General features: G+C 65.8%; 49 protein-coding genes and 1 tRNA gene. 18 read left to right on the top strand and 32 right to left on the bottom strand.

Features of this window, described 5'->3' with window-relative positions:
* The 23 genes from BW994_RS15820 to BW994_RS15710 all read right to left on the bottom strand — a co-directional run.
* On the bottom strand, positions 1-230 hold a 230-nt coding region (locus tag BW994_RS15820; RefSeq protein ID WP_139334155.1), incomplete at its 3' end, for a helix-turn-helix domain-containing protein.
* 94 nt (positions 231-324) lie between these two features.
* Complete coding sequence (locus BW994_RS15815) at positions 325-1,152, bottom strand: ion channel (RefSeq protein WP_051657508.1); 828 nt, start codon at positions 1,150-1,152, stop codon at positions 325-327.
* Positions 1,153-1,208: 56 nt separating this feature from the next.
* On the bottom strand, positions 1,209-2,768 hold the full coding sequence (ftsZ, locus tag BW994_RS15810; RefSeq protein WP_029312946.1) for a cell division protein FtsZ: 1,560 nt from the start codon (positions 2,766-2,768) through the stop codon (positions 1,209-1,211).
* A gap of 93 nt (positions 2,769-2,861) precedes the next feature.
* A complete protein-coding gene (gene ftsA / locus BW994_RS15805) occupies positions 2,862-4,169 on the bottom strand; it encodes a cell division protein FtsA (RefSeq protein WP_029312947.1) in 1,308 nt (435 codons plus the stop codon).
* A gap of 13 nt (positions 4,170-4,182) precedes the next feature.
* A complete protein-coding gene (locus BW994_RS15800) occupies positions 4,183-5,052 on the bottom strand; it encodes a cell division protein FtsQ/DivIB (protein ID WP_029312948.1) in 870 nt (289 codons plus the stop codon).
* On the bottom strand, positions 5,040-5,966 hold the full coding sequence (locus BW994_RS15795) for a D-alanine--D-alanine ligase (protein WP_029312949.1): 927 nt from the start codon (positions 5,964-5,966) through the stop codon (positions 5,040-5,042). Before BW994_RS15795 ends, BW994_RS15800 begins: the two co-directional genes overlap by 13 nt.
* Complete coding sequence (gene murB, locus BW994_RS15790) at positions 5,963-6,892, bottom strand: UDP-N-acetylmuramate dehydrogenase (RefSeq protein WP_029312950.1); 930 nt, start codon at positions 6,890-6,892, stop codon at positions 5,963-5,965. The genes BW994_RS15795 and murB overlap by 4 nt, the downstream gene beginning before the upstream one ends.
* Entirely contained in the window at positions 6,889-8,328 is a 1,440-nt protein-coding gene (gene murC / locus BW994_RS15785; RefSeq protein WP_029312951.1) for a UDP-N-acetylmuramate--L-alanine ligase, read from the bottom strand. The genes murB and murC overlap by 4 nt, the downstream gene beginning before the upstream one ends.
* Positions 8,325-9,431 (bottom strand): UDP-N-acetylglucosamine--N-acetylmuramyl-(pentapeptide) pyrophosphoryl-undecaprenol N-acetylglucosamine transferase, encoded by a 1,107-nt coding sequence (locus BW994_RS15780; protein WP_029312952.1) that lies wholly within the window; start codon positions 9,429-9,431, stop codon positions 8,325-8,327. Before BW994_RS15780 ends, murC begins: the two co-directional genes overlap by 4 nt.
* Positions 9,428-10,591: an FtsW/RodA/SpoVE family cell cycle protein gene (locus tag BW994_RS15775; RefSeq protein WP_029312953.1), complete on the bottom strand. Its 1,164-nt coding sequence runs from the start codon at positions 10,589-10,591 to the stop codon at positions 9,428-9,430. Before BW994_RS15775 ends, BW994_RS15780 begins: the two co-directional genes overlap by 4 nt.
* The gene (gene murD, locus BW994_RS15770; RefSeq protein WP_029312954.1) at positions 10,591-11,994 is read right to left on the bottom strand and encodes a UDP-N-acetylmuramoyl-L-alanine--D-glutamate ligase; all 1,404 of its coding nucleotides are present in this window, start codon (positions 11,992-11,994) and stop codon (positions 10,591-10,593) included. Before murD ends, BW994_RS15775 begins: the two co-directional genes overlap by 1 nt.
* Entirely contained in the window at positions 11,991-13,079 is a 1,089-nt protein-coding gene (gene mraY, locus BW994_RS15765; RefSeq protein WP_029312955.1) for a phospho-N-acetylmuramoyl-pentapeptide-transferase, read from the bottom strand. Before mraY ends, murD begins: the two co-directional genes overlap by 4 nt.
* The gene (locus BW994_RS15760; RefSeq protein WP_029312956.1) at positions 13,079-14,434 is read right to left on the bottom strand and encodes a UDP-N-acetylmuramoyl-tripeptide--D-alanyl-D-alanine ligase; all 1,356 of its coding nucleotides are present in this window, start codon (positions 14,432-14,434) and stop codon (positions 13,079-13,081) included. The genes mraY and BW994_RS15760 overlap by 1 nt, the downstream gene beginning before the upstream one ends.
* A complete protein-coding gene (locus tag BW994_RS15755; RefSeq protein ID WP_035229809.1) occupies positions 14,431-15,867 on the bottom strand; it encodes a UDP-N-acetylmuramoyl-L-alanyl-D-glutamate--2,6-diaminopimelate ligase in 1,437 nt (478 codons plus the stop codon). The genes BW994_RS15760 and BW994_RS15755 overlap by 4 nt, the downstream gene beginning before the upstream one ends.
* A 4-nt stretch (positions 15,868-15,871) precedes the next feature.
* Positions 15,872-17,962 carry a peptidoglycan D,D-transpeptidase FtsI family protein gene (locus BW994_RS15750; RefSeq protein WP_029312958.1) on the bottom strand — a complete coding sequence of 697 codons (2,091 nt, stop codon included), beginning with the start codon at positions 17,960-17,962 and terminating at the stop codon, positions 15,872-15,874.
* Positions 17,959-18,774: a cell division protein FtsL gene (gene ftsL / locus BW994_RS15745; RefSeq protein ID WP_029312959.1), complete on the bottom strand. Its 816-nt coding sequence runs from the start codon at positions 18,772-18,774 to the stop codon at positions 17,959-17,961. Before ftsL ends, BW994_RS15750 begins: the two co-directional genes overlap by 4 nt.
* A complete protein-coding gene (gene rsmH / locus BW994_RS15740) occupies positions 18,771-19,700 on the bottom strand; it encodes a 16S rRNA (cytosine(1402)-N(4))-methyltransferase RsmH (RefSeq protein WP_281174453.1) in 930 nt (309 codons plus the stop codon). Before rsmH ends, ftsL begins: the two co-directional genes overlap by 4 nt.
* Positions 19,697-20,155 (bottom strand): division/cell wall cluster transcriptional repressor MraZ, encoded by a 459-nt coding sequence (mraZ, locus tag BW994_RS15735; protein WP_029312961.1) that lies wholly within the window; start codon positions 20,153-20,155, stop codon positions 19,697-19,699. Before mraZ ends, rsmH begins: the two co-directional genes overlap by 4 nt.
* 300 nt (positions 20,156-20,455) lie before the next feature.
* A complete protein-coding gene (locus BW994_RS15730) occupies positions 20,456-22,210 on the bottom strand; it encodes a S49 family peptidase (protein ID WP_029312962.1) in 1,755 nt (584 codons plus the stop codon).
* 66 nt (positions 22,211-22,276) lie between these two features.
* The gene (locus BW994_RS15725; RefSeq protein WP_245594177.1) at positions 22,277-22,858 is read right to left on the bottom strand and encodes a lipocalin family protein; all 582 of its coding nucleotides are present in this window, start codon (positions 22,856-22,858) and stop codon (positions 22,277-22,279) included.
* 78 nt (positions 22,859-22,936) lie between these two features.
* A complete protein-coding gene (locus tag BW994_RS15720) occupies positions 22,937-24,010 on the bottom strand; it encodes a tartrate dehydrogenase (RefSeq protein WP_029312964.1) in 1,074 nt (357 codons plus the stop codon).
* A complete protein-coding gene (locus tag BW994_RS15715; RefSeq protein WP_029312965.1) occupies positions 24,007-25,305 on the bottom strand; it encodes an MFS transporter in 1,299 nt (432 codons plus the stop codon). Before BW994_RS15715 ends, BW994_RS15720 begins: the two co-directional genes overlap by 4 nt.
* A 209-nt stretch (positions 25,306-25,514) precedes the next feature.
* On the bottom strand, positions 25,515-26,720 hold the full coding sequence (locus BW994_RS15710; RefSeq protein WP_029312966.1) for an MFS transporter: 1,206 nt from the start codon (positions 26,718-26,720) through the stop codon (positions 25,515-25,517).
* 169 nt (positions 26,721-26,889) lie between these two features.
* Here BW994_RS15710 and BW994_RS15705 point away from each other — a divergent pair, with 169 nt between their 5' ends.
* Positions 26,890-28,236: an MFS transporter gene (locus tag BW994_RS15705; protein WP_081849168.1), complete on the top strand. Its 1,347-nt coding sequence runs from the start codon at positions 26,890-26,892 to the stop codon at positions 28,234-28,236.
* Between the two features lie 35 nt (positions 28,237-28,271).
* Here BW994_RS15705 and BW994_RS15700 read toward each other — a convergent pair.
* Positions 28,272-28,348, bottom strand: a tRNA-Pro gene (locus BW994_RS15700).
* A 182-nt stretch (positions 28,349-28,530) separates the two neighbouring features.
* Here BW994_RS15700 and BW994_RS15695 point away from each other — a divergent pair.
* Positions 28,531-31,173, top strand: a complete 2,643-nt coding sequence (locus BW994_RS15695; RefSeq protein WP_029312968.1) for a penicillin-binding protein 1A — start codon at positions 28,531-28,533, stop codon at positions 31,171-31,173.
* 33 nt (positions 31,174-31,206) lie between these two features.
* A protein-coding gene (gene prfB, locus BW994_RS15690) for a peptide chain release factor 2 (RefSeq protein ID WP_139334154.1) occupies positions 31,207-32,338 on the top strand; the annotation gives its coding sequence in 2 pieces (ribosomal slippage) (positions 31,207-31,275 and positions 31,277-32,338; 1,131 coding nt in all).
* A gap of 86 nt (positions 32,339-32,424) precedes the next feature.
* Here the strand turns inward: prfB and BW994_RS15685 are convergent.
* The 3 genes from BW994_RS15685 to BW994_RS15675 are packed head-to-tail and all read right to left on the bottom strand — an operon-like array spanning position 32,425 to position 36,334.
* A complete protein-coding gene (locus BW994_RS15685) occupies positions 32,425-33,123 on the bottom strand; it encodes a class I SAM-dependent methyltransferase (protein WP_029312970.1) in 699 nt (232 codons plus the stop codon).
* A gap of 1 nt (position 33,124) precedes the next feature.
* On the bottom strand, positions 33,125-34,483 hold the full coding sequence (locus BW994_RS15680) for an ABC1 kinase family protein (RefSeq protein ID WP_029312971.1): 1,359 nt from the start codon (positions 34,481-34,483) through the stop codon (positions 33,125-33,127).
* A 6-nt stretch (positions 34,484-34,489) separates the two neighbouring features.
* On the bottom strand, positions 34,490-36,334 hold the full coding sequence (locus BW994_RS15675; protein WP_029312972.1) for a M3 family oligoendopeptidase: 1,845 nt from the start codon (positions 36,332-36,334) through the stop codon (positions 34,490-34,492).
* A gap of 110 nt (positions 36,335-36,444) precedes the next feature.
* Between BW994_RS15675 and BW994_RS15670 the strand changes: the two genes are divergently transcribed.
* Complete coding sequence (locus BW994_RS15670; protein ID WP_029312973.1) at positions 36,445-37,257, top strand: 23S rRNA (adenine(2030)-N(6))-methyltransferase RlmJ; 813 nt, start codon at positions 36,445-36,447, stop codon at positions 37,255-37,257.
* A complete protein-coding gene (locus BW994_RS15665; RefSeq protein ID WP_029312974.1) occupies positions 37,250-38,215 on the top strand; it encodes an NAD(P)H-dependent glycerol-3-phosphate dehydrogenase in 966 nt (321 codons plus the stop codon). Before BW994_RS15670 ends, BW994_RS15665 begins: the two co-directional genes overlap by 8 nt.
* 5 nt (positions 38,216-38,220) lie before the next feature.
* On the opposite strand, the gene BW994_RS15660 is transcribed toward BW994_RS15665, so the two are convergent.
* Positions 38,221-38,922 carry a haloacid dehalogenase type II gene (locus BW994_RS15660; protein ID WP_029312975.1) on the bottom strand — a complete coding sequence of 234 codons (702 nt, stop codon included), beginning with the start codon at positions 38,920-38,922 and terminating at the stop codon, positions 38,221-38,223.
* Between the two features lie 8 nt (positions 38,923-38,930).
* Positions 38,931-39,119 (bottom strand): twin transmembrane helix small protein, encoded by a 189-nt coding sequence (locus BW994_RS15655; RefSeq protein WP_029312976.1) that lies wholly within the window; start codon positions 39,117-39,119, stop codon positions 38,931-38,933.
* Between the two features lie 80 nt (positions 39,120-39,199).
* Between BW994_RS15655 and BW994_RS15650 the strand changes: the two genes are divergently transcribed.
* Positions 39,200-41,584 (top strand): mechanosensitive ion channel family protein, encoded by a 2,385-nt coding sequence (locus tag BW994_RS15650; RefSeq protein ID WP_051657510.1) that lies wholly within the window; start codon positions 39,200-39,202, stop codon positions 41,582-41,584.
* 53 nt (positions 41,585-41,637) lie between these two features.
* Positions 41,638-42,363, top strand: coding sequence for a 2OG-Fe dioxygenase family protein (locus BW994_RS15645; protein WP_029312978.1), 726 nt, complete (start codon positions 41,638-41,640; stop codon positions 42,361-42,363).
* 307 nt (positions 42,364-42,670) lie between these two features.
* Here BW994_RS15645 and BW994_RS15640 read toward each other — a convergent pair whose 3' ends face one another.
* Complete coding sequence (locus BW994_RS15640) at positions 42,671-43,672, bottom strand: cysteine synthase A (protein WP_029314427.1); 1,002 nt, start codon at positions 43,670-43,672, stop codon at positions 42,671-42,673.
* A gap of 90 nt (positions 43,673-43,762) precedes the next feature.
* Here BW994_RS15640 and BW994_RS15635 point away from each other — a divergent pair, with 90 nt between their 5' ends.
* The 4 genes from BW994_RS15635 to radC all read left to right on the top strand — a co-directional run bounded on the left by BW994_RS15635 (position 43,763) and on the right by radC (position 47,383).
* Positions 43,763-44,173 carry a rhodanese-like domain-containing protein gene (locus tag BW994_RS15635; protein ID WP_029314428.1) on the top strand — a complete coding sequence of 137 codons (411 nt, stop codon included), beginning with the start codon at positions 43,763-43,765 and terminating at the stop codon, positions 44,171-44,173.
* 370 nt (positions 44,174-44,543) lie between these two features.
* Positions 44,544-45,755, top strand: a complete 1,212-nt coding sequence (locus tag BW994_RS15630) for an MFS transporter (protein ID WP_029314014.1) — start codon at positions 44,544-44,546, stop codon at positions 45,753-45,755.
* 37 nt (positions 45,756-45,792) lie between these two features.
* Positions 45,793-46,587 (top strand): type I methionyl aminopeptidase, encoded by a 795-nt coding sequence (gene map, locus BW994_RS15625; RefSeq protein WP_029314016.1) that lies wholly within the window; start codon positions 45,793-45,795, stop codon positions 46,585-46,587.
* Between the two features lie 79 nt (positions 46,588-46,666).
* Complete coding sequence (gene radC / locus BW994_RS15620) at positions 46,667-47,383, top strand: RadC family protein (protein WP_408734965.1); 717 nt, start codon at positions 46,667-46,669, stop codon at positions 47,381-47,383.
* Here radC and BW994_RS15615 read toward each other — a convergent pair.
* A complete protein-coding gene (locus BW994_RS15615; RefSeq protein WP_029314020.1) occupies positions 47,378-48,151 on the bottom strand; it encodes a methyltransferase domain-containing protein in 774 nt (257 codons plus the stop codon). The genes radC and BW994_RS15615 overlap by 6 nt on opposite strands.
* 45 nt (positions 48,152-48,196) lie before the next feature.
* Here BW994_RS15615 and BW994_RS15610 point away from each other — a divergent pair, with 45 nt between their 5' ends.
* From BW994_RS15610 to BW994_RS15590, 5 genes are read left to right on the top strand one after another with little or no spacing between them, the layout of a single operon-like run.
* Positions 48,197-48,922 carry a ComF family protein gene (locus BW994_RS15610; RefSeq protein ID WP_029314021.1) on the top strand — a complete coding sequence of 242 codons (726 nt, stop codon included), beginning with the start codon at positions 48,197-48,199 and terminating at the stop codon, positions 48,920-48,922.
* Between the two features lie 42 nt (positions 48,923-48,964).
* Positions 48,965-49,228 (top strand): glutaredoxin 3, encoded by a 264-nt coding sequence (gene grxC / locus BW994_RS15605; RefSeq protein ID WP_029314023.1) that lies wholly within the window; start codon positions 48,965-48,967, stop codon positions 49,226-49,228.
* A 4-nt stretch (positions 49,229-49,232) separates the two neighbouring features.
* Entirely contained in the window at positions 49,233-49,712 is a 480-nt protein-coding gene (locus tag BW994_RS15600) for a DUF1178 family protein (protein WP_029314025.1), read from the top strand.
* Position 49,713: 1 nt separating this feature from the next.
* On the top strand, positions 49,714-50,247 hold the full coding sequence (locus BW994_RS15595) for a gamma carbonic anhydrase family protein (RefSeq protein WP_029314026.1): 534 nt from the start codon (positions 49,714-49,716) through the stop codon (positions 50,245-50,247).
* A 46-nt stretch (positions 50,248-50,293) separates the two neighbouring features.
* The gene (locus BW994_RS15590; RefSeq protein WP_029314027.1) at positions 50,294-50,869 is read left to right on the top strand and encodes a hypothetical protein; all 576 of its coding nucleotides are present in this window, start codon (positions 50,294-50,296) and stop codon (positions 50,867-50,869) included.
* A 138-nt stretch (positions 50,870-51,007) separates the two neighbouring features.
* Here the strand turns inward: BW994_RS15590 and BW994_RS15585 are convergent, their stop codons facing one another.
* Positions 51,008-52,408, bottom strand: coding sequence for a helix-turn-helix domain-containing protein (locus BW994_RS15585; RefSeq protein WP_029314028.1), 1,401 nt, complete (start codon positions 52,406-52,408; stop codon positions 51,008-51,010).
* A 246-nt stretch (positions 52,409-52,654) separates the two neighbouring features.
* Here BW994_RS15585 and aceA point away from each other — a divergent pair, with 246 nt between their 5' ends.
* A complete protein-coding gene (aceA, locus tag BW994_RS15580; RefSeq protein ID WP_029314029.1) occupies positions 52,655-54,040 on the top strand; it encodes an isocitrate lyase in 1,386 nt (461 codons plus the stop codon).
* A 521-nt stretch (positions 54,041-54,561) separates the two neighbouring features.
* Positions 54,562-55,115 (top strand): hypothetical protein (locus BW994_RS15570; protein ID WP_139334152.1); only part of this gene is annotated, 554 nt, incomplete at its 3' end.

Here is a 55,115-nt window from a genome sequence, read left to right as displayed (position 1 = left end):
CGTGACGTTAAGCCACTCACCCCTTCGGCATTGTAGCGACGCACCCAGTCGCGCAATATCTGACGCTGCATGCCGCTCAACGCAGCTGCCTCCGCACGCGATTTGCCCTCAAGCACCAGCGCCAATGCCGAAAGCCGGCGAACCACATCGCCGTCGCGCTGGCGCGACATCAAACGGCGTAAATCGGCCGCCGTATGATCATGATTGGTGATCGCCAATGCCTGCGACATGATCCCTCCGTCCTCGCGAATCGACAGAAATCATTCAAACACAGCCACAAAAATTTGAGAATCCCCCGCGAGTCAACCGTTTAGGCGGTTGGTATTATTCTTCCAAATCATGAAACCGGGTGTAGTCGATCGCGAAACTGCCATCGGCCGCGCGATCGAAAATATCGACGAAACGGGCGCCGAATTTGATATCGGTGAAGTTATAGATATGGCGGGTCGCGACGGTCGAGAGCAGCGTGTCGTCGAGGCCGGTGAGGACGCAGATAAAGATGCAGTGCTCCCGCGCCAGGGCTTCGGCATCGAGCCCGTAGAGCGGGCTGGATTCGGTGATGCGATGCATGACCGACCAGGACAGCGCGAAGGCGGGTGAGCGGTCGCGCACCAGAGTGAGGTCGAGCAGGCGGCGCAGATTGTTGCCTTCGGGGTCGATTTCGTCGCGGGTCATGGCGACCGTCATTTCCGCGTTGGTCAGGGCGTTGCGGCGGCGGTTGGCGGCGCGGAACATCAGCGTGGGGACGCCATTGACCGGGTGAATGACGGCGATTTTCGAAAACATCACACGCGCCTGCGGCCGCGAGAGGCGGGCGAACAGCAGGCCGGTGGCGAGTGCGGTGGAGAGCAGGCCGGTGATGATTTCGACGCTGGCAACCGAATTGGCCAGGATGGTCTTGGGGTAGAGCACGCCATAGCCGGTGGTCGAGAAGGTCTGCACCGAGAAGAACACGGCATCGCCGTAGTTGCCGGGCTGGGCACCGCCGATGCCGCCGGTCAGCCAGTAGATCGTGCCGAACATGAAATTCATCGCCACGATGCCGAGTGCCAGCAGGCCGACCAGGGTGGCCAGCCGCATGGTCATCAGCGCGTGGAACAGGTCGGAAAAGCCGACGCGGCCGAGGCCGCGCCGTTCGATCCGGCGGAGCATTTCCGCCGAGAACGGCGCCGGCGTTTTGCGCGGGCGCCGTCTGGGTGGACGGAGCGTCAGGACTGCTGGCGGCGGAGGAAGGCGGGGATGTCGATCCCGATTTCCTCGTTATGGGCGAGGCGGACGGCCGGGCGTGGTTCGCTCTGCTGCACCGGTGCCACGGCGACATGCGGTGCCGGTGCCGATTGGTGCTGCTGAGGAGCCGGTGCCTGGTAGTGTTGCGGTGCCGCTTCCTGCGGCGTCACATAGGCGTGCTGCTGCGGCTCCTGGCGGGGGGCTTCGGTCGGCATCGGCTGCGGAGCCGCGGCACCGCGGAAGCCGTTGGTCATGCGGCTGAACAGGCTCGCCTTGCGCGCCGGTTCGGCGGCCCGGGGTGCATCGCGATAGGCGGCGGGTGCTGAGATCGGCGCGCGCATCGGCGGTTCGCCCTGCGTCATCGGTTGAGCGTGCATCGCCTGGGCGTGTGCGGCCTGGGTGGGGGCCATCGGTGCCTGTTGCGGTGCGTACTGCATCGGGCTGGAGGGAACCACGTTCAGAACCGGCTGCTGGTGCTGACCGGTGCTGGTGTTGCCGACCGCATCGGTCATGATACCGCCACCACCGCCCATGGCGACCAGTTTCGGCCGTTCGGACTGCGCCGGTGCGGCGGAATCGATGCCGGTGGCGACAACCGAAATGCGGACGCGGCCGCCGAGGTTTTCATCGAGCGCCATGCCGACCATGATGTTGGCATCTTCGTCGACTTCCTCGCGGATGCGATTGGCCGCCTGGTCAAGCTCGAACAGGGTGAGGTCGGAACCGCCGGTGATGTTGATCAGCAGGCCGCGCGCGCCCTTCATGTTGGTGTCTTCGAGCAGCGGGTTGGAAATCGCGGCCTCGGCGGCGCGGATGGCGCGGTCTTCGCCCTCGGCCTCGCCGGTGCCCATCATGGCCTTGCCCATTTCCGACATCACCGAACGGATGTCGGCGTAATCCAGATTGACCATACCAGGCACGACCATCAGATCGGTCACGCCGCGCACGCCCATGTAGAGCACATGGTCGGCCATTTCGAACGCTTCCTTCCAGCCGGTGCGCTCGTTGGCGACCTTGAACAGGTTCTGGTTCGGAATGACGATCAGGGTATCGACATAGTTCTGCAGTTCGGTGATGCCTTCATCGGCCGATTTCAGGCGGCGCTTGCCTTCGAAGGAAAACGGCTTGGTGACGACGCCGACGGTGAGAATACCGCGTTCGCGCGCCATCCGGGCAATCACCGGCGCCGCACCGGTGCCGGTGCCGCCGCCCATGCCGGCGGTGATGAACACCATATGCGCGCCATCGAGGTGGCGGGCGAGATCCTCGGCGGCTTCCTCGGCGGAGGCCTTACCGACTTCCGGCCGGCCGCCAGCGCCGTTGCCCTGGGTGATGTGCGGGCCAAGCTGGATGCGGCGTTCGGCGCGCGAGAGAATCAATTGCTGCGCATCGGTGTTCGCGACCACGAAATCGACACCGGGCAGATTGAGCGCGATCATGTTGTTGACCGCGTTGGTCCCACCGCCGCCGACACCGATGACGGTGATGCGGGGGGTGAAATCGGTGTGGCTGGTCTTCTGGGGGATGAGGTTGAGGGTCATGATTATGTCTCCTGGCAGGCGGGCGTTACGCGTTTTGCGATCGCGCGAAAGGCGGGTGAACGAGGGGTTGCGGCGTGGGGGCGGTGCGTCATGTCAGAGGCGCCGCTTGAGGAAATTGATGATGCGGCCAACGGCGCTGCTTGGCGTCTCGGCGGTGAAATCGAGATCGTGCATGGTCTGGCCATCGCCGGTGGCAAACGCCAGGAGCCCGATCAGTGTGGCGAAATTGGGCCCGGTCGCGGCATCCGGCAGGCCGATCACGCCGAACGGCCGGCCGAGCCGGACCTGCCGGTTGAGGATATGCGCGGCGAGTTCACGCGCGCCGACCAATTGTGCGGCACCACCGGTCAGCACCACGCGCCCACCGGCAGCGCGGCCGAGGCCGGAGGTTTCGATCCGGTCGCGCGCCAGTTCGAAAATCTCTTCGAGGCGTGGGCGGATAATCGAAACCAGCGCGCTGCGCGGCACTTTGGCGAGCTGATATTCCGCCTCGCCGACCAGCGGCACGTGCAGCAGTTCGCGCACATCGTCCGGGCTTTCCTGGCAACTGCCGAACAGGGTTTTCAACCGCTCGGCATGGGCAACCTGGGTGGACAGCAGGCGGGCGACATCGTTGGTGACGTGAATGCCGCCGATCGGCAGCTGGGCGGTGTGCAGCAGATGACCTTCGGCAAACACCGAAATCGTGGTGGTGCCGCCGCCCATATCGATCACGGTGGCGCCGAGCTCGCGCTCGTCTGCCACCAGAGTGGCGAGGCCGGCGGCGAACGGGGCGGAAACCATCGCCGATATTTCAAGCTCGCACCGCTCGAGGCAGGCGGTCATGGTCTTGATCGCGGTGGAGGCGGCATCGACAACATGAAGCTGCGCCGTCAGCGTGTCGCAATACAGGCCGCGCGGATCGGCGACGCCGCCGGTCTCGTCACTCGCAAAGTTCAGCGGCAGGACATGGATGGTGCCGCGCCCCTCGGTTGAGGCACGGGCGCGCGCTTCGCGGACGACGCGGCGGATATCATCGCCGGTGACGGCACGGCCATCGATCGGCCATTGCACGTTGAACAGCCGCGACTGCGGCTGGCCGCAGGACAAATTGACCACGACCGATTTCAACCGCATGTCGGCCTGGTCTTCCGCCGCACCGACGGCAGCGCGGATGCTGCGCTCGGCCTCGTCAAGATCGACGATGCCGCCCGCCTTGATGCCGCTGCCCTTCTGCCAGCCGAACCCCAGCGCGCGGAGCCGGCCATCGGACTCCGCACGGCCGATCAGGCAGGCGATTTTGGTCGAACCGATGTCGAGCACGCCGAACGGGCCGGATCGCGCGGGCCGCGGCCTTGCGTTGTCAGGCCGCCCCTCGCCTTTTGGCGATGGCAGCGCGGCACGCCTCGACATGTCGTTCATGGCGCGGTCCTTTTCATGATTGATGCCCCGGTGCTGCGGCTTCCGAAAGGAACCCCTTGGGATAGGGGCGCACCACCAGACGATCCGCGAGCCGCAGATCGATGGTCAGCACCGGGCGTTCCAGCAGGTTGATCCGGTCATCCGCCTGCATCAGCCGCGCCATCGCGGTCGCTTCGTGCTGGTCCGGCAGCTTGACCGTGGTGTGGTCGCGCAGCAGCAGATTCCAGCGCAGATTGTCGATCCGTTCCGCGGCGACGACGTGTTTGGCGATCGAGGGATATTGTTTCAGCAGGGCGAGCAGCGCTTTTGCGTGCTGCGGCACGCCGGCGCCGACCAGCAGCGGCAGGTCAGGGTCGTGCGCGCGGGCGGCCGCGGCATCGTGGCCGAGCAGCACGGTGCCGTCCGGCCCGATCAGGGCGAAGCGGTTGTCGGGCTGTTGCCAGATCGCGATGGGACGGCGCTCGACCACGGCAACCCGCACCGTATCGGGCAGCAGGCGTTCGACCGTCGCGCTGCGCACCGCCCCCAGGGCCGCGATCCGCGCCGAGGCCTGGGCGGGCGAAAATCCGAGGATCGGCATGCCCTTGGCCACACCGAGCGCCCGCTCGATCGCCGCGCGGGGCGTGGTCGAGGCACCGGAGATTTCGATATGGCGAACCCGGAAGCCGCCATCCGCCAGCACCGCGGCGGCGGCGTTATGCACCGGGCGGAACAGCGCATCGACCCCGCGCAGCCCGAGCGGCACGATCACCAGGGCAGACACGATGGCGATGCCGAAAATAATCGGCTTGCGCGATTTGCGCAGCCGGCGCAGCAGCAGGGTGCGCGCGCTGGGGCGATCCTGCACGACCGGCTTGCGGGATTTGGGTTTTACACGCGGCATGCGGCGTGCTCCACCATCCAGGCGCACAGCGCCGGGAAATCGATGCCGCAATAAGCCGCCTGCTCGGGCACCAGCGAGGTCGGCGTCAGGCCCGGCTGGGTATTGACCTCGAGCAGCACCAGGCGATCGGTTTCGTCATCGTATCGGAAATCGGCGCGCGAGGCGCCGCGGCAGCCGAGCGCGTGATGCGCCGCGACCGCGACATCCTTGGCCCGCGCGGTGATTTCCTGCGTCACGCGGGCCGGCACATCGTGGCGGGAGCCGCCTTCGGCATATTTGGCCGTGTAGTCGTAGAACCCATCAGAGCGGATTTCGGTCACCGCCAGCGCCCGGCCATCGAGCACGGCGACGGTGAGTTCGCGGCCCGGGATATATTCCTCGGCCATCACGGTGTCGCCGAACGGCCAGTCGCGCGCGATATCGGCGCGGCGATTATCGCCGTGGCGGATGATATGCACACCGACCGAAGAGCCTTCATTGACCGGTTTCAGCACATAGGGCCGCGGCAGCGGATCGGCCTCGGCGAGTTCGTCGCGCGGCACGATGCGATGCTGCGCCAGCGGCAGGCCGGCGGCGGCGAAAGCGGCCTTGGCGACCGATTTATCCATCGCCATCGCGGAGGCGCGCACGCCGGAATGGGTGTAGGGGATGCCCATATAGTCGAGCACGCCCTGGATCGTGCCATCCTCGCCGAAGCGGCCGTGCAGCGCGTTGAACACCGCATCCGGCGCGGGCGTGAGTGCGGCGATCACCGCGCCGAGATCGGCCCCGACCTCGATGGCGAGCACCTCGTAGCCGGCGGTGCGCAGGGCGGCGATCACCTGGCGGCCGGTGGCGAGACTAACCTCGCGCTCCGCCGAGATGCCACCGAACAGCACCGCGACGCGCTTGATGCCGGGCGAGGCGCCGATCATGACCGCGCCCCTGGCGCGACGCCGATGCGCTTGATTTCCCACAGCAGCGCAATGCCGGTTTCGGCGCGCACGCGCGCGCGCACCGCATCGCCCAGAGCTTCGAGGTCGGCGGCGGTGGCGGCACCGCGATTAATCAGGAAATTGCAGTGTTTTTCAGAAACCTGGGCATCGCCGATCACCATGCCGCGGCAGCCCGCCTGATCGATCAACTGCCAGGCCTTGTGACCCTCCGGGTTACGAAACGTCGAGCCGCCGGTGCGCGCGCGGATCGGCTGGCTCGCCTCGCGATTGGTGCGGATATCGGCCATCCTGGCGGCGATCGCTGCCGGTTGATCGCCGCGCGCGATCAGGCGCGCACGCACAACGATGCCGCCCGGCGGCAGGCTGGCATGGCGGTAGGACAGCGCGAGATCGGCCGCGGTGTAGCGGGCGATGGTGCCGTCGCGCCCGATGATCTCGGCCCAGTCGAGCACGTCGCGGATTTCGCTGCCATAGGCGCCGGCGTTCATCGCGACGGCACCGCCGAGCGAGCCGGGAATGCCGGACAGGAATTCGAGACCGGCAAGACCGGCGGCGGCGGCGGTTTCGGCAATCGTCATGTCGAGCGCCGCCGCACCCGCGATCACGCCATCGGGCTCGATCGCGATGTCGCTGAAGCCGCGCGCGAGTTTGACGACGATGCCGGGAATCCCGCCATCGCGAATAATCAGGTTCGAGGCCGCCCCGATGATGGTAACCGGCAGTTCGGGCGGCACCGAAGCCATGAACGCCGCCAGATCATCGGCGTCCTGCGGGCGCAGCAGATACGCGGCCTCACCCCCCACCCGAAACCAGGTGGCCGCCCCCAGCGGCGCATCGAACGCGACCCGGCCGCGCGGGGTCGGCAGGCTGTCGCGCCAGTCGGCCTGGATGCTGGCGGCCATCATCGCAGGCCACCCTGGCCGCGGCGATTCTGATCGGTCAGCGCCTGCAACTGCGCCGGCAGCGCCTGCGCCCATTGGGTGATGGTGCCGGCACCGAGACACACCACGAAATCGCCGGGGCGGGCGATCGCGTTGACCATTTCGGCCAGATGATCGGGGCTGGCCAACGGCACCACGGCACGATGCTGGCGCGAGCGCAGGCCATCGATCAAGGCATCGCGATCGACGCCTTCGATCGGCTCTTCACCGGCGGCGTACACATCAGCGACGATAACAGTGTCGGCATCGTTCATGCAGGTGCAGAAATCATCGAACAGCGAGGCAAGGCGCGAAAACCGGTGCGGCTGCACGACGGCAATCACCTCGCGCGCGCCGGCCTGCCGCGCCGCCTTCAGCACCGCCGCGATCTCGACCGGGTGATGGCCGTAATCATCGATGATGGTGATGCCGCCGACCTCGCCGGTTTTGGTGAAACGGCGCTTGACGCCGGCAAACCCCGCCAGGGCGGCGCGCAGATCGATTTCGGGCACGTCCATCTCCAGCCCGATGGTGATGGCCGCGAGCGCGTTGGACACGTTGTGATTGCCGAGCATCGGCAGGCGGAACGGGCCCATCCGGCGCGCCTTGCCGCCGATGCGGTCGGACAGGCGCACCTCGAAGGTCGCGCCATTGCGGTCGGACATGATGCGCTCGGCACGGACATCGGCCTGCGGCGAGAACCCATAGGTGATCAGCCGATGATCCGACAGATCGGGGATCATCTGCTGCACCGCCGGATGATCGATGCACAGCACCGCGAAACCATAGAACGGGATGTTCGAGACGAACTGCCGATAGCCCGCCTCCATCGCCTCGCGGGTGCCCCAATGGTCGAGATGTTCGGGGTCCATATTGGTGACGACCGCGATGACCGAGGGCAGGCGAAGAAAGCTGCCGTCGCTTTCATCGGCCTCGACCACCATCCAGTCGCCGGTGCCGAGGCGCGCATTGGTGCCGTAGGCGTTGATGATGCCGCCGTTGATCACGGTGGGATCGAACCCGGCACCTTCGAGCACAGCGGCGACGATGCTGGTGGTGGTGGTCTTGCCGTGGGTGCCGCCGATCGCGACCGACCAGCGCAGGCGCATCAGTTCGGCCAGCATTTCAGCGCGCCGCACCACCGGGATCAGCTTGCTGCGCGCGGCCTGAACCTCGGGATTGTCACGCGGCACCGCGGTCGAGATCACGACGACCTGGGCGGCGCCGAGGTTGGCGGCGGCATGGCCGATCGCGACCTGGATGCCGGCGGCGCGCAGCCGGGCGACGTTGGCGTTTTCCGCAATGTCGGAACCCTGCACGGCGTAGCCCAGATTATGCAGCACCTCGGCAATGCCGGACATGCCGATACCGCCGATACCAACGAAATGGATCATCCCGATCCCGAGCGGCATCGCCCTCATGATACGCGCGCCGCGACACAGGATTGCACCAGATCGGCGAGCCGCGTGCTGGCATCGGCGATGCCGCAGGCGGCCGCCGCCTGGGCCATCGCGGCCAGCCGGCCGGGTTCGGCCAGCAGCGTCTCGACCGCGCGAGCCAGCACGGGCGGGGTGAGGCTCGCCTGATCGAGCCGGATGGCGCCGCCCTTGCGCGCGATCGCATCGGCGTTGTGGCGCTGATCGGTATTGATCGCGAGCGGGATGAAAATCGCCGGCCGGCCGATCACCGCGAGTTCGGCAACCGTCGAGCCCCCGGCGCGGGCGATGACCAGATGTGCGGCGGCGATGCGGGGTGCGACATCGGTGAAAAACGGTGCGAGGTCGTTGGTGATCGCGGCGGCATCCAGCAGCGCGCGCGCGGCCGCGATTTCGGGTTGCGGGCATTGCATGGTCAGGCGGATCCGGCGGCGCAGGGGTTCGGGCAGGGCCGCAAGCGCGGCCGGGATCAGGCTCGCAAAAATCCGCGCGCCGAGCGAGCCGCCCAGCACCAGCAGATCGATGGTTTGAGCGGGCGGCACGAAGGGCGCGGCGAGCAGGTTCACCACCGCCGGGCGCACCGGATTACCAGTCAGCGTGGTCTTGATCCGCCGTGGCACTGCCTCGGTCTTTGGAAAACTGGTCGCCAGATGATCCGCGATCCGCGCGAGCATGCGATTGGCACCGCCGAGGATGGCGTTCTGGTCGTGCAGAATAACCGCGGGCCGGCGACGCAGGCCGAGCGTTGCCACGATCGGCGGCACCGAGGGATAGCCACCGAACCCGATCACCGCCGCCGCGTCGAGCGTGGTGAGCAGGGTGCGGGCCGATTTCGTGCCGCGCGCGAGTTGCCGCAGGCCGGCGGCGACCAGCGCGGGGCTGCGCCCGGCAAGGCCGGCCCCTTCGATCACATGCTGCTCGCACCCGGCGAAGACCGCGGATTGACCGGCGCCGGAGCGCGCATCGGTCATCAGCACCACGCGCTCACCCCGCCGCATCAGCACATCGGCCACGGCTTCGGCCGGAAACAAATGACCGCCGGTGCCTCCGGCGGCGATGATGATGGGTTTGAGCATCGTGCCTCTCATGCCACCCGGTCCTGCATGGTCGCGCCGGCACCGCGTTCGGCGGCGCGTTCCGCGTGGTTGCGCTTGCGGGTCAGCGCGAGCAGGAATCCCATGTGCAGCCCGACCGCGAGCACCGCCGAACCACCGTAGGAAATGAACGGCAGCGTCATGCCCTTGGTCGGGATCAGCGACAGCGACGACGCCATGTTGATGAACGCCTGCAGCCCGAAACTGACCAGCAGGCCCGACGCCGCCAGGGCCACGAACAGATCGGTCTCACGCAGGATGCGCGCGAGGCCGCGCAGCACGATGACCGCGAAGATCAGAATAATGCCGAGGCAGACGATCAACCCGAATTCCTCGCCGGCCACCGCGAACACGAAATCGGCGCGCGCATCCGGCAGATAATGTTTCACCTGGCCTTCGCCGGGGCCACGGCCCCACAGGCCGCCGTTGCCGAACGCCGAAAGTGCGGTGATCGCCTGATACGCCTTGTCCTTGGTCGGGTGCAGAAACAGCATCACGCGCATGTGGACATGGGCGATGAACTCGAACGCCGCAAAACCCGCGGCCCCGAACCCGGCCACCGCGATGCCGACCCAATACACATTGAGCCCATCGAGGAACAACTGGACCAGGAAGGTCGAGGCGACCAGCGCGGTCGAGCCGACATCGGGCTGGCGCAGCAGCATCAGCAGCACCAAACCGTTGAGGCCGAGTGCTGCCATCATGCCGGGAAAGCCAGGGGTGCGGCGGCGCTCGGCGAGCAGCCAGGCGGTCGCGATGATCAGCGCGGGCTTGAGGAATTCGGAAGGCTGGATCGTAAAGCCGGGCAGCGCGATCCAGCGCCGCCCACCATCGATCACCACGCCATGCACCAAAGTGAAGGCGGTCAGGATCAGAAAAATGATGCCGATACCCAGTGCCGCGAGCTTGACCTGCTTGAGGTCGAGCATCGAGGTCGCGATCATCACGAAGGCGCCGACCGCGAGGTAGACGATCTGCTTGATCATCACCATCGTGCGCGGGTCGGACAAAGCGATATTGGTGGCCGGCGTCGCCGCAAGCGCCAGCACATAGCCGATGCCGACCAGCAGGATCAGGGCGGTGAGCATGACGCGATCGATGCTCCACCACCAGCGCCCGACGACCGAGGTATCCGCGCGTGAGAGAATCGGCATCAGGTGCACGCCGCCGGCAGGCTGATCGAACGTGCCGGGATCGAACGTGCGAGGGCAGCAAACTGCAAGCCGCGCTCAGCATAATTGGCGAACTGGTCGAAACTCGCCGCCGCCGGTGAGAGCAGCACGGTATCGATGCCGTGCCGGCGCGCGCGGTCGAAGGCCAGCGGCACCGCACGGTCGAGCGTGCCGGCGATTTCATGCGCGACGCCGTGCGCGGCGAGGGTTTGCGCGAACATCGAAGCATCGCGGCCGATCAGCACGGCATGGTCGATCCGGTCGAACCAGGGCGCCAGTCCAGCGATGCCGCCATCCTTGCCGATGCCGCCCGCAATCCAGACCACCCGCTCGAAACTATCGAGCGCGCGCGCGGCGGCATCGGCATTGGTGGCCTTGCTGTCATCGATGAAGTCGACGCCATCGATCGTCGCGATACGCTGCTGGCGGTGCGGCAACCCGGCAAAGCTCGCAAGCGCCGGTGCGATGCGGCCGCGTTCGATCCCCAGCGCCAGCGCCACCGCCGCCGCGGCGGCGGCGTTCTGCGCATTGTGCGTGCCGCGCAGCGCGGGCGCGGTTGACAGATCGGCGATCGGGCCAAATTCATCTTGCAGGATGCGACGATCGGCGAAAAAATCCGCCCGGTGATCGCCCGAAATCCGGATCAAGCTGGCCGCATGCGTTGCAATGTCCCCGGCCAAAACGCGCGACGGTTCGTCGTCGATACCGATCACCGCCGTATCGGTATCGGTTTGACGCGCAAAAATCGCTGCCTTTGCAGCGACGTATCCGGCCATGCTGCCATGGCGGTCGAGGTGGTCGTGGGTAAGGTTCAGCATTATGGCTGCATCGAAGCGCATCGTTGCGATTCGCTCCAACATGTAACTCGACATTTCCAGCACATAAATGCCGTCATCGGGCAGCAGCGGCAGCGCGAGCGACGCCGGCCCGAGGTTGCCGCCAGCGGCGACCGGCACGCCAGAGGTTGCGAAAATATGCGCGAGCAGCGCCGTCGTGGTCGATTTGCCGTTCGTGCCGGTAATGCCAGCGAATCGCGCGGCGCTGCCGGCGGCGCGCACCGCGCGGAACAACAATTCGGCATCCGACAGAATAGCCACGCCCCGCGCGCGCATCGCCGCCGCCTCGGGGTGCGGTGCGGGACGATCATGCGGAATCCCCGGCGAGAGGATCAGCGCGTCGAGCTGATCGACCTCGCTTGGCCTAGCGAGCGGAATACCAGCCGCCTGGGCCGCATCGCGCCGCGTCGCATCATCGTCCCAGGCGACCACCGCGGCCCCCATGGTCCGCAACGTGACGGCGGCGGGCAGCCCGTTCTGGCCAAGGCCGAGCACGGCGAAACTCTGGCCTTCGAACACGCGCGGCCAGGGTTTGATAACGTTGCTCATCGGATCTTCAGGGTTGCCAACCCTGCCAATCCCAGAATCATCGCGACGATCCAGAACCGGATCACGATCGTCGGTTCCGCCAGACCCTTCTTTTCGAAATGATGATGCAACGGCGCCATCAAAAACACCCGCCGGCCGGTGCGCTTGTACCAGAACACCTGCACGATCACCGAAACCGTTTCGACAACAAACAGACCGCCGACGATCGCGAGCACGATCTCGTTCTTGGTCGCAACCGCAACCGAACCGAGCGCGCCACCCAGCGCGAGCGACCCGGTATCGCCCATGAATACCGCGGCGGGCGGTGCGTTATACCACAGAAACCCCATGCCCGAGCCGATCAGCGCCGAGCAGAACACCGCGAGCTCACCGGTACCGGGTACGAAATTGATCTGCAGGTAATGCGCAAAAATGCGGTTGCCGACCAGATAGGCGATCAGCGCGAACACGCCGGCGGCAATGATCGTCGGCACGATCGCCAGACCATCCAGCCCATCGGTCAGGTTCACCGCGTTCGAGGCGCCCATCATGACGAACATCGCGATCAGCGGAAACGCCAGCCCGAACGGGATCAGCAGCGATTTGAACACCGGCACCGCCAGATCATCGGCAATCCCCGGCGGCATCAGCTCAGTGATCCAGATCGCCGCGACCAGGCCGATCAGCGCCTGGAACACCAGCTTGACCCGGCCGGGCACGCCCTTGGTGTTGCGCTTGGTCAGTTTCAGGAAATCATCGGCAAACCCGATCGCGCCGTAGCCGATCGTGACCATCAGCACCGCCCAGACATAGCCGTTTTCAAGATCGGCCCAGAGCAGGGTGGACACGCTCATCGCGATCAGGATCAGAAAACCGCCCATGGTGGGCGTGCCTTTTTTCTCGATCAGATGCCGCTCGGGCCCATCGAGGCGGATCGGCTGACCCTGCCGCTGGAGGGATTTCAGCCAGCGGATCAGGCGCGGGCCGAGCAGGAAACTCACGATCAACGAGGTGATGCACGCACCACCGGCGCGGAAGGTGATGTAGCGGATCAGGTTCAGCACGTGAAACGCGGCGCTGTGCGGCAGGAGAAGGGCGTAAAGCATCAGGCGGCGTCTTCAAGAAGAGTGATGATGGTGCGCATCCGCGAGCCGAGGCTGCCCTTGACTAACACGACGTCGCCGTCGCGCAGCGCATCGCGCACCGAAGGTGCGAGGTCAGCGGCGGTGGGTGCCCAGTGGCTCGCGCAGGCGGGCGGCAGATCATCGGCCAGCAGGCGCATCTTCTCGCCGCAGGCGAACACCAGGTCGGCGACCGCGGCCACCGGTGCCGCAAGATCGCGATGCTCGTCATCGGCGTAGTCGCCGAGTTCCAGCATGTCGCCAAGCACGACGATATGGCGGCCGGGATGCAGCGCCAGCACATCGAGGGCCGCGCGGATCGAAGCACCGGAGGCATTGTAGCTTTCATCAAGCAGGGTGATCGTACCACCGCCGATCCGCAGGCTGCGCTGCGCACCCCGGCCGGGGAGCGGGGCAAACCCATCGAGCGCGGCGGCCGCCGCTTCGGCATCGAGCCCGAGTGCCACAGCGGCAGCGAGCGCCGCCACCGCGTTGATCGCCATATGGGTGCCGGGCGCGGCAAGGCGCAGGCGCACGATGCGATTGAGAATGTTGGCGGTGACCGAGACACCGCCGGCATCGCTGTCAGCATCGAGCAGCCGGGCTTCGGCCAGATCATGCGTACCGAACGAGATGATCGTCGCACCATCCGGCGCGCGGCGCGCGAGGCGCGCGAGATGCGGCCCGCGCGGCAGCACCGCCGTGCCACCGGGCAGCAGGCCGCGCAGCACTTCGGCCTTTTCATCCGCGATCGCCTCGATCGAGCCCATCAGGCCGATATGCGATGCCGCGATGCTGGTGATGATCGCGACATGGGGTCGCGCAATCGCCGCGAGCGGGGCAATTTCGCCGGGGTGGTTCATGCCGATTTCAACCACCGCGTAAGCCGCATCGGCCGGCAGCCGTGCCAAGGTCAGCGGCACGCCGATATGGTTGTTGAACGAGGCTTCGGCGGCGTGCGTCGCACCGAAACCCGTGAAAATGCGGCGCAGCATTTCCTTGGTGGTGGATTTGCCGACACTCCCTGTAACCGCGGCAACCCGTGCGGCGCTGCGGGCGCGGCCGAACGCGCCAAGCCGGCTCAGCGCGTCCTCGGTATCCTCGACCAGCAAAGCCGGACCTGCGCCCGCATCCTGCGAGACCAGCGCACCGGCAGCCCCCTGCCGCAAGGCGTCGGGCACGAAATCATGCCCGTCGCGCGTATCCTGCAAGGCCACGAACAGATCGCCCGCACCCAGGCTGCGGCTATCGATCGCGACGCCGGATGCCGCGAACCGATCACGCGGAAACGCGCCGCCGGTGGCGATCGCGAGCTCGTCGGCGGACCATAATATCGTCATGCCAGCAGCGCCCGGATGATTGCGGCATCGTCGAACGGCAGCGTGGTGGTGCCAATGGTCTGGCCCTGCTCATGCCCCTTGCCGGCCACCGCGAGCACATCGCCCGCGCGCAGCATGCCAAGCCCGGTGGCAATCGCGGTGCGGCGATCGCCGATGTCATGCGCCTCGGGGCAGGCGGCCAAAATGGCGGCGCGGATCGCATCGGGATTTTCGCTGCGCGGATTATCGTCGGTCACGATAACGATATCGGCGCGGCGCGCCGCGACCGCGCCCATCAGCGGGCGCTTGCCGCGATCACGATCGCCGCCGGCGCCGAACACCAGGATCAGCCGCCCGGTGGCGTGCGGGCGCAGCGCGGTCAGCAGCCGATCGAGCGCATCCGGCGTGTGGGCGTAATCGACATAGGCGGCCGCCCCGTTGGCCAGAATGCCGGCGCGTTCCAGCCGGCCCCGCACCGGGGCGAGAGCGGTGAGGCGATCGACCGCGTCCGCGATCCCCAGCGCGCGGGCAAGCCCGGCGGCGAGCAAGGCGTTATCCGCCTGAAACCGCCCGGGCAGCGGCAGGACAACCCGGCGCGTCGCACCGGCGCTGTGGATCACCAATTCCTGGCCTTCCGGCAGCGGCGTGGCGCCGCGCAGATCGATCACCGAACCACCCTCACCCACCGTGCCCAGATCGGGACGATGAGCGCGCAGCAGCGCCAGCGTGGCGGGATCAAGATCGGCCATCGCCAGCGCGGCCGCATCGCGCGGCAGACATTCGGTAAACAGGCGTAGCTTGGCGGCGCGATAGCCAGCCAGATCGCCGTGGTAATCGAGGTGATCGCGCGTCAGATTGGTGAACCCCGCGGCGGCGAGATGCAGCCCATCGAGCCGGCACTGGTCGAGTCCGTGGGAGGAGGCTTCGAGCGCCACATCATCGATCCCGGCCTGTTTCAATTGCGCGAGCGTGGTGGCCAGCGTCACCGGGTCAGGCGTGGTCAGGCTTTCGCCCGGCGCAAACCCGGGCGCGATCAGGCCGAGCGTGCCGAGCGAGGCGGCGCTCCGGCCCGAAGCCACGATGATCTGGCGCAGGAAATCGACGGTCGAGGTCTTGCCGTTGGTGCCGGTGATCGCGGCAATCCGGCGCGGCAGCTTCCCGGCCAGTGCCACCGCAAGCTCCGCGAGGCGGCGGCGGGGATTGTCTTCGATCAGCAGCGGGCGCGGCGGCGTGCCGGCCGGCCAGGCGGTGCCAGGCGGCGCCAGCACGGCGGCGGCACCGCGCGCCACCGCATCCGCAATGAAGCGCGCCCCATCGAGCCTGGTGCCGGGCAGGGCAGCAAAGATCATGCCGGGCCGCACCGCGCGGCTGTCGGCGGTGATGCCGGTGATCGCACGCTCGGCGCCGATGATCCAATCGGGCGTCGCGTGCGTGATACGGGCCAGCCGGCTCATCAGCTCATCCCCCCGCATGGGTGAACGGCGGGGTGACGTTCATGGTCTGGTGCGAGACGGCACCGCCGATGATCGGGGCGGACGGCGCGCTGATGGTCTCCGCCGTGGCACCCAGCGGCTGCCACATTTCGGTGCGGGCGAGTGCCGCATCATGCGCCGCTTCATCGATCGCCGCGGGCGGTTTTTCACCGGCCAGCATATAAGCGTATTTGCTCGCCCCCGGCGGGAACATATGCCCCGGCCCGAGTGCCGAGCGGCCGGGCGGCGCGGTCGGGTCGACCGGAATCGACAGCGCGGCCTGCGCGCTGGCGAGCGCATCGCCCGAGCGCGGCATGATGCCAAGCATCGGGCCGATCCGCGCAATGATATTGGCCACCGCCGGCGCCGCGACATAGCCGCCGGTGGTAAAGCCATGGCAGAACGGCATCATTTTCTTGGTCGCGTGCGGCTGCAACACCACCACGTACACCACGTAGCGCGGGTTGGTCATCGGGAACGCCGCCATGAACGAGGCGTTGTTCAGGTGCTTCATGTAGCGCCCGCCCGGCCCGACCACCTGGGCCGTACCGGTCTTGCCGCCCACCAGATAGCCCGGCACGCGGGCGTAAACACCGGTGCCGTTGGGCGCCACCACGACATTACGCATCATCTTGCGCATGATCAGCGAGGCTTTCGCGCTCATCACGCGCACGCCGGCGGGCGGTGGCCCGGCATCATCGAGCGAGGGTTTGTAGTAGATCCCGCCGTTCACCACCGGCACCACCGCCGAAATCAGTTGCAGCGGCGACATCGCGATGCCGTTGCCAAAGCTCACGGTCATGGTGGTGAGCAGTTTCCAGTTCGATTTCGGGTGATACATCGCCGGCTGCGCCTCGGGCAGCTGGATCGGCGGCTTGCCGAAGAAGCCGAGTTTTTTCAGCCAGGCGCGCTGGATGTCCGGCCCCAGGATCGTCGCGATGCGTGAGGCGCCGATATTGGAAGACACTTCAAGAATGTGCGGCACCGCCATCCAGATATGCGCGGGCTCGAAATCAGTCACGGTGAAGCGGCCGACATGCAGCGGATGCGTGGTATCGAACCGGTCCCAGTAATGGATCATGCCGGAGTTGATCGCCATCGACAGCGTCATCAGTTTGAACACCGAACCGGGTTCGTAGTCGCCGGAGACGCAGCGGTTGAACCGGTCGTTGGCGGGTGCCGAACCCAGATCGCCGGCGCTGTAATCGGGCAGGCTCGCCATGGCGAGCACGCGCCCGGTCCGCGCCGAAATCACGATGCCGCAGGCCCCGATGCCATCGTAATCGGTCATCGCCTGCAGGGTTTCCTGCCGCACGATGCCCTCGGCCCCGATATCGATCGACAGCCGCAGCGGCGTCGCCGGATCAGCGGTCAGCGTTTTATTGAAATACTGCTCGACGCCGGCAATACCGCGCTGATCCGGCGTGACGCCACCCAGAATATGCGCGGCCAGATCGCCTTCCGGGTAATGCCGATGCTCGATATCCTCGAAATACACGCCGGGAATGCCAAGCTGGTTGACCGCGAGCTCCTGCTCCGCGGTCAGGCCGCGATCGAGATAGACGAAGTCGCGCTTGCGATCGGCGAGGCGGGATTCCAGCCAGCCGGGATCAAGCGCGGGGATCACCGCGGCGATCTGGCGGGCAACCTCACCGGGATCGCCGATCTGCTTGGGATTGGCATACAGCGCCGCTCCCGGCAGCGAAACCGCGAGAATAACGCCGTTCCGATCGGTGATTTCGGCCCGCGCGGGCGGCGGCAACAAAATATTGGTGCGCGGCAGTTCGGCGGCGATCGCCGCGGCATCCGGCCTGGTCGGATTGATCACCGACACATCGATCAGCCGCCCCGCAAGAATACCGTAAATCAGCAGAAACCCGACCAGGCCGAACACCATGCGCTTCTGCAGCACACCCAGCGCGGCGCGGCGCGCCAGATCGGGCGTGGTGATCCGCACATGCTCGACGCGCGGCGTCGCACCCTGCTCCGGCGCACCCGGGTTGCGCGCGGTATTCCACGCACCGGACCGCCGGGGAACATGCGGCGGCATCTGGTCCGGATGCGGGGCCTTGGTCATGGCGCGGTGCTGCCGACCGGGCGCGGCGGGGCCAGATTGGCGGCATAGCCACCGAAAACCGAGGTCGAAGCACCGGCTGCGGGGCGTGGCGCCGCGTGGAACGGCCGCTGCGGCACCGGCGGCGCGATGGGCGCGGATTGCGCGTTGATCGTCATCACCTGCGCGCCCATCGGGCGGACCGTGCGCGCCGGCGCCAGCACCGATCGGCCAAGCGGAATCGGGTGCGACCACACCGGATGCGCCGCTTTCGGCAGCGCATGGCGCACCACCGGCAGCGCGACCCGGTGAATGATCGGGCGCTGATGCGCCGAAATCACCGGCCGCGCCGCGGCAAGCCGCGTCGTTGCCGTGGCCGACACACGCGTGCCGGATTGATGCTGCGCCGGCGCCGCGACCGGAACCGCGTTGGGCGGCAGCACCACCGCCGGCGGTGCGATCGAGGCGATCGGACCGGACGCCGCGGTTGCATCGGGCAGCTGGCTCGGCATGGGCGGCGGCAACGGCAGATGCGGCACGGTAGCACCCGGTGGCGGCAGCCGGTCGGCCAGTTCGGACCACGTCACCAACTGGTCCGGCGCCATCGGCTTGAGTTCGGGCAGAAACATCGCGGCAAGCCGCGTCAGGCGGTTGGGATCGGTCTCAAGCGCCCATTCGGCGCGCAACACCCGGATGCGCTGCTCGGAGGCGCGGATCTGGCTGGTCACACCGCCGATCTGGCGATCGAGCTGTTCAGCCTGATGCTTGACCACAAACATCCACGCACCGGACGACAGCGCCATCAGCGTGGTCACGAAGGTGACGGGGCGGATCATGCCGCCACCCGTTCGATCGCGCGCAGCCGGGCAGACCGGGCGCGCGGGTTGGCGGCGACCTCGGCATCGCCCGGCGTGATCACGCCCTTGGTCAGCGGTTTGAAATCGGCCAGCGCGGTCGGCAAAATGCTGGACGGATCATGGCGCGAAGGCCCGGCGGTACGGCCGGATGCGGCCTGCATGAAGCGCTTGACCATGCGATCCTCCAGGGAATGAAACGAAACCGCGACCAGCCGGCCACCGGGCGCGAGAAGTGATGCCGCCTGCGCGAGGCCGCGCTCGATCTCCGCCAATTCCTGGTTCACCTCGATCCGCAACGCCTGAAAGCTGCGCGTGGCGGGGTGGATGCCGGATTTATCCGGGCGCACCACGGTGCGGATCACCGCGGCAAGATCGGCGGTGGTTTCGAACGCCTGGGTCGCGCGGCGCGCCACGATCGCGGCGGCAATCCGGCGCGAGGCGCGCTCCTCGCCGAACTGGTACAGAATATCCGCAAGCTCGGCCTCACCGCGGGTATTGACGATCTGTGCGGCGGTCTCGCCGGTCGATCCCATGCGCATGTCGAGCGGCCCATCGCCGCGGAATGAAAAGCCGCGCGCCGGATCATCGATCTGATAGGACGACACGCCGAAATCGAACACCGCACCGTCGAGCGCCGAAACCCCCGCCGCCTTCAACAAATCGAGCAGATCGCCAAACCGCCCCTCGATCAGATGCAGCCGGTCGGGATATTGCGCCGCCAGCGCCGCCCCGCGCACGATCGCGGCCGGATCACGATCGATCGCCCAGATCGTGCAGCGCGCCGCTGCCAGCAGGGCCGCACTGTAGCCGCCGCCGCCGAACGTGCCATCGAGATAAATGCCGCCGTCGCGCGGTGCCAGCATCGCCACCGCCTCGTCGCGCAAAACGGGAACATGGCCGCTCACAGCGCCACCCCGGATGGCAGCGTCATGCTCGCGGCCCGCTCCGGGTCACGCACCGCGGCACTGCGCCGCTCGGCCGCTTCCGGCTCCCAGATCTGAAACGTCGAGCCGACGCCCTTGAACACCACGGAATCGGTCAGCCCGGCATGGCGGACCAGTTTTTCGGGCAGCAGCACCCTGCCCTCCTTGTCGGCATCGAGCTTATAGGCATCGCCATAGATCAACTCGGCCAGATCATCGTGCTGGTCGCTGAAAATCTGCAAATGATCGAGCTTCGCCGCCAGCGTCTTGAACATCGGCTCGGGCCAGGCCTCGATGCAGGCGTGCTTGTGCGAGGGGCGAAACACCAGCTTGATCGGCTCGGCATCACCGCGCAGCTCCGCCCGGAACGCGGCGGGGATCGAAACCCGTCCCTTCGCGTCGAGCCGGTTCTGGTGGGTGCCGAGAAATTGGCTCATGCGGCTGCGTCAAAGCCCTTTCGTCTCGCCTGTTATGCCTCGCTGCAAGCGATCGAATGCAAGGAATCAACCATCGCACCCGATTCGCCGTGGGTGAACATGGGATATCATGGGCAAATATGGGCGTCAAAGGGTTTTATGCCTGCGAATCATAATAAACATCGACACTATCGCCAACAAATCCGAATCGTTAATGAATGATAAACAGACAAATTAACAACTCGACTATGTTTCTGTTTTGTTCCCATAGACAAGCGCGCACGATTGATTGTCGCCCGCCGCAGCGCGGTCGACCCGCCGTCAGCGAATCGTAATCGGCAGCATTGTGAGCCGGTGCAGCCGCGTCATCGCGACGACCGCGCGCAACTGCGGTGGCAATGCGGCGATCGCAAGCGGATTGGCCCGCTGCAACACCCGCGCCAGCAGCGCGTGAATACCCGGCTGTGCATTGCCATCGGTAATGTCCAGCGGCGCGTGCACCGGCAGTTTCAGCGCGGCGCGCACCGCATCGAACGCGGTATGATACCCGCCGATCTGATCGACCAGCCCGCGCTGCTTGGCCTGCTCCCCGGTCCACACCCGCCCCTGACCGATCGCATCGATCTGGGCCGGCGTCATGTGCCGCCCGGATGCCACCCAGCCGACGAATTGCTGATAGTCGAGCTTGAGCATAGTCTGCAGATTGGCCATCTGCGCCGGTGTCCACGCCGTGGTCGGGCTGTCGAACAACGCATTCGCCCCGCGCGACGCCCCCGCAACCGTCACCCCAATCTTGTCAAGCAGCCCACCGAAACTCAGCTTGCCCCCGAGCACGCCGATCGAACCGGTCAGCGTCGCGGGGTCAGCGACCAGCACGGCGCCATGGCTCGAAACCCAGTAGCCGCCCGAGGCATCGAGCGCGCCCATCGAGACGATCAGCGGCTTGTGCACCGCCTGCGCGCGCGCGACCTCCGCTCCGATCAGCGCCGATCCGGTCACGGTGCCGCCCGGCGTATTCAGCCGCAGCACGATCGCCTTGATCGATGGATCATCCAGCGCATCGCTGATTTCACCCGCAAGCCGGCGCGGATCGATCTTGCCGGAATCACCGCTGGCCGAGGGTGCCTCGATATCGCCGGCCGCCACGATCAGCGCCACCTTGGTCGCCCCCACCGCCGCCTTCGGCGCGTCGGCCACGTAGCGCGCCAGACCGGCGGTGCGCCCCTTGAAATGATCGATCCGCGTATCGAGCGGCAGCACTTCATCGATCAGATGATCCACCTTCGCCTGATCCGGGCTCAACGGCGCCTGATCGATCAGCGCCTTCACCTGATCCGGGCTCTGATGCAGCCGTGCCGCGATCGGCGCGAGGGCCGATTGGTAGAGCGAGCCGGCCAGGCTATCGAGCATCGCGCTGTTCGCCCGCGAGGGTGCCGAGCGCGTATACATCTGCGGGTAGGTCTTATATTTGCCGATATGGGCGAACTGGGCATCGACCCCGACCGTCTTCAACAAACCAGCGGCAAACGGCGTTTGCAATGCGAGGCCGGTCACCCCGAAATCGCCGGAAGCGGATAATTCAATCCGGCTCGCCGCGGTCGCCACCACATAGGCGCCGAGCCCGGCAGCCCCATCGAGCGACATGGCGCGCGCGATAATCGGCTTGCCGGTCTCGCTGCGGAACCGCGCGAGCGCATTGTGCAACTCTTCGGCCGTGGTCAACGAACAGCACGCGCTGCCGAGTTCGATATCGATCCCGCTGACCCGGCCATCATGCCCGGCGCGGTCGATCGCCTCGACCGTCTCGACCAGATTGGGCCGGGCGGTGCCGTCGAAATTCATCCAGGCCGGCTCGCGCGGCGCATCGGCCGGCGGATGCGTCAAATCCAGCACCAAAGCGAATCGGCCCGGCAGCGGCTTGACCCGGCTCGCCTCCAAATGCCGCACCGCAGCACCTGAGAGAATGATGACCAGCAGCAGAATCACCCCGAGCGTGAACACCACGATCTTGACCAGACGCCACAGCAGTATCGCGATACGGCCGGCAATGGAACGCGGTGGTTGGGCTTCGCTCATCAGACGCCTCGAAATGTTCGCCCGTTTATGTGGCCAACCGCCCCGGTCAGGCAAGCCTCACGCCGGCTACGTCACCGTTTCGAACCCGGGCTTGCCGATGTCCGAGGGGTATTGCGCCACCCGGCGGAACTGCCGTGCGTCATAGCCCTGGTGATAGAACCGTTCGAGCATGGCCTGATACACCGCAGGGTTCATGCGTTTCTCGCGCGCGAAAATCCAGCCCAGCGAGCGGTTGGGAAACCCGGCCATGAACGCGGAATAATCCGGCTCGATCTGCATGATCACATACGGCACACCGATCGACCCGCTCAGCGCCGTCACCCGCCAGATCGCGTTATCGGTCCCCGGCTCGACCTGATCGATCGAGGTGAACTGGAACAGCTTCGCATCGAACGACTTGGGATAGGCGTTGTACTGATCATCGATCGCGCCATCCCCCCGCTCGGTATAGACCGCATAGGCGCCGACGTAGTTTTTCTCGGCGAAATACGGGATATGGCCGTTGATGTACCATTTGCCCATGAACCGGCCGAGATCGACCGAGGCATGTTGCAACGGCTTGTACGGGTAGGAACTGGTATCGAGCGTGCAACCGGCCAGCAGCGCCGGTGTCGCGGCCAGCAAAGTACGGCGAGCGAGTTTCATCATCGTATGCGTCCCCTTCATCTACCTATCGTCGATACGATCGGTGTCCCGGCTTGGATGTGGGGTGGCATACGCAACGTATCAGGTATGGCCCGCCTCGATCGCGGCGATCACCGCGTTGGTCACCTGAACCGTGGTGGCATCGCCACCCAGATCGCGGGTGCGGGGGCCGTTCGCTGTCACCTGCTCGACCGCATTCATCAACCGGGCTGCCGCATCCATCTCACCCAGATGCTCGAGCATCTGTGCCGCGGTCCAGAACGCACCGACCGGATTGGCGATGCCCTTGCCCGTGATATCGAACGCCGAACCATGGATCGGCTCGAACATCGAAGGATAGGTCCGCTCCGGATTGAGATTGGCGGTGGGCGCAATGCCGATCGAACCGGCCAGCGCCGCCGCCAGATCGGACAGGATATCCGCGTGCAGATTGGTCGCAACGATGACATCGAGGCTGGCGGGGTCATGCACCATACGCACCGTCATGGCATCGACCAGCATTTTATCCCACGTCACGTCAGGATATTCGGCGGCGGTGCTGGAAGCGATCTCGTCCCACAGCACCATGCCGTGGCGCTGCGCGTTGGATTTGGTCACCACCGTAATATGCTTGCGCGGCCGCGACCGCGCCAGTTGAAACGCAAACCGCATGATCCGCGCAACACCGGCGCGCGTGAAAATCGAAACCTCGGTCGCGACTTCCTCGGGATGGCCGCGATGCGAACGCCCGCCCTGCCCGGCATATTCGCCCTCGCTGTTCTCGCGCACGATCACCCAGTCGAGATCCGCTGTGCTGCAATCGCGCAGCGGCGAGCGCAGACCCTGCAAAATCCGGGTCGGGCGGACATTAGCGTATTGATCGAACCCCTGGCAGATCGCGAGGCGCAGCCCCCACAGCGTGATGTGATCTGGAATATCCGGCGCCCCGACCGCGCCGAAATAGATCGCATCGAACCCCCGCAAACGATCGAGCGCATCCGCCGGCATCATGACCCCGTACTTGCGGTAATGGTCCGATCCGTAATCGAAGCCCGTCACATCGAGGCTGAAGCGGTTGCTGTGCTGCGCCAAGGCCTGCAACACCGCAACACCGGCCCCGATCACCTCGGGGCCGATGCCGTCGCCAGGAACGCTGGCGATGCTGTAGTGCTTCATTCCGCCGGCTTGCCCATCGGCATCCGCACGCTGGGTGCCACGTCGCGCACGTTGATCGTGAGCATCAGCAGCCCGGCCGCGAACAGCGAGAGCGCGAACAGGATGGCGGTGGCATAGAAATTACCCGTCACATCCTGCAGATACCCGCCGAGGAACGGGCCGAGATACCCACCCAGATTCCCGAGCGCGTTGATCAACCCCATCGCACCACCCACCAGGGCAACCGGCAGGGTGCGCGAAGCGGCGGCCCAGAACGGACCATCGTAGGACAGCGCCCCGCCCATCGCGAGGCACAGGAACACGATCGACAGCACGATCATCGAGCTGCCGATCGTGACCGACAGGATCAGGCTGATCGAGGCCAGCATCATCGGCAGGAATACATGCCACGAATACCGCCGGTCGCGATCCGCCCACCAGCCATTCGCGAACAGCATCACCGCCGCGACGACATAGGGCAGCATCGCAATCAACCCGACCGCGCCGAACCCGGCATGGGTCAGGGTTTTCAACAAGGTCGGCATCCACATGTTCAGACCATAGAAGCCGATCTGCACCAGAAAATACACCGCAACCAGGCGCCAGACGGTGGCGGATTTGAAAATGCTCGAGAACGGCCCGGGCACCGGTTCGTTCGCCCGGTCCTGCGCGATCGAGCGGTTGATATAGTCACGCTCCGGCGGCAGGCACCACGATGCATCTTCCGGACGATCCTTGATAAAGATCAGCCACAGCGGCAGCGCAATAATGAAGGGCAGCGCGCCTTCGACGAAAAACAGCGTCCGCCAGTCCGACATCGAGATGATGAAGCCCGACAGCGGCTGCGTAATGATCGAGGAAATCGCGAGATTGGCGATCCAGAACCCATAGGCGCGGGCGCGCTCCTGCACCGGGAACCAGTGGCTCAGCAGCACCAGCGTCGCCGGCCAGATACCGCCCTCGGCAACGCCGAGGAAAAAGCGCGCGATGATCAGCTGCGTGAAGTTCTCGGCAAACCCGCAGGCCAACGCCATCAGGCCCCAGAAGCAGATCATGATCGCGACGAATTTCTTGGCCGACCAACGTTCGGCGAGCCAGCCACCGGGGATCTGCAACAGCACGTAGCCGACGAAAAAAATACCGCCCGCCGTGCCTTCCTGCGCCTTGGTGGTGTGAAAATCATGGCCGATGCCCGCGAAGGCATAGGCGATATTGGTTCGGTCCATAAACGAAATGATATAAACGATCATCGCGATCGGAATCAGTCGAAACCATCGGGAGTTGCCGATCGGGCCGGCCATGCTGGTCGCACTCATTGTCGTTTCCTCCATTGCTCGTTCAGCCGTTGCCGGCGGACAATCTTTTCTCGTCACCAACCGGTTGCTGGACGATCAACCGGCCTTCGCATTATGATAGCGCTATCATATCCTCTGAGTACCATCCCGGAACTACCCCGGAGGCTTATCGATAAACCACCGGGGCGAAAACGGCAATCATGGGCGTCGGCCGCCGCCAGACCATGCCGTCAACTATGCGCCATCGAGACATCCTTGGATTCCGGCCCGAACAGCATCAGCACCACGATCACCACAGCCACGATGCCGATCACCCAAGCCATTGCCAATCCGTAATTATGCCCGTGCGAGGCCGCAAAACTCGCCTGCAACGTCGCGTTGTACGAGGCGAGGAAATTGCCAAGCTGATACACGAACCCCGGGAACGTCGCGCGGATCTCCTTGGGCGACAATTCGTTCAGATGCACCGGAATCACGCCCCAGGCACCCTGCACGCAAATCTGCATCAGAAACGCGCCCAGGCCGAGCATCACCGGCGTCATCGAAAACGCCCAGAGCGGGATCAACGGGATCGCAAGCCCGGCCGCAATGCCGATCGTCAGGCGCCGCCCGATCTTCTGCGACAGCAGGCCGAACGCGATGCCGCCGATCATCGCACCCAGATTATAGATCAGCGCGATCGTGGTAATCGTTGCGTGGCCGAAATGGTGCTGCTTGCCCAGAAACGCGCTCGGGTAAAGGTCCTGCGAACCATGCGAAAAGAAATTGAACGCCATCATCAGGATCACCGCATACACGGTCAGACCCAGATGCTTGCGCAGCACCGTTGATACCGGCACCCGCGGCTGACGCGCCATCTCGCGCCACACCGGGCTCTCCGGCACCGAGGAACGGATATACAGCACCAGCAGCGCGGGAAACGCCCCGATGATGAACATCCCCCGCCAGCCGACATAGGGAAACGCAAACCCGAACAGCACGGTCGCCAGGAAATACCCCGCCGGATAGCCCGATTGCAGCAGGCCGGACACCCAGCCCCGCCAGCGCGCCGGAATGGTTTCCATGGTCAGCGACGAGCCGATCCCCCATTCACCGCCCATCGCAATGCCATAGAGCGCGCGCAGGATCATGAACGCGGTCAGGCTGGGCGCGAAGCCGGTTGCGAGTTCGAACAATGAAAACGCCACGATATTGACCATCAGCATCGGCCGCCGCCCGTACCGATCCGCCAGCCGGCCGAACAACAGCGCGCCAACCGGCCGCATCGCGAGCGTCAGCGTAATCGCGATCGTCACCGCGGTGATGCCGACATGGAACGTCTTGGCCACCGCCGAGAAGGTAAAAATCAGGATGAAGAAATCGAACGCATCGAGCGTCCAGCCCAGAAATGCCGCGATCACCACCTTGCGCGCGGTCGCGATATCGGGCTCGGTCATGGAACCCCGTGTGTCGGACATCATCTTCCCCCTGATGCGCTGCGGCAGCCACCCTGCCCTGCTTCGCGCCTTCTAGCGAAAAACGACAAGGCGGCAACCCCACGCCCACGGGAGCGCGCGCGACGATCACCACGCGTTATCGCCTTGGCAAACCACGGCAATACCGGGCATGCTGGCACCGACCCGCACCCGAAGGACGCGCCGCATGGATGTCGCATCGTCAACCCCGACCGCAGCGCCCACGATCAGCCGCACCGTCATGATCCTGGGCGCTTCGATCGGCAACGCGCTCGAGTTCTACGATTTCGTCATCTACGGCTTCTTCGCGACCGATCTCGCCACCGCTTTCTTCCCCGGCCATGACGCCACGACCAAACTGCTGCTGACCTTCGGCACCTTCGGCGTATCGTTCCTCGCCCGCCCGGTCGGCGCCGTCATTCTCGGCACTTTCGCCGATCGGCGCGGCCGCACCGCCTGCATGATCCTCGCCGTCTCGTTGATGACCCTGGCAAGCGCGCTGATCACCCTGATGCCGTCGCGCGCCAGCATCGGCCTGCTCGCACCGCTCGGCATTCTGCTGGCACGCCTGATCCAGGGCTTCGCGCTCGGTGGCGAGTTCGGCAGTTCGACCGCGCTGATGATCGAGCATTCACCCGGCCGCGAAAGCCACGCCGCAAGCTGGCAGGGCACCAGCCAGAATGTCGCGGGCCTGTGCGCCGCCGCGGTCGCCTACGGGTTGAGCCTCGCCTTGTCGACGGCCGCGTTTCAGCATTGGGGCTTTCGCATCGCCTTCGCCATCGGCACGCTGGCCGGGCCGATCGCGATCGTGCTGCGCCGCCATCTGGTCGACGCGCCCGGCTTCATCGCCCAGCAGCGCAACCCGGCCGACACCGCAGCACGCGACCCCTCCACCGGCGGCGGCATCGCGATTGCGGCCGGCATGGTCGCGATCGGCACCGCCCAGACCTATCTGATCGTCTATCTGCCGACCTACGCCGCAACCCAGCTGCACATGACCCAAGGCAAGGCGCTCGGCGCGATCGTCCTGCTCTATATCGTCACCCTCGCGATCGTCCCGCTGCGCCTGCTGATCGCCCGCCGGTTCGACACATCGCACCGCAGCCGGGACATGATCATATCCTGCGTCGCGATGATGGCGGCGGGCTATCCGGCGTTCATGCTCCTCGGCCTCTGGCCCAGCGCAACCGCGCTGTTTCTGATCCCGCTGTTCTTCACGGTGATCGGCCTGCCCTACAACGCGCCTCTGACCGGTTTCATGGGCATGGTGTTCCCGATCAGGCATCGCGGCATCGGTCTGTCGGTGGGTTACGCGATCGGCATCGCGCTGTTCGGCGGCTTCGCCCCGTTCATCAACACCTGGCTGATCGAACAGACCGGCGATCCCCGCAGCCCAGGTCTCTACCTCGGCCTCGCATCGATCATCACGATCATCGCGATCGGTTTCGCCAAGTCCCGCCTGCCCCCGGCGGACAACGCCCCTGCGGGACGGCGTTGATCACCGGTCAGGCGGAAAGCCCGTAAAAAAATGAATGGTCGGAGTAAGAGGATTCGAACCTCCGGCCCCTGCGTCCCGAACACAGTGCTCTACCAGGCTGAGCTATACTCCGTTGGGGAGGCGTATAACCAAGGGGACTCGGTTCCGCAAGGCGCTGATCGTTTTCGCATCGTCCCGCCAGCATTGCGCCGCCCGCCGGCGTGCCCTGCGCCCCCGCTGGTTGCTGATATTTAACCGTTCTGTGGTTCACCCCGATGCTCGCACCCTCGCATATTGGGTGCTAAGGAGCGCGCCATGCCTGGACCATTGAAAGCCGGCGACCGCCTGGCCAAGGACAAATCGCCGCGCACCAAAGGTGCCCCGGCGCCGAAACGACCGCGCAAGCAGCGGCCGGGACTCGCACGCGTCGCCGGCGGCGTGCTCGCGCGCGGCGTCTATCGTCTCGCCCTCCTCGGCATCGTGGCCGGCGTGGTCATCGGCGGCGGCGTGTTCCTCTATTTCAGCAACGGCCTGCCGAGTGTCGCCAAGCTGCGCCATTACGAACCCCCGCTCGAAACCCGCATCTACGCCGACAATTTCCGCCTGATCGCGGCGCTCGGCACCCAGCACCGCATCTACGTGCCCTACAACCGCATCCCCCAACTCGTCTCGCGTGCGTTCATCTCCGCCGAAGACCGTAATTTCTGGACCGAACCCGGCATCGACCCGCTGGCGATCGTCCGCGCCGGCTTCGTCGACATGACCAGGCTCGGCAGCCACGAACGGCCCCTCGGGGCCTCGACCATCACCATGCAGGTGGTCAAGAACATGCTGCTCGACAACCGGATCGATTTCGCCCGCAAGGTCAAGGAAGCCATCCTCGCCCTGCGCGTCAATCGCGCCATGAGCAAAAAACGCATCCTGACCCTCTACCTGAACGAAATCTATCTCGGCCAGAACGCCTGGGGCGTCGCCGCCGCGGCCGAAGCCTATTTCGACAAGCCCTTGTCCAAGCTCACCATCGCCGAAGCCGCGACACTGGGCGGCCTGCCCAAGGCGCCGACCAACTACAATCCCTTCCTGCACCCCAAACGCGCGCTCAACCGGCGCAACTGGGTGATCGGTCGCATGCGCGACGACGGCGTGATCACCAGCGCCGAAGCCCAAACCGCCATCGCCTCGCCTTTGCTGCCCAAGGCCGCCGCCGGCACCCGCCCGGTGCCCGGCGCGGGCTATTTCATCAACGCCGTCGAGGCCCAGCTGGTCCAGATGTTCGGCCAGAAAACCACGATGGAAGGCGGCCTGATCGTCCGCACCAGCCTCGACCCCCGGCTGCAAGCCACCGCGATGGACGCGATGCGCAACCGCCTGGAAGCCTACGACCACGAATTCGGCTTCTACCACGGCCCCGTCACCCGGCTGAGCATCGCCGATCTGTCGAACAACTGGGCCGCCGCCCTCGCCAAACAAACCACCCCGGCAGGGCTGCGCCGGCGCTGGCGCCTCGGCGTCGTGGTGAGCGAAACCCCCGCCCTCGCCCATATCGGCTGGATCCAGGGTGACAATGCCGCCGCCACGCGCACCGGCACAATCACCCTCGCCGCCCTGCAATGGGGCCGCCCGCTGGTCAACGGCCACCCCGGCCCGCTGCTCCGCTCGGTCGGCCAGATGCTCAAACCCGGCGACGTCATCATGATCGACCCGCACAAGCCAACCAAAGGCGGCACCGTCTCGCTCGAACAGATCCCCGTCGTCGAAGGATCGATGCTGAGCATGAACCCCGAAACCGGCCGCGTCAGCATCATGGTCGGCGGCTGGAGCAACCGGATGAGCCCGTACAACCGGGCCACCCAGGCGCATCGCCAGCCCGGCTCCAGCATCAAACCGTTCGACTACCTCACCGCGATGCAGGCCGGCATCCAGCCCGACGCCACGATTCTCGACGCACCGTTCACCCAGCGCCTCGCCGATGGTCAGTTGTATCGACCGGGCAATTACGAAATGAGCTTCCTCGGCCCGGTGCCGGTGTTCTACGCCATCGAACAATCGCTCAACCTCGCCACCCTGCATCTGGTCCGCCGCGTCGGCCTTGCCAACGTCGCCGCGAATTTCGAGAAATTCCGCATCGTCCACCACATGCCGCTGATCTACCCGGCCGCGATCGGCGCGCTCGATACCACGCTCTGGCGCATGGTGCGCGGCTACGCGGCCCTCGATGAATACGGCCGGCAGGTCGAACCCTCTTTGATCGACAGCGTCACCGCCCCTGACGGCCACATCCTCTACCAGGCGCCCGACCAGTCCTGCGCCAACTGCATGGATGGCTCGGCGAGCCAGTTGCCGGTCCTGAACCGCCCCGGCGCGCGGCTCGCCAACCCCGACAGCGTCTATCAGGTCATCATGATGATGCGGAACGTGGTCGAACACGGCACCGGCGTCCCCGCCGTCGCCGGCCTCAACCGCCCGATCGCCGGCAAGACCGGCACGACCAACAATTTCAACGATGCCTGGTTCCTCGGCTTCGTGCCGCAAATGGTCACCGGCTGCTGGATCGGCTACGACACGCCGCGCGACCTCGGCCCCAACCAGACCGGCGGCAATGTCTGCGGCCCGGCCTGGAACCAGTTCATGAAAGTCGCCCTCAAGGGCCAGCCGGTGATCGATTTCCCCACCCCGCCGGGCATGACGCTCGCGCGCGTCTCGTTCGGCAGTCAGACCGTCACAGAAGCGTTCAAACCCGGCCAGGTTCCGGGCAGCCAGTCGAATCTCGGCCTCGTCGCCGACAATCCGCTCGGCCTCGGCGGCCCGCTGGCCAACAGCGCCGGCCAGTCCGCGCAACACGATTTCAACCCGGCCGCCGATGGCAGCACGGCCGGCGCCAATGCGGCCGCCCCGGCGCCGGCCGGCACGCCCGCCGCCCCCGCCAGTGTCGACAAATCCCTGGGCGGGCTGTATTAGCCGCAGCTTCCGCAATTCTGGAACCAAAAATCAATGTCCGCCGAAACCCTCGCCCTTGCCGAGCAGATCACGCAAAGCGTGGCCCTGCTGAGGAGGCATCTTTGACTGGGATGCCGCACTCGACAAACTCGACCGTCTGAACTCCCAGGCCGAAGACCCGCAACTTTGGAACGACGCTGCGGCAGCCCAGGCAGTGCTGCGCGAACGTACCCGCCTCGCCACCCAGACCGATGCGGTGCGCGCGATCGAGCGTGACACCGAAGATGCCGTCATGCTGGCCGAACTCGCGGAAGCCGAGGGCGATCAAGCCCTCGTGGCCGAAGCCGAAGCCGCCCTCAAACGCCTCGCCGAGGACGCAAAGCGCCGCGAAATCGAAAGCCTGCTCTCTGGCGAGGCCGATGCCAACGACGCCTATATGGAAATCAACGCCGGCGCCGGCGGCACCGAAGCGCAGGATTGGGCCGAAATGCTCATGCGCATGTACACCCGCTGGGCCGAACAACACGGCTACAAAGTCGCCATGCTCGACCAGTCCGAAGGCGAACAGGCCGGCATCAAATCCGTCACCCTGCAAATCACCGGCATGAACGCCTACGGCTGGCTGAAAACCGAAGCCGGCGTCCACCGCCTGGTCCGCATCTCGCCGTTCGACGCCAACGCCCGCCGCCAGACCAGTTTTGCCAGCGTCTGGGTCTATCCCGTCGTCGATGACACGATCGAAATCGAAATCGACCCCTCCGACCTCAAGGTCGATACCTACCGCGCCTCCGGCGCCGGCGGCCAGCACGTCAACAAGACCGAAAGTGCGATCCGCATCACCCACATCCCGTCGGGCATCATCGTCGCCTGCCAGACCGACCGCTCCCAGCACCGCAACCGCGCCACCGCCATGGCGATGCTGAAAGCCCGCATGTACGAAGCCGAACTCCAACGCCGCGAAGCCGCCAGTGCTGCCACCGAATCCACCAAACGCGACATCGGCTGGGGCCACCAGATCCGCTCCTACGTCCTCGCCCCTTACCAACTCGTCAAAGACCTCCGCACCAATTGGGAAAGCGGCAACCCCGACTCTGTCCTGAACGGCAACCTCGACGAATTCATGGCCGCCTCCCTCGCCGCCCGCGTCGGCGCCACCCGCAGCGAGGCTTCGGCACAGGCGGGTTAAGGAAAAGCACGTCTTTTTGTAAAAAAAGAAACAAAAAAGCTTTTATTTATCTGGGTCCGTGCCGCTGCGCCGCCGGCGCGCTGACCTCATTCCATCACGACCGCGACATGCCCCTTCTCACCGGCATAGCCGCAATACCGATAGCTTCGCCCGGTCTCGGCACAGAACTCCTGAAACGCCTTGTATTCGTGCTGGCGCCAGCCCGGATAATTGAAATACTCATCGAACACGATCACCGTTCCCGGCACAATTCGCGGCCCCAGCAATGTGAAAATCGTTTTTGTCGAGGAATAAATATCGCAATCGACATGCAACAGCGAAATCGTCGCATCCGACCCCGCCAGAAATTGCGGAATCGTCGCATCGAACCAGCCGATATGCAGCTGAACATTGCCCGGCACCTTGGGTGGTGCCCCCTGCCGGTCGAACGTGCCGCGCGGCGCCGCCGTGCCGGACCAATCATCAGGCAGGCCCTGGAAACTATCAAACCCGTGCACCACGCGTTGCGTCGCATTGGCAAGGCACGTGATCGACAACCCCTTCTCCACACCGAATTCCAGCACCAGCCCCTCGGCCGGTGCCCGCGCCAGCGCGAACCGCAACAGTTCGAACCGGTCACGCAACATCATCGCCGCCTGCATGTGCTCGATGATATAGGCCACCGCTTCACGTTTCGCATGCAGCCGCACATCGAACGCAATATCGTTCAAATACCACGAGTGCAGTATCTTGCGATACGCCCGCGCCATCAGCCCACCGCGCAGGCCCCGCTGCAGCACAGCCATGTCAGAGTGGCTTCGGCACGCCGGCCGTGGCCAGCGCTTCAACCTGGCGCGCATCGAGCGAGGCCTCGTCGAAATCGGCGACGGTCTCATGGAACAATTGCTGCCAGTTGAGTTCCGCCCTCAGCCGCAGAAACACGCTGCCCAGCCCGATCGCCGAACGATCCATCAGCACGAACTCGCGCGGCGGTCGCACACCGCCGGTGCGCTTGAGCCCCTCATGCACCCGCTCGGCCACGCTGCGGCCATAGGTGACATCGTTGGTTTCCTGAATCGGTCGCACACGGTCCTGCATCAGCGGCTCATAGAGGAAGCGGGCCCAATCGTTCAAGACGTCGAGCTTCTCCTTGGTGATGTCGGTGAAACCCCAAATCTTGTAGGCATGATACGCGTGCTCGTCATCGTTGTTGCGGATCGCATCGAACAATTCGATCACGCCCGCCACGAAATTCGAGCGAAACACCCGGATCGCGCCGAAATCGAGCAGATTGATCCCGCCCGCCGGATTGACCTGATAATTGCCGAGATGCGGATCACCATGGATCACGCCGAACCGGTAGAACGGCACATACCACGCCCGGAACAGCGCCCTGGCGATCCGGTTGCGGCTCTCCTGATCGGGGTCGGTATCGAGCCACGCCTGCATGCCCGTGCCGGTCAGCCAGTTCATCGTCAGCAGCCGCTTGGTGGAAAATTCCGGGATCGGCGTCGGAATCACAACGTCGGGCTGCCCTTCGAGCATCACGGTATACAGCCGCGTCTGCGCCGCCTCGCGCTGATAATCGAGCTCCTCGCGCAACCGCGTCGCCAGCTCGACATAAATATCGTCCTGATGGATCGCGTTATCCATCCGCTTGTAAACCGCCATCGCCAGCTTCAACTGCCGCAGATCGGCTTCGACCGTGCTCGGCATATCGGGATATTGCAGCTTGCACGCTACATCCCGTCCATCCAGCAAGGTCGCCCGGTGCACCTGCCCCAGGCTCGCCGCCGCCGCCGCCTCGCGGCCGAACGCCTTGAACTTGCTCTCCCAGTCCGGCCCCAACTCGGCCGCCATTCGCCGGCGCACGAACACCCAGCCCATCGCCGGCGCGTTGGCCTGCAACTGCGCCAGCTCCTTGGCATATTCCTCGGGCAGCGCATCGGGAATCGTCGTGAGAATCTGCGCCACTTTCATCATCGGCCCCTTCAGGCCACCGAGAATGGTCTTCAGATCCTCGGCATGGCGCGACCGATCGGTCTTGATGCCGAACATCCGCTCGCCGGCCACCCGCGCCGCAATGCCCGAAACCGCGCCGGACGTGCGCGCGAATCGCTTGAACTCACCGAACAACGTCCCACCCTGATCCGCTTCGTTGACCATTCTGTCTCAATCTTCCAGTTCATCGATAAATCCGGCAATCACATCGAGCCCACGCTGCCAGAACGCCGGATCGGCAGCATCGATGCCGAACGGCGCCAGCAACGCGCCATGAAGCTCGGTGCCGCCCGCCCGCAGCAGCGCGGTATAGCGCTCCACGAAATCCTCGCCACGCCCCACCGCCAACTCATCGCGGTAGACGCCGTACAACGCATTCACCAGGCAATCGCCGAACGCATAGGCATACACATAGAACGGCGAGTGAATGAAATGCGGCACATAGGCCCAGAACATCCGGTACTCGTCAGTAAAGTTGAAGGCGGGGCCAAGGCTTTCACGCTGCACATCCAGCCAGATCTGCCCGATCTCCTCGGCCAGCAGCTCACCTGCCCGGCGCCGGTCGTGCAACCGTTGCTCGAATGTGAAAAACGCGATCTGACGCACCACCGTGTTCAGCATGTCCTCGATCTTGCGCGCCAGCATCAGCCGCCGCCGCCCCTTGTCGGTCTCGGCATCGAGCAGGCTGCGAAACGTCAGCATCTCGCCGAACACGCTCGCGGTTTCAGCCAGCGTCAGCGGCGTGCGCGCCATCAAATAACCCTGCTCCGCCGCTAGCGTTTGATGAATCCCGTGGCCCAGCTCATGCGCCAGCGTCATCACATCGCGCGCCCGGCCATGATAATTCAGCAGAATATACGGATGCACATCCGGCACCGTCGGGTGGGCGAACGCACCGCCCGATTTACCCGGGCGCGGCACCGCATCGATCCACGGATGATCGAAAAACCGCTGCCCAATCTCCGCCAGTTCAGGGCTGAACCGCCGATACGCCGCCAGCACATGCGCCTCGGCCTCACCCCAGCCGATCGCCGGATCATCATCGCCCGGCAGCGGCGCGTTGCGATCCCAATGCTCCAACCGATCGAGCCCAAGCCAGCGCGCCTTCATCGCGTAATACCGGTGCGACAGCCGCGGATACGACCGCCGGACCGCCTCGACCAACGCCGTCACCTCCTCATCCGCGACGCGGTTCGACCGGTTGCGCGCCGAAACCGATGTCGCGTAATGCCGCCAGCCATCCTCGATCGCCTTGTCCTTGGCCAGCGTGTTGGTGATCAACGTGAACAGCCTGGCGTTCTGGTGCAGTGTCGCCCCGATCGCGCGGCCCGCCGCCTCCCGCATCGCCCGATCGGCGTCGGACAACCGATTGAGCGCAGCGCTGAAACTCAGCTCTTCGCCCGCCACCCGCACCCGGAGTGCCGCAATCGTCTCATCGAACAGGCGCGCCCAGGCCGAATGACCGGTCACGTCCTTGTCGTGCAGCAATTTTTCCAGATCATCGCCAAGTTGATGCGCCCGCAGCACCCGCAGGTCGCGCAGCCACGGCGCATACCGGGCGAGTGCGGCATCCGCGACCAAACCCTCGAACGCCGCATCCTCGATCCGGTTCAGCTCGAGCGGGAAAAACAGCAGCGGTGCCGCAACATCGCTCGCCCGCTCGGTGACCGATTGATAAAACTGCCCGGATGCGGCGAGCGTCGCATCGGCGCTGAAATTCAACTGCGCGAAGGCGTGCAGCCGGGCCAACCGCTGCTCGATCGCCTCGTAGCGCGCAATCGCGCCGGCCAGCGCCGCCCCATCGAGCGTCGCGACCCGATCCTTGAACGCGGCATGAAACGTCGCACTCTGGCGTTCCAACTGCGCGAAATCCTCACCGATCGCAGGGTCCGCGGTGCCGAAATACAGATCGGTCAGATTCCATTCCGGCGGAGCGCCCCGCTGAGGCCCGGTGACGAACGGCTCGAACGGTCCCGCCAGATCATCAGGTTCGGCCAGCGGCCTCGGCCTTGTCATGCATCTCTCCTTGCCCTCATCAAATAGGCCGGAATGTCGCAACGTCAAATGACGATCGCGGGCAATCGGTCTGGCGCGCGCCCCCGCCTGTGTCTATCAGATCGCTCATAATGAACTACCGACACGCCTACCATGCCGGCAACCCGGCCGATTGCGTCAAGCACGCGCTGCTCGTGCTGTTGCTGCGCGCGCTCAGCGCCAAACCCAAACCCCTGTTCGTGCTCGACACCCATGCCGGCATCGGCGCCTACGACCTCACCAGTATCGAAGCCGGCAAGACCGGTGAATGGCGCGCCGGCATCGGTCGCCTGCGGCAAACAACCCCCCCCGCCCTGGCCGATTTCATGGCACTCACCGGCACCGCCGAGCACTATCCCGGCTCCCCCGCCCTCGCCCGCGCCCTGCTCCGGCCGCAGGATCGCCTCGCACTGTGCGAACTCCACCCCGATGACGCCGTCACGCTGAAACGCCGCTTCGCCCGCGATCCGCAAGTGCACATCCATCGGCGCGATGGCTACGAGGCACTGACCGCCCTGCTGCCGCCGCCCGAACGCCGCGCGCTGGTGCTGATCGACCCGCCGTTCGAAAAAACCGATGAATTCGAAACCCTGGCCGCCGCCCTGCAAGCCGCCCACCGCAAATTCCCGACCGGCGTCTACGCCGCCTGGTACCCGGTCAAGCACCGCGCCCCGGTGCGCCATTTCATCGCCGACATCCAGGCGCGTGGCATCGCGGATATCATCACCTGCGAGATCCTGTTCCGCGAACCGCTCGACCCCGCAAGGCTGAACGGCTGCGGCGTGCTGATCGTCAATCCGCCCTACAATTTCGAAGCCACCGCCGCCCCGGTGCTCGAAGCCCTGCGCGCAACCCTCGCCGAACCCGACGGCACCAGCCGCATCACCCGCATCGCCGATGCCTGACACCACCGACCTCTCGATCATCGGCACCGGCGCCTGGGGCACCGCCCTCGCCGTGCTCTACGCCCAACAAGGCCGGCGCGTCGCCCTGATCGCCCGCACGCCGGACCGCGCCGTCCGCCTCGCCGCCACACGCCACAACACCAACCTGCCCGGCATCACCCTGCCGGACACGCTGATCATCACCGCCGAACCCCGATCCGCGCCGATCACCCTGCTCTGCCCGCCGTTCCAGCACCTGCGCGCCACCCTCGCCCGCCTGCCGGACAACGGTGGCGCCCTGATCCTCTGCTGCAAGGGCGTCGAGCGCGACACTTCCTTGCTCGGCCCCGAAATCGCCGCCCAATGCCACCCCAATCGCCCGATCGGCCTGCTCACCGGCCCGAATTTCGCCCATGAAATCGCCGCCGGCCTGCCCGCCGCCGCCGTCCTCGCCATGGCGGACACCCAAGCCCGCCGCGCCCTGATCGCCGCCCTGGCAACCCCGCAGCTCCGCCTCTATGGCAGTCACGACATCACCGGCGCAGCCCTCGGCGGTGCGGCGAAAAACGTCATCGCCCTCGCTGCCGGTGCTGTGATCGGCGCCGGCCTCGGTGAAAACGCCCGCGCCGCCCTCATCACCCGCGGCCTCGCCGAAATCGCCCGCCTCGCCGTCGCCCTCGGCGGCGCGGCCGAAACCATCGCCGGCCTCGCCGGCCTGGGTGACCTGATTCTGACCGCCACGGGCGGCGCCAGCCGCAACTACCGCGCCGGCCTCGCGCTCGGCCGTGGCGATCCGCCCGACCTCACAGCCGGCGTCGTCGAAGGCCTCGCCACCGCCCCGGCCCTGCTCGCCCGCGCCACGGCTTCAGGCTGCGACATGCCGATCACCGCCGCCCTGACCGATTTGCTGGCCCAGCGCACCAGCCTTGCAGATTGCATCGCCCGCCTGATGCGCCGCGACCTGCGCGACGAAACCTGAACCGCTCAGCCGCCCAGCGCCTCCGCCAGAGCCCCCACGGAATCGACCACGATATCCCACGCGCCGGACGCCCGCGCCCGATCACCGGTCGCAGCACCAAACTCGGCCGGCCGGCTGATGAACGCGGTCCGCAGCCCGAAACTCGCCGCCGCCGCCAGATCATCATTATGCGCTGCCGCCAGCATCACATCATCCGGCGCCAATCCCAGAAAATCGCACGCACCCAAATAAACCTCGGCATCCGGCTTGTAATGACGGAACATGTCCGAACCGAACGTCACGTCCCAGGGAAACCCGTTGCGCCTCGCCAATGCCACCTGCAATGCCAGATGACCGTTCGACAACGGCCCGATCACCGCGACATCCTTCAGCCGCCGCAGCCCCGTCGCCACATCCGGCCACGCCGCCAGCCGATGCCACAGCCGGACCAGTTGCTCACAATCATCATCATCCAGCGGCCCGATGCCATGCCGCCGGGTAATCTCCATCAACGCATCGCGATGCAGATCATCGAGCAGCGTCCAAGGCACCGCCCCCCGGCGCACCCGGTCCATCGAGGGTCGATACGCCCGCCGCCAACTATCCGCGATCTCCGGCCAATCCGCCACGATCCCGCGTGACGCGCCGAACGCCGAAAGCCCGGCAATCACGCTGCCCCGCCAATCGACCAGCGTGCCGAACACATCGAACAGCACCGCCCGCGGCATCGCCACGCTCAACGCCCGTACAGAATAAGCACCACGACCAGCGCCACCGCGACCGCCTGCAGCCCCACCCGCCAGCGCATCAGCCGGTTCTGCCGGCGCGGATCAGCACCGGTGGTCATGCCGACCGCACCGGTCAGCAACACCGCGACCACGGCAATCATGTCGAGCCCGAGCAGAATGATCAGAAAATCGCGCATGATTCTTTTATAGGGTGCAATCCGCACCAGCGGTAGAGGCCGCGGTTGACATCACCGCCCCGCTCGCTTTCACAGGGGCCATGCGCGTCTCCCCTCCGCTTCTCATCCTCGCCCTGCTCTGCACCATCCTGCTCGCCGCCGCACCACCCGTGCAGGCCGCCGGCAACCCCCTGGCCGCCTTCACCGCCAAAACCACCGCCAAACCCGCCACACCACCCACCACCCCACCCGCCACGCTCGATGCCGCGCAGATCGATGCCGCCATCACCACCCTGAACAACCCCGCCGAGCGCACCGCCCTGATCGCCACGCTCGAGGCAATGAAACATCCCGCCACCAAACCCACCGCCACAACAACAACCACCCCGACGACATCGCCCAACACCGGCATCGGCTTCGTGCAGGAAGCCGAAACCAAGGCCCGCCTGATCCTCGGCGACGTCGGCAGCGCCCTGAAAGCCGCGACCGACGTCCGCCTCGTCTGGCACTGGATGGTCTTCGTCGCGACCGACAGCTGGCTCCGCCAGACCGTGATCCGCGCGGTGACAAGACTGGCGATGGTCCTCGCCACCGCGCTTGCCGGCGAATATCTCGTCATCTACCTGCTCCGCCGCCCCCGCGCCGCCATCCTGCGCCGCGCCGCCCGCCTGCGCGACAGCCGCCACGCCGAAGACGAAGCCGGCCTCGCCGCCGCCGAAGCCGGCGAGAGCGAAAAACGCCCCCGCCGCCGCTCGCTCCGCCGCTGGTTCCGCCGCCTGCCCCTCGCCTTCGCGCATGTCCTGCTCGCCCTCGCCCCCATCCTGATCTTCGCCCTGATCGGCTTCTTGTGGCTCACCGGCAGCCTCGCCAACGAACGCGTCGCCAAACTCGTCGTCATCGCCGTACTGAACGCCTACCTCGCCTGCCGCCTCACGCTCGAGGTCGCGCGCTTCCTGCTCGCCCCCGGCCTGCGCGACATCAGGCTGATCCGCACGACCGACCGCCGGGCCGAATGGCTGGTCAACTGGCTGCGCCGGATCATCGGCGTCATCGCCTTCGGCTACGCCGCCATCGCAACCGGCGGCCTGTTCGGCCTCTATCACGCCGCCAGCCAGGTCCTGATCAAACTCGTCTCTTTGATCGTGCACATCATGGCCGCCATCATGGTGCTGCAAGCCCGCAGACCCGTGGCGGCGATCATCCGCGGCGACCGCCATGCCGACCACACCCGCAGCGGCGTCATCACCGCGGCCCGCGCCGGGCTCGCCCGCTCCTGGCACATCCTCGCCCTGTTCTACATCATCGCGCTGTGGATCGCCTGGGCAATCGGCGTGCCACATGCCTTCTTCATCATGCTGCGCATCGTGCTGGTGTTCGCCATCATCGCCGCCCTCGCCCGCAGCATCGCGGCCTGGATGGCGCACGGCCTCGAATCCGCGTTCGACGACGAAGTTACCTGGCGCACCCAATACCCCAGCCTGTTCACCCGCCTGCGGCTCTATGTGCCCGTCGTCAAACTGGTCATCAGCATCGTGCTCGGAACCCTCGCGATCCTGGTGATCCTGCAACTCTGGGGCATCGGCGTCCTCGCCTGGTTCACCGTCACCCGCATCGGCCAACGCATCGTCAGCGCCGTCATCACCATCGGCCTCGCCGCCCTCATCGGCCTGATCGCATGGGAAACCATCAACGCTGCCCTCGAAGCCCAGGCCGAACGGCTGGTGCAACAAGGCCGCCCCGGCCGCGCCGCCCGCTACCGCACCCTGCTGCCCATGCTGCGCACCACCCTGCTCGTCATCATCCTGGTCATCGTCGCCCTCGTCGTGCTCAGCGCGGTCGGCGTCAACGTCACCCTGCTGCTCGGCGGCCTGTCCATCTTCGGCCTCGCCATCGGCTTCGGTTCGCAAAAACTGGTGCAGGACATCATCACCGGCCTGTTCCTCCTGCTCGAAGACGCGATGCAGGTCGGCGATACCGTGACCCTCGGTGGCATGTCCGGCGTCGTCGAAAAATTATCCATCCGCACCATCCGGCTCCGCGGCGGCGATGGCTCACTGAACATCATCCCGTTCAGCTCCGTCACCACCGTTACCAACTCCTCGCGTGACTTCGGCTACGCGCCGATCAACATCGGCGTCGGCTACGGCGAAAATATCGACCGCGTGCAAGCCGTCATCACCGAAGTGTTCGAAACCATGCGCGCCGAACCCACCTGGGCCGCCCAGATCAGCAACGACCTCGAACTCTGGGGGCTCGACCAGTTCGGCGCCTCCTCGATCAATATCGTCGGCCGCGTCAAAACCCCGGCCGGCAAACAATACGGCGTCCGCCGCGAATTCAACCGGCGCATCAAAATCAGGTTCGACGCCGAAGGCATCGAACTGCCCTACAACTACCAGAAAATCACCATCGACCCCGCCGAATTCCGCGCCGCCTTCGGCACCCCCAAAACCTCACCACCCGCCCCAACCCCAGGGAATGGCTGAGGTCGCCTCCAGCCCAGTTTAATCCACCGCCGGATCTGCTAAATAAAACCGTCATGGACGCGATCAATCAACGCCACCGCCTCGGCGATCACCTGCACACCAACGGATTCGCCTTCCTCGAAGGCGCCGCGTTCGACCCCATGCTCCCCCCCGAAGCCATCGCCCCCACCGCATGGAACAGCTTCGCCGCCAGCTGGGACGGCATGCCGATCGATACCTACATGGCCGACGGCGGCCGCTACCGCCGCCGCCGCTTCGCCACCTTCACCGCCACACCAGGCGATATCATCCGTCGCGCCCCCCACCAGCCCCACTACCAAACCCGCGACTACAACACCCTCAACGGCGGCATCGAACGCTGGTTCGAACCGATCGACCCCGCCATCGCAAACGGCCCCAGCTTCCAAGGCCTGCTCGAATTCACCCGCTCCCTCTTCGAACAACACGCCGGCACAGCACCCTGGCACATCGAAGCCCACCAATTCCGCATCGAAACCGGCCCCCACGGCGCCGGCCAGCCCACCCCCGAAGGTATGCACCGCGACGGCGTCGACTTCGTGCTCGTCCTCATGGTCCAACGCACCAATATCGAACAAGGCACCACCACCATCCACGACCTCAACGGCACCACCCTCGGCAACTTCACCCTCACCCACCCCCGCGACGCCGCCCTCGTCGATGACCGCCGCGTCTTCCACGGCGTCACCCCCGTCATCCCCATCAACCCCACCACCCAAGCCCACCGCGACGTCCTGGTCCTGACCTACCGTAAGGTGTGAGATCGGCCCCTCGGTGGGAGCGCGTGAAGCAAGGAAGGCCAGGGGCTCTGCCCCTGGACCCCGTTAAAGGCCCCGCGGGCAAGATGCCCGCTACCATATGATGAGGCGCGCGACGCGCGCCGGGCTTTAAAATCCATTAGTTTTAGGCAAGGGGAGGGCGACACCGGCCAGATCGACGGAAAATCCGAGGCAGCGCCCTCCCCTTGCCTAAAACTAGCGGGTTCTAAGGGCTGAGCCCTTAGCGGGGGTCCAGGGGGCAGAGCCCCCTGGCCTTCTTCCCTCAAACGCCCCTACCAGGGGGCCGATTTCACACCATCCACGGTGGGGCGGGCAGGTTTTTGCTGGCGAGGAAGGTGGGGTTGAACAGTTTGGATTGGTAGCGTGCGGCGCCGTCGCACAGGATGGTCACGATGGTATGGCCGGGGCCGAGGTCGCGTGCGACCGCGATAGCGGCGGCGACGTTGATGCCGGCCGAGCCGCCGATCGAGAGGCCTTCGTGGATCATCAGGTCGAACACTTGTTCGAGCATCGCGGTATCATGGACCCGCACCGCGTCATCGATCGGCGCGCCGGCCAGATTGGCGGTAACGCGCCCTTGCCCGATCCCTTCGCTGATCGATGATCCGCTGGAGGTAAGCTGCCCGGTTTTCACCCAGTCATACAGCGCGCTGCCATCGGGATCGGCCAGCACGATCCGCACATCCGGCTTATGCGCCTTCAGTGCCATGCCCACCCCGGCCAGCGTGCCGCCGGTGCCGCAGGCGCAGGTGAACGCATCGATCACCCCGCCGGTCTGCCGCCAGATCTCCGCCCCGGTGGTCAGCCGGTGCCCCTCGCGGTTGTCGGTATTGTCGAACTGATTGGCCCAGAACGCGCCGGTCTCCTCGGCAATCCGCTGCGACACACGCACGTAATTGCCCGGGTCCTTATACGGTTTCGCCGGCACCAGCCGCAGATCCGCACCGATCATCCGCAGAAAATCGATCTTCTCCTGGCTCTGGGTCTCCGGCATCACAATCACGGCCCGATAGCCCCGCGCATTCGCCACCAGCGTCAACCCGATCCCGGTATTGCCCGCCGTCCCCTCCACAATCGTGCCACCCGGCTTGAGCGCGCCCGAAGCCTCCGCCGCATCGATCATCGCCAGCGCCGCCCGGTCCTTCACCGAACCACCCGGATTCATGAACTCCGCCTTGCCCAGAATCGTGCACCCCGTCGCCGCCGAGGCAAGCCGCAGCTTGATCAGCGGCGTGCCGCCAATCGCGCCGGTCAGCCCATCGGCGAGGTGCGAATTCGGTGCTATCGTCATGCCATGGTCCCTATAGATCATATTTCTGGAATGGATTGCCCAAACCGGCCAAATCGAACAAACTTCAAGCCTTATCTAATGGAGGAAACCATGATTGACGATGTCGCGCCAAAACAGGTCTGGGAAGCGCTCATGACCCACCCCGACGCTGTCCTCATCGACGTCCGCACCACCGCCGAATGGAACTTCGTCGGCATGCCCGACCTGTCCCAGACCGGCAAGCACACCATCCCCATCCAATGGCAGGTGTTCCCCACCATGCAACCCAACCCCCTCTTCCTCGATCAGGTCAAAGACGCCGGCCTCACCGAACAACACCATATCTACTTCATCTGCCGCACCGGCGGCCGCAGCATGGCCGCCGCCGATACCGCCCGTCACGCCGGCTTCAAACACGTCTATAACGTCAAAGATGGCTTCGAAGGCCCCCACGATCAACGCGGCCACCGCGGCCACGTCGCCGGCTGGAAACACGACGGCCTGCCCTGGACCCAAAAATAAGCCCGATGGCGTGTGGGGTGGTGCTCGAAGAAAGGAAGGCCAGGGGCTCTGCCCCTGGCCCCGTTAAAGGCGGAGCCTTTAAAATCCATTAGTTTTAGGCAAGGGGAGGGCGACACAGGCCAGATCGACGGAACCACCGAGGCAGCGCCCTCCCCTTGCCTAAAACTAGCGGGTTCTAAGGGCTCCGCCCTTAGTGGGGGTCGAGGGGGCAAAGCCCCCCGCCTTGCTTGCTCCCCGCACCACCCCACCAGCCATCAGTCTCATTTTCGGGTCCAGGCCAGGGCCGTGGGGTTCCATCGGCGATGGGGTGGGGGCTGGTTTGCGTTGGGGTCTCTGGAGGGTGGGGCATGGAACCTGTCATGACGATGGCATGAGCGAGACTGGTGGATATATCGAGCGTGGCAGTGCTGCGTTCCGGCGGACCAATCTGGCGATGTTCGCGGCCGGGTTTGCGACGTTTGCGTTGATGTATTCGGTGCAGCCGTTGTTGCCGGTGTTTGCGCGGGATTTTGTCGTGAGTCCGATGGTGGCGAGTCTGGCGTTGTCGTTGACCACGTTCACTTTGGCGGGTTCGTTGTTGATTGCGAGTGCCTTGTCCGAGGTCTGGGGCCGCAAGCGGATGATGGCGGGCTCGATTCTGGGTGCGGCGGTGCTGACGATGGTTTCGGCGGCGATTCCGCACTGGGGCGGGTTTTTACTGATGCGTGCGGCGATCGGTGTGGTGCTGTCGGGCCTGCCGGCGGTGGCGATGGGATATCTGGCGGAGGAGATCCATCCGCGTTCGGTTGGTCTGGCGATGGGTTTGTTCGTTGGCGGCAGCGGGTTCGGCGGCATGGCGGGCCGGTTGCTGACGGGGATTTTGGCGGATGCGTTGGGCTGGCGCTGGGCGATCGTCGGCATCGGCGCGATCGGTCTGGTGGCGGGAATTATTTTCGTGATCCGCCTGCCGCCGTCGCGGCATTTCGAGCGGCGCAGCTTGGCGATCGGTTCGTTATTGCGCAGCTATCGGGCGCATTTGGCGGACCCGGCGCTGCGGCTGTTGTACGCCGAGGGATTCCTGATCATGGGCGGCTTCGTGACGGTGTATAACTACATCACTTTCCGCCTGCTGGCGCCGCCGTTCAGCCTGTCGCAGACCAGTGTCGGGTTTATTTTCGCGGTCTATCTGGTTGGGGTGGCGAGTTCGGCGTGGATGGGCCATCTGGCCAGCCGGTTCGGCCGGGCGCGGATGCTGCCGGCGGGCATCGCGATCGAATTGCTTGGCGCGCTGCTGACCCTGTCGGGTTCGGTGCCGGTGATCGTTCTCGGCATTGCGTTGGTGACGTTCGGATTTTTCGCGAGCCATTCGGTCGCGAGTTCCTGGGTCGGCGCGCAGGCGCGCGGCGCGCGGGCGCAGGCGGCGGCGCTCTATCTGTTCCTGTATTATCTGGGATCGAGCGTTGCGGGCTCGATCGGCGGCTATGCCTGGAGTTTCGCGGGCTGGGGCGGCGTGGTCGGCATGATCGTGATCCTGCTGGTCACGGGTCTTGCATTGGCGCGGCGTCTGGCGACCTTGCCTTTCCGCGCGGCGGAGATCATTTAGTACCAATGCCGAATATGTCACAAATGGAGCCGGTCTGATGGACGGCGGAACCGAACAGCGCCACATCACCCTGCACACGCCGGCCGATTTCGCGCCGATGCGCGCCGCCGGCGCCCTGGCCGCCGCCGTGCTCGACATGGTGGGTGCTCACGTCCGCCCCGGCATCACCACCGGCGAGATCGACACGATCTGCCACGACTACATCATCGCCCATGGCGCGATTCCGGCGCCGCTGAATTATCGCGGCTTCCCGAAATCGACCTGTATCTCAATCAACCACGTCGTCTGCCACGGCATTCCCGGCGATCGGGTGTTGATGGACGGCGATGCCCTGAACATCGACATCACCGTGATCCTGGATGGCTGGCACGGCGATTCCAGCCGCATGTATGTCGCCGGCACCGCCGCGACCAAGGTGCGCCGCCTGATCGATGTCACCTATGAATCCCTCCTGCGCGGCATCGCCCAGGCGAAACCGGGCAATCATTTCGGCGATATCGGCCACGCGATCCAAACTTATGTCGAAGGCCAGCGCTTCACCGTGGTGCGCGATTTCTGCGGCCACGGCATCGGCCGGCAATTCCACGAACCGCCGAACGTGCTGCATTTCGGCCGCCGGGGCGATGGCCCGCTGCTCAAGCCCGGCATGTTCTTCACGATCGAGCCGATGGTCAACGCCGGCCGCCCCGAGGTCAAGATCCTCGATGACGGCTGGACAGCCGTCACCCGCGACCGCAGCCTGTCCGCGCAGTTCGAACACATGATCGGCATCACCGAAACCGGGTGCGAGGTCTTCACCCTCGCCGCTGGCGAGCATATCGCGCGGACCTGATCCGCTTTCCAAACGCGCGCCGATATGACAATCTCCGATTGTGTCAAAGCGCCAAAACACCCACGGGTTGTCAGAGCCGGTGCTGCCCTTCGCGGCCCCGGCGAACGAATGCGAAACCAATGATGCCCACGGCGCCGCCGGCCATCGCGCCCGGCTGCGCGCGCGGCTGCTGAAAGCCGGGCCGGATGCCCTGGCCGACCACGAAGTGCTTGAAATGATGCTGTTTCTCGCCCTGCCACGGCGCGACACCAAACCGATCGCGCGCGCCCTGGTCGCCCGCTTCGGCTCCTATGCGCAGGCGATCGCCGCACCGGTCGCCGATTTACTCGCGATCGAGGGGCTCGGCGAATCCGGTGCCGCCGCGCTGAAAATCGTCCAGGCCGCCGCCCTGCGCCTGGTCAAGGCCGAGGTGATCTATCGTCCCGTGCTCAACCATTGGGACCGGCTGATCGAATACCTCACCGCCGTGCTCGCGCGCGAGCGGGTGGAACAGGCGCGCGTCCTGTTCCTCGATCATCGCAACCGCCTGATCGCCGATGAAGTCCAGAGCCAGGGCACCATCAACCACACACCGATCTACCCGCGCGAGCTGGTCAAGCGCGCGCTCGAACACCACGCCACCGCGATCATCCTGGTCCACAACCACCCGAGCGGCGACCCCACCCCCTCGCAGACCGACATCGCGATGACCCGCGAAATCAAGCAGGCGGCGACCACGCTCTCGATCGTGCTGCACGACCATGTGATCATCGGTAACGGCAAATGGGTCAGTCTCAAACGGCTGGGCCTGCTATGAGCCCCACCCGGTCAGCACCGCCATATCCAGCCGCACCACCAACCGCCCGTCCATCACCATCGATGCCAGCGCCATCGCCAGCAACTCCCGCGGCGGCATCCGGCGCGCGCGCGCGACCGTCGCATTGGTCTCGCCCGCATCGCGCAAATCCCGCAGCAGCGCGAGCGGATCGGCGTAATCGAAATCGATCGTCTCGCGCTCGGCAATCGGCAGCGCGAACCCGGCCCGCTGCAACAACCCCGCGCAATCGGCGAGTTCCGGAAATGGCGAGACGCGCGGCGCCGCCCCGCCAGTGAGCGCCGCCTCCGCCTCGATCAGCGCCGCGCGCAGGCCGCCCAGCGTGCCGAGCAGCGGCATACTCGCCAGAAACAACCCCTCCGGCTTCAAACTACGGCGGATCTGCACCAGCGCGCCCGGCAGATCATTGACCCAGTGCAGCGACAGATGCGCGACGATCAAATCGAAACACGCGGCACCGAACGGCAGAAACTCCTCATCCGCCACCACATCGCCATGCCCCGCCGCCACCATGCGGGGCGACAGATCGGTCGCCACCACCGCGATCCCGCGCGCCGCCAGCAGCGGCGTCACCGCCCCGCGCCCGCCGATATCCAGCGCGCGCGCAAACACCCGCCCGGTATCATCCAGCCGATCGAGCAGCCGTGAAGCCAGATCATCGAGCACCGGGCGCACCCGCCCAAGCCGCGCCGCCGCCCGATCACGATGCGCCGCCACCGCCGCCCGGTCGAAAATCACCATCTCGCTCATGACAACGCTTGTGACGCAGCCCAACCCCCAGGCAAACCCCGCGCCATGCTGAAATCCCTCGCCCGCGCCACGCTCGACCTGATCCTGCCGGCCCAATGCCTCGCCTGCACCGAACCCGCCGGCGGCGCAGGGCAGCTATGCGCCGAATGCTTCGCGGATGCCGCCTTCCTCACCCCGCCGCTGTGCAGCCATTGCGGCCTGAAACTCACCGAACCGGCGCCGCTCTGCACCGCGTGCGACTGGGACCCGCCGGTCTTCCGCGCCGCCCGCGCCGCGCTGCGCTACGGCCCCGCCGCCAAACGCCTGATCCTGCCGTTCAAATACGCCGACCGTCCGGAAGCCGCCCGCGGCCTCGCCCGCCTGCTGCTCCAGCCCGGCGCCGAACTACTGGCCCGCGCCGACCTGCTGGTTCCCGTCCCCCTGCACAAGCGCCGCCTCGCCGCGCGCGGCTACAACCAGGCCGGCGAACTCGCCCGCGCCCTCGCCAGGCTCACCGGCAAACCGCTCCTGATCGACGCCCTCATCCGCACCCGCGCCACGCGCCCCCTCGCCGAGCTTGACCAGCACGACCGCGCCATCGCCCTGCACGGCGCCATCGCCATCCGCCCCGGCCGCGCCGCCGCGCTGCACGGCCGCACCATCCTGCTGATCGACGATGTCCTCACCTCCGGCGCCACCGCCTCATCCTGCGCCGGCGTGCTCTACCAGGCCGGCGCCGCCGCGGTCGACGTGCTCGCCCTCGCCCGCGTTTCCGACGATGCGGACACCTGATTCCACTTGCACTCACATCGCGCGCGCGTATGTGATCATCCCATGAGCAAGATCGAAATCTACACCCAGATGTTCTGCCCCTATTGCAGCCGCGCCGTGAAACTGCTGCGCGACAAGGGCGTCACCTTCACCGAAATCGACGCCCCGCACGGCTCCGCCGCCCGCCGCGACGCCACCGCCCGCTCGAACGGCGGCACCACCATGCCGCAAATCTTCATCGACGACCGGTCGATCGGCGGTTGCGACCAACTGATGGCGCTCGACCGCGCCGGCCAGCTCGACCCGCTGCTGGTCCCGTCCGGCTGACCTGATGATCCACTACCAGTTGCAATGCGCGACCGGCCATGAATTCGATGGCTGGTTCAAAAGCAGCGCCAGTTTCGACCGTCAGGCCGCCCGCCACCTGCTGGAATGCCCGACCTGCGGCACCAACGCCGTCGAACGGGCCATCATGGCCCCGCGCATCGGCGGCAAATCCCGCGCCCCAGACCCAACACCACCGGACCCAACCCCACCCGCCGCAGACCCATCGCCCACCCCGCCAGCCACCGCCATCGCCGGCCCGATGCCCGCCGAAATGCGCGCCCTGCTCGCCCGCGTCCGCCGCGAAGTCGAAGCCCGCTGCGACTACGTCGGCCCCGAATTCGCCGCCGAAGCCCGCCGCATCCACGACGGCGAAGCCGAACCCCGCGGCATCTACGGCGAAGCGACCGAGGCCGAGGCCGACTCCCTCGCCGATGACGGCATCACCATCGGCCGCATCCCCTGGGTGCCCCTGGCGGACAGCTGACATGACCCCCTCCCGCTTCACGCTCGACGGCATCAGCCCGGAAATCCACCCCGAAGCCTGGGTCGCCCCCGGCGCCGTGCTCATCGGCGCCGTCACCCTCGCCGCCCACGCCAACATCTGGTTCAACTGCACCCTGCGCGCCGATAACAACACCATCACCATCGGCGAACGCACCAACATCCAGGACGGCACCATCATCCACGTCAACGCCGGCGCCGCCTTCGCCGCGCGCATCGGCGCGGATGTCACGGTCGGCCACGCCGCCATCATCCACGCCTGCACCCTGCACGACCGCGCCTTCGTCGGCATGGGTGCCATCGTGCTCGATGGTGCGATCATCGAACCCGGCGGCATGCTCGCCGCCCATTCCACCCTGCCCCCCGGCAAACGAATCGGCCCCGATGAATTATGGATGGGCTCGCCCGCCCGCCTGGTCCGCGTGATGGACGCCGCCGAACAAGCCCTCCGCGCCGCGACCGCCCCACACTACGTCGCCCTCGCCGCCCGCTACCGGCGCGGCCTCCAGCCTTCGTGATCCTCCCCAACCTCGAAACACCCCCATATCCGAGCCGGAGGATCACATGCGCCACCTGCTGCTCGCCTCGATCATAACGCTCGCCCTCGCCGGCTGCGCGCTCGAAACACCCGCGCCCTCCACCGGCAGGCTGCCCGCCGACACCTTCGCCACCAGCATCATCGGCGAAGATCCCGCAATCGCCGCAACCAACGCCGCCACCTATGCCTTCGCCCACCCCGAGGCGATGATCGGCCACCCCGCCCGCATGGCCATCGCCATCGCCTCGCTCGATGCCATGGCCGGCCAGTTCGCCACCGGCGCCCGCTGGGCCGGCATGAACACCCTCGCCAAACAGGAAATGCTCCAAGCCCGCTCCCACGTCCGCCGCATCCTCGGCATCGCCCCCGGCACCGCCTCGCAAACCGTGATCGACGCGCTGGTCGGCGCCGCCCAACAACTCCGGCGCAACAACCGCCCCGGCGCGCTCACCGCCCTCACCAGCCCCGGCTTCACCCGTCCCCCCGCCGCTACCCTCGCGCTACTGGGCCAATTCCCCGCCGTGCCGCTGGCCAATCACGCCACCAGCTTTGCCAGCCAATACCTCTACCCTGGTGGCGGGACGTTTCCGGCTTTTCGGTAGAAGGGAAGGTAAAAAGACTTCTTTTTGTGAACAAAAAGAAGCAAAAAAACTTTATGAATCTAGTCCGTGCTGGTGAAACCGGCACGGACCCAGATTAAAAAAGTTTTTTGCTTCTTTTTTACAAAAAAGAAGTCTTCCTTACTTCTTTCCGACCGCCTCAAACCGATAAGGCGAAGCACTCGTCGTCGAAACATCCAGCGTCAACCGATGCGCCAGCGGCGGAAACGCGCGTGACCGGCACTCCGGCCGATCGCACAACCGGCACGACAGCCCGATCCCCACCGCCGCCCGCTCGATATCGATCCCATCGGCATAAACGAAATCCCCCGCGCGGTTGATCTCGCACCCCATCGCCACCACCCGCGTCGCCGGCGGCTCACCCCAATGCGCCGGCGCCGCCACAATGGTCCGCGCGAAACACAAATACGTCGCCCCATCCGGCAGTTGCGCCACCTGCACCCGCACGCTGCCCGGCGCCGCAAACGCCGAATACACCACCCAGCGCGGACAATTCCCACCGAACCGCGCGAACGGAAACCCCGCCGCCGAAAACCGCTTCGAAACATTCCCCGCCGGATCGACCCGCAGAAAAAACAGCGGCACCCCCCGCGCCCCGTTCCGCTGCAACGTCGAAAGCCGATGGCACGCCTGCTCGAACGACACCCCGAACCGCATCGCCAGATGCTCGACATCATGCCGCAACGCCAGCGCCGCCTCCAGAAACGGCGCATACGGCATCAACACCGCACCCGCGAAATAATTGATCAGCCCGATCCGCAGCAACTCCCCCGCATCGCGCGTCGTCAACGCCGCCCGCTTCACGATCGGCTCGATCAAATCGCGCGCCTCCAGCAACCCGAGCTGAAACGCCATCTGAAACCCCCGGCTCTCCCGCGGCAACGTCTCCGACAGGCGCAGATGCCGCGCCGCCGGATCATAAATCCGCAACGCCCCCGGCAAGGGTGCCACCGAAACCACCAGCCCATGCTTGTGCCGCAACCGCTCCGCCAACGCGTGGTTCATCCCCAGCGTCGCCGCCGGCAACTCCGCCCCCATCGCCTCGGCGGCATCCTCCAATTCGGGGAAAAAATTGGCGTGCTCATGGAAAAAATCCCGCACCTCCTCGTTCGGCAACAGAATCTTCCGCCCCGACGGCAGCGTGATCGCCCCGGTCTCCTCGCGCACCGCCTGAAACGCCCGATACAACCCCAAAACCGCCTGCGCCGCCGCCGGCGCCGACCCCGCCAGCAATTGCGCATCCGCATCCGGCACCGGATCGATCCCCAACAGCGGGTCGGCAAACGCCTCGCGCAACGCCTGCTCGATCTGCCGCTCCCCCGACCCCGAAAGTGCCGCCAGATCAACCTGCAAAATCTCGGTCAGCTTGATCAGCAGCGTCGCCGTCACGCCCCGCTGATCATGCTCGATCAGGTTCAGATACGACGTCGAAATCCCCAGCCGCTCCGCCAATTTCTGCTGCGTCATCCCCTGCTCCATGCGCAGGCGACGCACGATCCGACCGATCAACGGGTTAGCCACTTCACACACCTCGAATCCGGAGAAAAACTTAACACGATTTACACAATGTAAAACTTTACAGTCAATATCGCCACTGGTTTCGATATTTCATACCAAATACCCCCGTGACTTTCGCGCCTGCAGCGTAAATAATCCACACATGGCGAACACGCCGGCCTAGCAACAAACCACCAACGTCCGAAACGCAGACAAAGCCCACCCCATTTCCGCACGGCATCCAACCTCGCTCGGCACCAGGAGACCACCATGTCCAACCTCACCACCCCGACCCACGCCCCCGAAGGCCTCCCCGGCGGCCTCGCCGTCGCCCCGGACCGTTTCGCCGGCATCCAGCGCGACTACACACCGGCCGATGTCGAAAAACTCTCCGGCAATTTCCGCATCCGCCACACCCTCGCGGAAATGGGCGCAACCCGCCTCTGGAATCTCCTGAAAAACGAAAACTACGTCAACACGCTCGGCGCCCTCACCGGCAACCAGGCCATGCAGCAGGTCAAGGCCGGCCTCAAAGCCATCTACCTCTCCGGCTGGCAGGTCGCGGCGGACGCCAACAATTCCGGCGAAATGTACCCCGACCAATCGCTCTACCCTGTCAACTCGGTGCCCCAGGTGGTCAAGCGCATCAACGCCACGCTCCGCCGCGCCGACCAGATTTCCCGCATGGAAGGCGACACCAGCACCTACTGGATGGCCCCGATCATCGCCGATGCCGAAGCCGGCTTCGGCGGCGCGCTCAACGCCTACGAACTCATGAAAGCCATGATCGAAGCCGGCGCCGCCGGCGTCCATTTCGAAGATCAGCTCGCGTCCGAAAAAAAATGCGGCCATCTCGGCGGCAAGGTCCTGGTGCCGATCAGCCAGCACATCCGCACCCTCAACGCCGCCCGCCTCGCCGCCGACGTCGAGGGCGTGTCCACCGTGCTGCTCTGCCGCACCGACAGCCACGCCGCCCAACTCCTCACCGCCGACGTCGATGAGCGCGACCGCCCCTTCATCACCGGCGAACGCACGCCCGAAGGCTTCTACCGCATCAAACCCGGCCTCGGCGTCGAATACGCCATCGCCCGCAGCCTGGCCTACGCGCCCTACGCCGACCTCCTCTGGTGGGAAACCTCCGAACCCAACCTCGATGAAGCCCGCCAGTTCGCCGAGGCCATCCACAAGCAATTCCCCGGCAAGATGCTCGCCTACAATTGCTCGCCGAGCTTCAACTGGAAAAAGAAACTGAGCCCCGAAAAAATCGCGACTTTCCAGCAGGAAATCGCAGCGATGGGCTACAAATTCCAGTTCGTCACCCTCGCCGGCTTCCATTCGCTGAACTACTCGATGTTCCAACTCGCCAAAGGCTACGCCGAACGTGGCATGGCCGCCTACTCGGAACTCCAGCAGGCCGAATTCGCCGCCGAACCCCAGGGCTACACCGCAACCCGCCACCAGCGCGAAGTCGGCACCTCCTATTTCGACGCCGTCGCCGTCGCCGTCTCCGCCGGCAAAGCCTCCACCACCGCCATGGCCGGCAGCACCGAAACCGAACAATTCCACGATCAGGACGACCAGCCCGGCCACAACCACGACCACGACGACGGCCTGGTCCACCACCACAGCTGGGCGGTCAGCTCCCCCGACCGCTAAGCCCCGCTCAAATTACCAGTCCCCGCGATGCCGGCATGGTGCCGGCATCCGTTCCGTCGACTAGCCCCGGACGCCAGCCGTCCGGGGCATTTTTTTACCCCCGCGCCGGTAGTCGTGTTTCTGAAAAGGCAAGGCAAGCAGTTCTTTTTTGCAAAAAAGAACCAAAAAACTCTTATTCATCAGCAGCAACTGTAGGATGGGTATCCCTTGATACCCATCAATCCAACCACACCACCCGACCCACCCCACCCCACCTCACCCCCCCCCTTCCTCCCAACAAACTGCGTAAACACCCGCTCGGTCACATCCGAAATATAATGCTCCATCCCCTCGGCATCCGCCTCGGCAACCTCGCTCGGCACCCCCAGCAGGCCGTAGGACGGGCAGAGCCCTTGCGAAGCCCATCAACCCACCCCCGCCAGAACCCAAACCAAAAATTCTAACACAACCCCTAACAAACCCCTTTCTCACCCCCCACCCGCCATGGTTTATGTGCGGTCATGATCTCGAACGCGCCTTTCATGCCCGCCGACCCGTCCGAGCGCTTCGCGGTGATCTTCCGCGCCCTGCAACGCTCCGTGGCCGACAACGGCTACCGGCTGAAAATCCATGGCCCGCTCCTCGTCCTGATCTGGAACTACCTCAGCCGCCAGATCGCCCGCTTCGCCAAAATCGCCGCCAAACCCGCGCAGTCCCCGCGCACGCGCGCTCCCTCAACGGTCGAGCGCAACCCCACCACCAAACCCAAACCCGCCCTAACCCTGCCGCGCGGCTTCGCCTGGCTGATCCGCCTGCTCCCCAACGGCCCAGCCGCCCCCATCGTCGCCGGTGCCAACGCCCGCCTCGAACTCCAGCACTTCATGGAAGATCCCATCGTCCAGGCGCTGCTCGCCACCCATCCCAGCCTCGGCCGCATCCTCCGCCCGCTCCACACCATGCTCGGCCTGCGCTACCCAGCCAGCATCAAACGCCCCAAATCGACCAAGCCCCGGCCCAAGCGCCCCCGCAAACCAAAGCGCCAGCCCAGCTTCATGGACCAATACAAAATCAACCCCGACGGCAGCATCGACTTCAC

It is taken from the genome of Acidiphilium rubrum, from assembly GCF_900156265.1.
In the GTDB taxonomy this organism is placed as follows: Bacteria; Pseudomonadota; Alphaproteobacteria; order Acetobacterales; family Acetobacteraceae; genus Acidiphilium; species Acidiphilium rubrum.
The sequence above is the reverse complement of the archived record's forward strand: the minus strand, read 5'-3'. Positions and strand labels throughout refer to the sequence as shown.

What these genes read in the sequence shown, in the direction of transcription:
- grxC (WP_029314023.1), top strand. Translation starts at nt 48,965, where the DNA reads ATGAGCAAGATCGAAATCTACACCCAGATGTTCTGCCCCTATTGCAGC.
- BW994_RS15665 (WP_029312974.1), top strand. Translation starts at nt 37,250, where the DNA reads ATGCCTGACACCACCGACCTCTCGATCATCGGCACCGGCGCCTGGGGC.
- murD (WP_029312954.1), bottom strand. Translation starts at nt 11,994, where the DNA reads ATGAGCAACGTTATCAAACCCTGGCCGCGCGTGTTCGAAGGCCAGAGT.
- BW994_RS15660 (WP_029312975.1), bottom strand. Translation starts at nt 38,922, where the DNA reads ATGCCGCGGGCGGTGCTGTTCGATGTGTTCGGCACGCTGGTCGATTGG.
- BW994_RS15645 (WP_029312978.1), top strand. Translation starts at nt 41,638, where the DNA reads ATGGACGCGATCAATCAACGCCACCGCCTCGGCGATCACCTGCACACC.
- BW994_RS15630 (WP_029314014.1), top strand. Translation starts at nt 44,544, where the DNA reads ATGAGCGAGACTGGTGGATATATCGAGCGTGGCAGTGCTGCGTTCCGG.
- BW994_RS15795 (WP_029312949.1), bottom strand. Translation starts at nt 5,966, where the DNA reads ATGATCGGCGCCTCGCCCGGCATCAAGCGCGTCGCGGTGCTGTTCGGT.
- map (WP_029314016.1), top strand. Translation starts at nt 45,793, where the DNA reads ATGGACGGCGGAACCGAACAGCGCCACATCACCCTGCACACGCCGGCC.
- BW994_RS15600 (WP_029314025.1), top strand. Translation starts at nt 49,233, where the DNA reads ATGATCCACTACCAGTTGCAATGCGCGACCGGCCATGAATTCGATGGC.
- BW994_RS15655 (WP_029312976.1), bottom strand. Translation starts at nt 39,119, where the DNA reads ATGCGCGATTTTCTGATCATTCTGCTCGGGCTCGACATGATTGCCGTG.
- BW994_RS15755 (WP_035229809.1), bottom strand. Translation starts at nt 15,867, where the DNA reads ATGAGCCGGCTGGCCCGTATCACGCACGCGACGCCCGATTGGATCATC.
- BW994_RS15720 (WP_029312964.1), bottom strand. Translation starts at nt 24,010, where the DNA reads ATGAAGCACTACAGCATCGCCAGCGTTCCTGGCGACGGCATCGGCCCC.
- BW994_RS15695 (WP_029312968.1), top strand. Translation starts at nt 28,531, where the DNA reads ATGCCTGGACCATTGAAAGCCGGCGACCGCCTGGCCAAGGACAAATCG.
- murB (WP_029312950.1), bottom strand. Translation starts at nt 6,892, where the DNA reads ATGATGGCCGCCAGCATCCAGGCCGACTGGCGCGACAGCCTGCCGACC.
- BW994_RS15590 (WP_029314027.1), top strand. Translation starts at nt 50,294, where the DNA reads ATGCGCCACCTGCTGCTCGCCTCGATCATAACGCTCGCCCTCGCCGGC.
- BW994_RS15705 (WP_081849168.1), top strand. Translation starts at nt 26,890, where the DNA reads ATGCTGGCACCGACCCGCACCCGAAGGACGCGCCGCATGGATGTCGCA.
- BW994_RS15710 (WP_029312966.1), bottom strand. Translation starts at nt 26,720, where the DNA reads ATGACCGAGCCCGATATCGCGACCGCGCGCAAGGTGGTGATCGCGGCA.
- BW994_RS15640 (WP_029314427.1), bottom strand. Translation starts at nt 43,672, where the DNA reads ATGACGATAGCACCGAATTCGCACCTCGCCGATGGGCTGACCGGCGCG.
- BW994_RS15760 (WP_029312956.1), bottom strand. Translation starts at nt 14,434, where the DNA reads ATGACGATATTATGGTCCGCCGACGAGCTCGCGATCGCCACCGGCGGC.
- BW994_RS15610 (WP_029314021.1), top strand. Translation starts at nt 48,197, where the DNA reads ATGCTGAAATCCCTCGCCCGCGCCACGCTCGACCTGATCCTGCCGGCC.
- BW994_RS15670 (WP_029312973.1), top strand. Translation starts at nt 36,445, where the DNA reads ATGAACTACCGACACGCCTACCATGCCGGCAACCCGGCCGATTGCGTC.
- ftsZ (WP_029312946.1), bottom strand. Translation starts at nt 2,768, where the DNA reads ATGACCCTCAACCTCATCCCCCAGAAGACCAGCCACACCGATTTCACC.
- ftsL (WP_029312959.1), bottom strand. Translation starts at nt 18,774, where the DNA reads ATGATCCGCCCCGTCACCTTCGTGACCACGCTGATGGCGCTGTCGTCC.
- BW994_RS15715 (WP_029312965.1), bottom strand. Translation starts at nt 25,305, where the DNA reads ATGAGTGCGACCAGCATGGCCGGCCCGATCGGCAACTCCCGATGGTTT.
- BW994_RS15775 (WP_029312953.1), bottom strand. Translation starts at nt 10,591, where the DNA reads ATGCCGATTCTCTCACGCGCGGATACCTCGGTCGTCGGGCGCTGGTGG.
- BW994_RS15595 (WP_029314026.1), top strand. Translation starts at nt 49,714, where the DNA reads ATGACCCCCTCCCGCTTCACGCTCGACGGCATCAGCCCGGAAATCCAC.
- BW994_RS15635 (WP_029314428.1), top strand. Translation starts at nt 43,763, where the DNA reads ATGATTGACGATGTCGCGCCAAAACAGGTCTGGGAAGCGCTCATGACC.
- BW994_RS15730 (WP_029312962.1), bottom strand. Translation starts at nt 22,210, where the DNA reads ATGAGCGAAGCCCAACCACCGCGTTCCATTGCCGGCCGTATCGCGATA.
- BW994_RS15780 (WP_029312952.1), bottom strand. Translation starts at nt 9,431, where the DNA reads ATGAGAGGCACGATGCTCAAACCCATCATCATCGCCGCCGGAGGCACC.
- BW994_RS15650 (WP_051657510.1), top strand. Translation starts at nt 39,200, where the DNA reads ATGCGCGTCTCCCCTCCGCTTCTCATCCTCGCCCTGCTCTGCACCATC.
- BW994_RS15815 (WP_051657508.1), bottom strand. Translation starts at nt 1,152, where the DNA reads ATGCTCCGCCGGATCGAACGGCGCGGCCTCGGCCGCGTCGGCTTTTCC.
- mraY (WP_029312955.1), bottom strand. Translation starts at nt 13,079, where the DNA reads ATGCTTTACGCCCTTCTCCTGCCGCACAGCGCCGCGTTTCACGTGCTG.
- ftsA (WP_029312947.1), bottom strand. Translation starts at nt 4,169, where the DNA reads ATGAACGACATGTCGAGGCGTGCCGCGCTGCCATCGCCAAAAGGCGAG.
- mraZ (WP_029312961.1), bottom strand. Translation starts at nt 20,155, where the DNA reads ATGAGCCAATTTCTCGGCACCCACCAGAACCGGCTCGACGCGAAGGGA.
- BW994_RS15725 (WP_245594177.1), bottom strand. Translation starts at nt 22,858, where the DNA reads ATGATGAAACTCGCTCGCCGTACTTTGCTGGCCGCGACACCGGCGCTG.
- aceA (WP_029314029.1), top strand. Translation starts at nt 52,655, where the DNA reads ATGTCCAACCTCACCACCCCGACCCACGCCCCCGAAGGCCTCCCCGGC.
- BW994_RS15685 (WP_029312970.1), bottom strand. Translation starts at nt 33,123, where the DNA reads ATGGCTGTGCTGCAGCGGGGCCTGCGCGGTGGGCTGATGGCGCGGGCG.
- BW994_RS15615 (WP_029314020.1), bottom strand. Translation starts at nt 48,151, where the DNA reads ATGAGCGAGATGGTGATTTTCGACCGGGCGGCGGTGGCGGCGCATCGT.
- BW994_RS15750 (WP_029312958.1), bottom strand. Translation starts at nt 17,962, where the DNA reads ATGACCAAGGCCCCGCATCCGGACCAGATGCCGCCGCATGTTCCCCGG.
- murC (WP_029312951.1), bottom strand. Translation starts at nt 8,328, where the DNA reads ATGAGGGCGATGCCGCTCGGGATCGGGATGATCCATTTCGTTGGTATC.
- BW994_RS15680 (WP_029312971.1), bottom strand. Translation starts at nt 34,483, where the DNA reads ATGGTCAACGAAGCGGATCAGGGTGGGACGTTGTTCGGTGAGTTCAAG.
- BW994_RS15675 (WP_029312972.1), bottom strand. Translation starts at nt 36,334, where the DNA reads ATGACAAGGCCGAGGCCGCTGGCCGAACCTGATGATCTGGCGGGACCG.
- BW994_RS15800 (WP_029312948.1), bottom strand. Translation starts at nt 5,052, where the DNA reads ATGCCGCGTGTAAAACCCAAATCCCGCAAGCCGGTCGTGCAGGATCGC.